This window comes from Streptomyces curacoi, assembly GCF_001513975.1.
Lineage (GTDB): Bacteria > Actinomycetota > Actinomycetes > Streptomycetales > Streptomycetaceae > Streptomyces > Streptomyces curacoi.
On record NZ_KQ947991.1, the window covers coordinates 358477 to 415032 of the forward strand.

Genomic DNA, 56556 nt, shown 5'->3' on the forward strand with positions numbered 1-56556 from the left:
GCACCCGGGGCGCGGTGCTGTCCCTGGTGGACACGCTCGTCGAGCTGCACGCGGTGGATCCCGCCGAGGTGGGGCTCGCCGACTTCGGCCGGCCCGAGGGCTTCCTGGACCGGCAGCTGCGCCGCTGGGGCAAGCAGCTGGACGCCTCCCGCAACCGCGAGCTGGCCGGCATCGACGAGCTGCACGCGACGCTCGGGCGCAGACTGCCCGCCTCCCCCGCCCCGGCCGTGGTGCACGGCGACTACCGGCTCGACAACGTCCTGATCGGCGAGGACGACACGATCAAGGCGATCCTCGACTGGGAGATGTCGACTCTCGGCGACCCGCTGACCGACCTGGGCCTGCTGGTGATGTACAGCATGCCGCTCGGGATGCCGAACTCCCCGGTCTCCACGACGGCCGAGGCTCCGGGGCACCCGGACCCGGCCGAACTGATCGAGCGGTACGCCGCGCGTTCGGGGCGCGACGTCTCCGCGGTCTCCTGGTACACGGCGTTCGCCTGGTTCAAGCTCGCCGTGATCCTGGAGGGCATCCACTATCGCTACACCCTGGGCCAGACGGTCGGCCGCGGCTTCGACCGCATCGGCGACCTGGTCCCGGTCTTCATCGAGCACGGCCTGACCACTCTTCAAGAAGGCACCCAGGAAGGCTGACGGGACATGGACTTCGCGTTCGACGCACACACCGAGGAGCTGCGCGCCAAGCTGCTGGCCTTCATGGACGAGTACGTCTATCCGGCCGAGGCCGTGGCGGAGGAGCAGCGCGCACAGCTGGCCTCGCCGTGGGACACGCCGGCGGTGGTCGAGGAGCTCAAGGCCGAGGCCCGCAGGCAGGGCCTGTGGAATCTCTTCCTGCCCGACGCCGAGCACGGCGCCGGCCTCACCAACCTCCAGTACGCCCCGCTCGCCGAGATCACCGGCCGCTCCCCGCAGCTCGCGCCCACCGCGACCAACTGCGCGGCGCCCGACACCGGGAACATGGAGGTGCTGGCGCAGTTCGCCGACGAGCAGCAGAAGAAGCAGTGGCTGGAGCCGCTGCTGGCGGGTGAGATCCGGTCGGCGTTCGCGATGACCGAGCCGGACGTGGCCTCCTCGGACGCCACGAACATCACCACGCTGATCGAGCGGGACGGCGACGAGTACGTCATCACCGGCCGCAAGTGGTACATCTCCGGGGCGATGAACCCGGACTGCAAGATCTTCATCGTGATGGGCAAGACGGACCCGGACGGCGAGGACATCCGACGCCAGCAGTCCATGGTCCTCGTCCCCCGCGACACCCCGGGCGTCACGGTCAGGCGCGCGATGCGGGTCTTCGGCTACGAGGACCACTACCACGGCGGCCACGCCGAGGTGATCTTCGACCACGCGCGCGTGCCGGTGTCCAACCTGATCGGCGAGGAGGGCGGCGGCTTCGCCATCGCCCAGGCCCGGCTCGGTCCCGGGCGGATCCACCACTGCATGCGGCTGATCGGCATGGCCGAGCGGGCGATCGAGCTGATGTGCCGCCGGGCGGTGTCCCGCACGGCCTTCGGCAAGGCGCTGGCCCAGCAGGGCGTGGTCCACAACTGGATCGCCGACGCGCGTGTCACCGTCGAGCAGCTGCGGCTGCTGGTGCTGAAGACGGCCTGGCTGATGGACACCGTCGGCAACAAGGGTGCCCACACCGAGATCCAGGCCATCAAGATCGCCACGCCTCGCGCGGTCGTCGACATCATCGACCGGGCGATCCAGTTGCACGGTGCGGGCGGCGTCAGTCAGGACTTCCCGCTGGCCGAGCTGTACGCCGGGGCGCGGACGCTGATGATCGCCGACGGTCCGGACGAGGTGCATCAGCGGTCGCTGGCGCGGCGGGAGCTGAAGAAGTACCTGTGAGGCGGGGGGGGGGAGGGTTTCTCGCCCCCGCCGCCCCTACCCATTCCCGTCCCCTGGGGGCCTGCGGCCCCCAGACCCCCGCTTCGGCCCTGAACGGGCCTCGTCCTCAAACGCCGGACGGGCTGAAAACCAGCCCCTCCGGCGTTTGAGGAGCAGGGGTCCAGGGGGCGGAGCCCCCTGGCGGGGTCGAAGGGGCGGAGCCCCTTCAGGATGGGAAGGGTAGGGGCGGCGGGGGCGAGAACCACCCCGCGCCCTCACGGTCGCAACGCCCGCAGCAGCAGGTCCGCCAGGTGGTCGGCGACCTCCTGGGGGCCCATCGGGCCGTCCGGGCGGTACCAGGTCGACAAGTGGTGGACCGACCCGAAGTGGTAGTCGACCACCAGGTCGGCCGGGGTCGCCCTGGAGAAGACGCCCGCCTCCTGGCCCTCCTCGATGAGCGCACGGAAGCGTTCGTGGTAGCGGCGCCGCTCGGCGCGCACCTGCTTGTTCTTCTCCGGGCTGAGGTGGTGCATGGACCGCCAGAAGATCATCGCGTCGTCGAGGTTGTCGATGGTCGTCACCACGACGTCCGCCGCCGCGTCCCGGAGGCGCTTCTCGACCGGCTCGTCGGCCTGCGCGAAGGCGTCCAGGCGCTCCTGCTGGAGGCGCAGCACGCGGGCGTACACCTCGTGCAGGAGGTCGTCCTTGGAGCCGAAGTAGTGGTACAGCGCCCCCTTGGTGACGCCGGCCGCCTCGACGATCTCCTGCACCGAGGTGCGGTCGTAGCCCTGCTCGGCGAAGAGCCGGGTGGCGGCGGCGAGCAGCCGCTGCGGGACGGGCGTACCGTCTCCGTCCGTCGTCCTGGCCACTGTGCCGCCACCTGCCCTTCCGAGATGTCTGCTGGATGTCTAGCCGTCGTACCCACGGGAACGGAGTTCCCGACGGAGGATCTTCCCACTTGCCGTCTTGGGCAAGTCGGGCAGGATCTCCACCTGACGCGGATATTTGTAGGCGGCCAGTCTCTCCCTGCAGTACGCGGCGAGTGCGTCGGGGTCGGCTTCGGCACCCGGACGGAGGCTGATGTACGCCTTCACGGTCTCCCCGCGGTAGCCGTCGGGCACCCCGACGACGGCCGCCTCGCGCACCGCCGGGTGCGTGTAGAGCACGTCCTCGACCTCGCGCGGCCACACCTTGAAGCCGGACGCGTTGATCATGTCCTTCTTGCGGTCGACGACGTACAGCCAGCCCTGCTCGTCCATGAAGCCGATGTCGCCGGTGCGCAGCTCGCCGTCGGGGAAGGTCTCGGCGGTGGCGTCGGGCCGCCGCCAGTAGCCGGGGACGACCTGCGGGCCGCGTACGAGGATCTCGCCCTGTTCGCCGAAGGGGACCTCCCGGCCCTGGTCGTCGACGATCCGTACGACCGTCTCGGGACCCGGCAGGCCCACGGCGAGCGTCCCGGAGACCGGGTCGACCGGGGCCTCCAGGCCGGGCGGGACGGAGGCACAGGGGGCGGTGCACTCGGTGAGGCCGTAGCCGTTGCGGATGTACGGCCCGAAGCCGGCCCGGAACTTCTCCACCAGGGCGGGCGGCAGCGGGGCGCCGCCGGAGGAGATCATCCGGAAGGAGGCGAAGTGGTCGCGCGTGACGGCCGGGTGAGCGGCCAGCGCCATGAAGGCGGTCGAGGGGCCGACGGTGTAGTGCGGCCCGTGCTCGGCGAAGGCGTCCAGGACGACACCCGCCTCGAAGCGGTACGCCAGCACGAGCGTGCCCGCGCTGTCGAGGCAGGCGCCGAGCTGGCAGACCATGCCGGTGATGTGGAACAGGGGCGCCAGCGCGAAGTAGACGGGTGCCTCGGGCAGTTCCAGGCCGGTCCGCTGCCGTTCGGCGTTGTACATGATGTTGCCGTGCGTGTTGGTGGCGCCCTTCGGGGTGCCGCTCGTGCCCGACGTGTAGCTGATGAGCGCGATGTCGGACGGGCCGGGGTCGCGGTCCTGCGGTGCCTTGTGACCGGCGCGGGCCACGGCCGTCAGGTCGTCGGCGGCCTGCGGGAGTCGCTCGAAGGTCAGCACGCGCGCGTCGTTGCGTGTCTGGAAGTCCAGCTCGCAGCCGGTGAGCACGATCCGCACCGGCGACTCGGCCGCCGTCTCGCGCAGATACGACTCCCAGGCCCGGTCGGAGCAGATCAGCGCGGCCACGTCACCGTCACGGAGGACATGGCTCACCTCTCCCGACTTGTACATCGGGTTGACGGGCACGACGACCGCCCCCGCCTTCCAGGCACCCAGCAGGGCGAGCACGAAGTGCGGGGAGTTCTGCAGCAGGATCGCCACCCGGTCGCCGCGCTCCAGGCCACGGGCGGCGAGGTGCCCGGCGACGGAGTCGCTGAGCTCGTCGGCCTCGCGGTAGGTCAGGCGGCCGTCGAAGTAGGCGAGGAAGGCGCGCTCCGGGGTCTCGGCGGCGGCCCGGCGCAGGGCGTGCACGAGGGAGTCGGCGGGGGCGACGGGGGCACGCTGGGCATCGGAGAGCAGGGCCAGCCAGGGCTTGGCCGCGTACCGGGAGCCGGTCACCGGGCCTCCTCCCACTTCTGCTGGATGTGGTTCATACCGGCCAGCCAGCGGTCGGGCCGGGCAGCCCGCGCCTCGTAGTACCCGGCGACCTCGGGGTGCGGCAGGATCAGGAAGCGGTCTTCCGCCATGCCCTTGAACAGCGCCTCCGCCACGTCCTCCGGCGCGATGGCCGTGGGCTTCAGCACCAGGTCCCCGGCGCTGCCGGTGGCGTCCAGCATGTCGGTGCGCACGCCCTGCGGGCAGATGGCGTGGACCTTCAGACCGCGGTGACGGTACGTCAGCGACAGGTACTCGGCGAAGGCGTACGCGCCGTGCTTGGTGACGGCGTAGGGCGCGGCCCCGATCATGGTGAGCAGTCCGGCGGCGGAGACGGTGGAGACGAACCGCCCGCTGCCGCGCTCCAGCCAGTCCGGGAGCAGGGCGTGGGCCGCGCGGACATGGGCCATGACGTTGACGTCCCAGGACAGCGCCCAGGCCTTGTCGTCGGCGAGATCGGCGAGGCCCGCCCCGCCGAAGGCGACCCCGGCGTTGGCGCAGTAGACGTCGACGGTGCCGCCGAGGGCGTCCCGGGCGTCGGCAACGATGGCGGAGGCATCGCCCGGTACGGCAGTACCACCGATCTCGTCGGCGACGGCCTTCGCTTTGTCGGCATCCAGATCATTGACGACGACCCGGGCCCCCTCCGCGGCGAACCGACGGGCCAGGGCGGCCCCGATGCCGCCTCCCGCTCCGGTGACGACCACTCCGGCATCCTGCAGGGCTTCCACCATCGGTCTCCTTATGCGCGGCTCCACTGCTGCGCCAGACTAACCGGTCGGTATGTCCCAGGGAAGGGCCACTGCGACCAGCCGAGGGGCGCGGGGCTGTATCGATATGGGCTCCGCCGCGTGGGCGCGACCAGCCACACACGACCCGCACCCTCCCCACAACCTGCGGGAGCACTTAACGTGCAGACCATGCGCCTATCCAGACGAGCTCTCCTCGCAGCGACAACGGCGGCAGCAACCTTGCCTTCGGCACCCCTCGCCACCGCGGCCGAGCGCCACAGACAACTCCGTACCGGCTTCGAGAACCTCGCGGCAACGGGCTACGCGCGACTCAGCGGCCAGCGCGTCGGCATAGTCACCAACCCCACCGGCGTAACCCGGGACGTCCGCCACGTCGTGGACGTCATGCACGCCGACAAAAGGATGAACCTGGGGGCCGTCTTCGGCCCCGAACACGGCTTCCGCGGCACCGCCCAGGCAGGCGGCTCCGAAGGCCGCTACGACGACCCGGCGACCGGCCTGCCGGTCTACGACACCTACCTCAAGAGCGGCCGCCCCCTCGCCGACATCTTCACCGCGTCCGGCGTGGACACCGTCGTCTTCGACATCCAGGACGTGGGCGCACGCTTCTACACCTACATATGGACCCTGTACGACTGCATGGAGGCAGCGCAGCTGGCGGGCAAGCGCTTCGTCGTGCTCGACCGCCCGAACCCGGTGACCGGGCGGGCGGCCCAGGGGCCGGTGCTCCACAAGGAGTTCGCCACGTTCATCGGCAGGCAGCCGATCGCGCAGGCGCACGGGATGACGGTCGCGGAGCTGGCGCGGCTGTTCAACGGGGAGTTCCTGACCGCGCCGGTGCCGCTGACGACCGTACGGATGACGGGCTGGAAGCGGTCCGAGTTCTACGACGCCTGGGGCCTGCCCTGGGTGCCGCCGAGCCCGAACATGCCGACCCCGGACACCGCGCTGGTGTATGCGGGGACGTGTCTCTTCGAGGGCACGAACCTGTCGGAGGGGCGCGGGACGACACGGCCGTTCGAGCTGCTTGGCGCGGAGGGCATCGACGGACGCTGGGCCGCCGCGGCCAGTGAACTCGGCCTTCCCGGCGTCCACTTCAGGGAGGCGTACTTCGCGCCCACCTTCTCGAAATTCCAGGGCAAGACCATCGGCGGCGTACAGATCCATGTGCACGACCGGGCCGCGTACGACCCGGTCCGCACCGGGATCGCCCTGCTCGTGACGGCCAAGAAGGTCTGGAGCGGCTTCGGTTGGCGAGCGGACAACTGGATCGACAAGCTCACCGGTTCCACCCGGGTGCGCACGATGATCGACGCGGGCGCGAGCGCCGACGAGGTGGTGGCGGGCTGGCAGGAGGAGCTGGCGGCGTTCCGGCGGATGCGCAGGGAGTACCTGCTGTACAAATGAGCGCCCCGGATGTGCCCCCCGGATGAGTGACGACGTATGGCCAATCGCGCCCGGCAGCAGGACGATGCGCCCGTATCGCACCGCTACGGGGGACGAGGGGGCCTGGGATGGCGAATCCGGCAGTGAGCGTGACTCCCTACTGGGAGCTGACCTTCGACGCGGAGGGGGATCCGGACGCCGGGAAGCGCGACCGGCTGCTGGCCGGGGTGGCGCGGCACGGCGTCCGTGATCTGATCGTCTTCGCGCACGGCTGGAACAACGACCGCTCGGGGGCGACCCGGCTCTACGACCGCTTCTTCGCACCGGTCCCGGGGCTCGCTCCGGGCGCGAGGATCGGATACGTGGGCGTGGTCTGGCCGTCGATGCGGTTCTCGGACGAGCCGATCCCGGACTTTCCGCGGGCCGTGGCGGCCGAGCTGCCTCCTCGGCCGACGCTCGACAAGGACACACGGCACGCGCTGCTGGAGACGTTCCCCGGGCGGGCGACCGTCATCGACCAGCTCGCGCGGCTGCTGGACCAGCAGCCGCGCGAGGAAGCGGAGTTGGAGGAGTTCGGGCGCCTGGTGCGGATGCTGGTGGACGTCGTACCGCCGGGGCCACAGGCGCTGTTCGCCGCGGACACGCTGGCCGAGGGGGTGCCGCAGAACTCACCGGCCATGTTCTCGGGGTCGACCGCGGCCGTGTGCGAGGAGTTCGCGCAGGCGCTGACGCTTCTGGAGGCACCGGACGGCGCGGCCTCGTTCTCGTTGCCGAACCCGTGGGAGGGCGCGCACGAGCTGCTGCGGCAGGCGACGTACTACGCCATGAAGCGGCGCGCGGGGACGGTCGGTGAGCGTGGGCTCGGCCGGGTGGTCGGGCAGCTGGCCGCGCGGGCGTCCGAGGTGCGGGTGCATCTCGTCGGGCACAGCTTCGGTGCGCGGCTGGTGTCGTTCGCGTTGCGCGGGCTGCCGAAGGGCGTGCGCACGGTGAAGTCGGTGACCCTGCTTCAGGGCGCCTTCTCCCACTACGCGTTCGCGTCCCGGCTGCCGCACGACGCGCGGGCGGGCGGGGTGCTGGAGGGCCAGCACAACCGTATCGACGGACCGCTGGTGTGCTGCTACTCGCGGCACGACTCGGCCCTGTCGACCATGTATCCGCTGGCCTCCCGCATGGCGGGGGACGCGCGGGGGATCGCGGCCCTGGACATCGGCCGGATGCTGGGGGCGAAGTGGGGTGCGATGGGGCACGACGGGGTGCAGGCCGTGCCGGGGACGAAGTCGTACGAGCTGGCCGACGCGCTGCGGGCCACGCTGCCCGGGTCGGGGTGCGTGAACGTCGACGCGGCGGCGGTCGTCAGACGTGGCGGGCCGCCGGCGGGAGCGCACAGCGACATCGTGCACCGGGAGCTGGCGCAGCTGGTGCTGACGGCGGGCCGCATCCGCTGAACCCGCCGCCGGGGAGCGTTGACCGGCCGGCGTCAACAACCGGTCGGACGCCGCCGTTCACCGATGTGACGTGAACTCCACGACCTGCTGATACGTCGGCCGGTTCTGCCAACTGATCTTGCCGTGCTTGATGCCGCCCAGGGTGCGGTGGACGATCGAGTCGGCGCACCACTGGTCGCCCGCCGAGCACTGGTCGTCGCCGGGGTAGACCTGGGCCGCGGTCTTGCCGGCCGCCTCCTTCAGGGTGCTGATCAGGATGTTCCGGCAGGCGCTCAGGCTGCCCCCGCCGCAGTACTTCCGGTCGAGCGGGCCCTGCACCGACTCACCGAGCACCGCTCGGATGTCCTTGTCGACATAGCTCCACCAGCCGTACTGGAAGGAGCTTCCGGCGTGCGAGCCGGTCGGTCCGTGCCCGGCGGACGGGGACTCGTCGATGGGCAGGTTGTTCGTCATCGCGGCGTACAGCTCGCTGCCGAGGCCCGGTTCGAACTCGGCCTTCACCAGCAGCGGCCACCAGGCGTCCAGGATGCGGATCGCGTCGGCGTCGGCGTACGTCTTCGAACCCGCCGACGTCTCGGTGCGCCTGGCGCCCGCGGAGACCCACGCCTGGAGCTTGCTCACGGCCGCGGCGGCCGTGGAGTCGGTCACCGGGGAGCTGCCCACGACCTTGAGCAGATCCGGCAGGACGTCCTCCGCCCGCAGATCGGCAAGACCCGCGTCGGCCATCGCCTTCACCAGCGAGGCCCGGGTCACGCCGCCCGCGGCGACGAGCTTCTTCACCCGGTTCTCCAGGAGATTGCCGCGGTGGACCGAGCCGTCGCCCCAGGGTGCGGTCGTGTAGTCCTTGGCCTGCTTGTTGTTCCAGGAGATGTAGTAGTCCTGGTCGATGGAGTTGGGGTGGGCCGACGGCGGGGTGTAGTCGGCGGTGTTCGTCGCCGGGTCCCAGCCCCGCCACTCGTACGCCGGCCGCGCCCACACCGGGAACTCCGCGTCGACGCCGGCCGCCCGCACCGGGTTGTCACCGCTGTTGTAGTAGGCGGTGTGCTCGGAGTCGGCGTAGAACCAGTTGAAGGTGTAGTTGATGTGCTGCACCGCCTTCTGGAAGTCCTCCGGGCCCTTGACGTAGTCCGGGTCGTTCAGCATCTGGAAGCCGATGATCGAGTCGGCCTCGTGCATGAAGGACGAGCGCAGGGTGGTGTAGGCGACCTTCTTGCCGTCGACGGTCGCGCGGTGCGTCACGGGACCGTACTTCGTGCGCCAGACCCGCATCGTGTACGAGCCCTCGGGCGTGCTGTCGGCGGTCGTCGGCTTCCAGGCGTTCTTCTGCTCGACCTTCTCCATCGGCGTGCAGGTGCCTCGGTAGAGGTAGTGGTGGTCGTCCTGGCACAGCTCGACGGCGTAGGTGTCGATGATGTCCTGGCCGGAGGTGGTGGCGCTCCACGAGTAGTCCTGGCCGCGGCCCAGTTCGACGTACATGCTCAGGCCCGCGAAGGAGGCGCCGCGGGCGCTGATGCCCGGGCCCTGGATCTCCTGGAGCAGCAGGAGCTGGGGCGCGAAGTAGCCGGTCTGCGGGCCGAAGACGGCGACCGGGTGGCCGCTGGCGGTGTGCTCGCCGCTCACCACGAGGGCGTTGGACATGCCCCGCTTGGCCGAGCTCGTGGCCGCCGCGGCGGCCGTGGCCGAGGCGCCGGTCGCGGCGGAGCCGGCCGCGCTGCCCGTACGGTCGTACACGAGCTGTTCCTCGGTCACCGAGCCGGCGTCGGGCAGGGCCTCGCCCTGGGGGTCGGCGGGCTTGGTGGCGTACGGGAAGCTCTTGTCGTGGACGGTGACGACCGCCTCGGGGTCGTTGCGCATACGGAACGACTCCCAGAGCCTGGTCCCCTCGGCCACGCCGTGCTTCTCCTGGGCGGCCAGCAGGGAGATGGCGTTGTTGACCTCGCCGCCGCCTCCGGAGCCGAACAGGGCGCCGATGACGGAGCCGAGCGCGACCAGGTCGGTGATCTTGAAGCGCTCGATCTTCCCGGCGTTGGTCACCGAGTCCTTGTGGCCGGTCAGGACGTACTCGCCGGGGAAGTAGCGGCCGCTGTCGGAGGCGTCGATGTAGGCGTTGATGCCGTCGAGGTAGGCCTTGGCGTCGGCGAGGGCCAGCTTCCCGCGTTCGCCGTTCGAGGCGACGGCGTTGTCGATCTGGGCCTGGAGATCGGCCTCGGTGTAGGGGGCGTTGCGCCAGAACTGCTGCTCAAGGCCCTGGTTGGAGGGCGCGCCGCCGGCGAAGGAGGTCAGCTGTCCGCGTCCGACGTGGCGGAAGACGTCCATCAGCCACAGCCGGTCCTGGGCGGCCGCGTAGCCGGCGCCGAACTCCGTGCCGTATCTGGTGGTACCGGTGATGTGCGGCACACCCGTCTTCTTGTCGCGGACGATCGTCACATCGCTGCGGTCGGCGGGCTTCACGGTGGAGGCGACTTGGTCGGCCGGGACACCGAACGAGGCGTCGTTGAAGAAGTTGTTGATCGTCGCGTTGGTGAGTCCGGAGTAGCCCTTGGCCAGGTTCGCGTAGGGGCCCAGCTGGTCCGAGGCGTGTTCCGGCATGCTGCCGAAGGCCTGGTTGAGCAGGATCTGGGCGAGGGTGGCGTTGCCGTTCTGGCCCGGCGGCAGGATGTCGGAACACTGGTTCCCGCAGTGGTCGCCGACGGCCGCCGCCCCGGCCGCCGCGGCCTCGGGCGCGGTCGCCGCCTGGGAAAGAGGCGACAAAAGACCGGCAATCAGCGTGCATATGGATGCGGTCTTCAGGAACCCGGGGAATCTGCGGGGAGTTCTCAGTCTGGCTGGGGCGTTGCGTGGGATACGCCGCGGCATGGCAGCTCCTACCGACGTGGGGGTGAGCCGGGATGTTACCGGCGGTATCCCCGGGATTGAAGATGAACATGCGTCACTTTTTGGAGTCACCAGGACCCGCTGGGGCGGTCATCGGAAATCGGATGGAGCCGAATCGCATGTCGATACGTCTATTCGTCAACGTCGTACGAAGTCCGTGCGACGACCGCCGAAGTGACCGAAGTACAGGTGCAGGTGTGACGGAGGTGCAGGGCGATGGCCGGTTTCCGGAGTCTGGCGAGACAGGTGCGCGACCCGCGGTGCGATCTCGCGCTGCGGCGCTACTCGCTGCGTAAGTGCCTTGAGCGGTTCGCTCCGTACGGGCACAGGGCGACCTGGGACCACTTGTGCTCCCGGGCGGGATTCGGTCCGGAGGACCGGTCCCCCGATCCGGCGCGGCTCGTGGCCGCGTTGGACGAACTGGAGGAGGCGCGTTCGGTCTGGCTGGCCTATGAGGTCGAGTTCGCCGAGCGGCGCAAGAGGGAGAAGCACGACGGACTGCGCAGGCCGGGCAGTGTGGACGACTGGCACCGGCTGACCTGGGGCGGCTTCGGCGTCGCCTGGTGCGACGACCCCCGGGTCCACCCGCATGAACCGCTGGCCGAGGTGCTGCGCCGGCTGATCTCCGCGCTGGAGCGCGAACCGGGTGCGGAGTGCCCGGTGTGCGGCGGGGAGCGGCTGACCTGGAAGTACGACCTGGCCCATGAACCGTCGTCGGGCCCGGTCTGCACGGACTGCGGAATCGTGGTGCCGCGTCCGGTTCTCACGCCCGAAGCGCTGGCGGCATCGCGGCGCGAACGGCGACTGCTCGTGTCCGCCTAGTACGACGGGGGTGCGCCGGGGATGCCGCACCCCCTCCTGCCGATGGTCCGATGTCCTCGCAGCAGGTCTCTCAGCATGCCCTCTCAGCATGTTCCTCCCAGCCGCCGTTGTCAGTGGCGTCCGGCACCATCGAGACATGATCCAGGTCTGTCTGAACGGGCCCCGAGGGGGCGCCGACGGGGCGATGGTGCCCCTCACACCGGAGGCCATGGCCGAGTCCGCCGCCGCGGCCGTCGGAGCCGGGGCCACGGACGTGCATGTCCACCCCAAGACGCCCTGCGGGCAGGACAGCCTGTCGCCGCGTGTACTCGCGCCGGTCCTGGATGCGATACGGGCCCGGGTGCCGGTGCCGGTCGGGGTGACCACGGGCGCGTGGGCGGAACCGGATGCGGCGGCGCGAGTGGAGCGCATCCGGAGCTGGACGCTGCTGCCGGACCACGCCTCGGTCAACTGGCATGAAGACGGCGCCGAAGACGTGGCCGCGGCTCTGATCGAGCGAGGCGTGGGCGTCGAGGCCGGCATCTGGTCCGGGACGGACGGGGCGGCGCGGTTCGCCGCCTCGCCGCTGGGGCCGAAGGTGCTGCGGGTGCTGGCGGAGGTGACGGACACCTCGGCGGAGACGGCCGAGGAGACCGCGCGTGCGCTGCTGGCCGACCTCGGGCCGGCGTTCGGCCGCCCGGTGCTGCTGCACGGGCAGGACGGGGGTGCCTGGCCGGTGCTGCGGCTGGCGGGGCGGCTGGGGCTGGCGACCCGCATCGGCCTGGAGGACACGCTGGTCCTGCCGGACGGTCGACGGGCCGCGTCGAACGCTCAGTTGGTGGGCCAGGCGTTGAACCAGTACGGGTGGGCCCAGCGTTCGTCGTAGGGCAGGGCGAGGAGTTCCGCCTCCGTCGCGAGGTCGGGCTCGCCCAGGGCACGGAGGCGAGCGGAAGCACTGCGAGCGAACCAGGACTGAAGCTCCGTGACGGCCGCCTCCTGGCCCTCGTCGGACCAGCACATGAGCGGCAGGTCATCGGCGAGGAGGTCGGTGCGCCACCGGCGTGCGCAGGTCACGAGATGAGCGTCGGCGACGGGATGCCGGATCCACTCGGCCAGGAAAGGGGTCACGGTCCCGGCGATCGCGGAACAGCAGTCGAACACATCCGTGATCGGGTGCGGCGGCTCGGGGGTCGCGAGGGCGTCCTGCCACCAGGCCGTCAGGAAGGCCTGGATGGCATCGGACTGGTCCGTCGGCCAGGAGCGCCAGTTCACGCGGGTCAGCCCGTGCCCCCACCACGCCACGTCCATGCTGCCGTCCGCCATCGCCCGAGCCGCCTGCGGCAGCAGGCGCCGCATCACGGCGGCGTGGTCCTCGAAGTGACCGGGGACCTTGTAGACGAACCTGCGGACCAGGTCGGCCGGCACGCGCGTGTACGGCGTGCGCAGATAGGCCGTCTCCTCCGGGTCGAAGCAGCGCTCGCAGCCGGTCTCCGTAGGGCTGGCGAACCCGTTGAAGACCGTGTCGATGTCCGCGAGGGCGGCGGCAAGGGCGGGTGAGGGCATGGGGGGCGGTCCCGTCAGGACTCCGTGCGTGGCGGAGTCCCGCAGCCGCCGGCCGAAGATCGCGACGATAGCAGCCGCTAATCCGTTCGCTCCAGCCCTTTCTCGTCCGGACAGTTGGGGGCGATGAAACACACCTGAGGAAGACCGAGGAGTCCCCGATGTCGACGCTGCGCGTCACCGCCGAAGTGCTGACCGTCCACGAGCATCCGAACGCCGACGCACTGGAGCTGGCCCAGGTGGGTCTGTACCGGGCCGTCGTCGCCAAGGGCGCGTACCGCACCGGTGAGGCCGCCGTGTACATCCCCGAGCAGTCCGTGCTGCCGGCCGAGCTGATCGAGGAACTGGGGCTGACCGGGCGGCTTTCGGGGAGCAGGGCCGACCGGGTCAAGGCGGTCCGGCTGCGCGGAGAGCTGTCGCAGGGGATCGTGTGCCGGCCGAAGGCGCTGGCCGACGTCGATCTGGCGCGGGCGGCGGCGGAGGGCACCGACTTCGCCGGGGTGCTCGGCATCACCAAGTGGGTGCCGCCGATCCCGCCCACGATGTCCGGCGAGGTGGAGTCGGCGCCGGATCTGCTGCCGTGGGTCGACATCGAGAACATCCAGCGCTACCCGGACGTCTTCGCGCCGGGTGAGCCGGTCGTGCTGACCGAGAAGCTGCACGGGTCGGCGTGCCTGCTGACCTATGTCGCCGACGAGGAGCGGGTGTACGTGTCCTCCAAGGGGTTCGGGGCGAAGTCGCTGGCGCTGAAGGAGGACCCGCGCAATCTGTACTGGCGGGCGGTGCGGGGGCACGGTGTCGCCGAGGCCGCGGCTCGGCTCGCCGAGCGGTTGGGGGCGCGGCGGGTCGGGATCTTCGGGGAGGTGTTCGGGGCGGGCGTGCAGGACCTGACGTACGGGGCCGATGGGCGCCGGGAGACGTTGGGGTACGCCGTGTTCGACGTCTCCGTGGAGATCGACGGGCAGGTGCGGTGGCTGGACGCGGCGGAGGTGCTGGACGGGGAACTGCCTTTGGTGCCGCGGCTGTTCGAGGGGCCGTTCGACATCGAGCGGGTGCTGGAGGTCGCCACGGGGCGGGAGACGGTCTCGGGGCGGGAGCTGCATCTGCGGGAGGGCGTGGTGATACGGCCGGTTGTCGAGCGGTACAGCGCGGTGACGGGCGGGAGGGCGATCGCCAAGGCTGTCAGTCCGGCGTATCTGACCCGGAAGGGTGGGACGGAGTACGAGTGAGTCGGGGCGGCCGGTTGGCAGGGGCCCGGCGCGGGGGCCGGCGCACGGGTCGGATCGCTTGCCCGCGCCGGCGGGCTGCCGCTGCTACAGCGCCCTTAGGGGCGCGGGGAACTGCGCGACCAGCCACCCACGACCCACAGCCGCCGGCGATTCCGCGGCCCCGAGCTCATAGGCGACCAACGGCCAAGCGAGCGCAGCGTGTCAGCAGCGGTCCCCGGCCTCCTGCCCCCGCCGCCCGGCCCTGCCCGGTCCCCCCTTCTGCCGGCCCCCCGGCTCCGCCATCAGCCGCGACCCCGTGAGCCGCTCGCCGAAGGCGTCGTCCGGGTTGGACAGGACGCAGCTGTCCAGGGAGAGGCAGCCGCAGCCGATGCAGTCGGTCAAGTGGTCCCGCAGACGGTTCAGTTGCTTGATGCGTTCGTCCAGTTCCGAGCGCCAGGCCTCCGAAAGGCGGGCCCAGTCCTCGTGGGTGGGGGTGCGCTCCTCGGGGAGTTCGGCGAGGGCCTCGCGGATCGTGGCCAGGGGGATGCCGACGCGCTGCGCCGCCCGGACGAAGGCGACCCGGCGGAGGGTGTCACGGGTGTAGCGGCGTTGGTTGCCGGAGGTGCGGCGGCTGCTGATCAGGCCCTTGGACTCGTAGAAGTGCAGGGCGGAGACGGCGGCACCGCTGCGGGCGGCGAGCTGGCCGACCGTGAGCTCGTGAATCTTCTCGGGGATCTGGGGCACGCCCCAAACTTACCTACCGTGTCACGGCCCGGGTCCGTTGACAGGGGCTCCGCCCGCTACCATGCTAAGCAGTTGCTTAGGCATTCACTCCCTGAGGTACGCGACGCGAGAGGCCAGGACATGGCAGAGCCGAGGATCTTCACGTCCGCCGACGATCTGAAGGCGGCGGTGGGCGAGCAGCTGGGATACACCGACTGGCTGGAGGTCGACCAGAAGCGGATCGATCTGTTCGCGGAGGCCACCGGTGATCACCAGTGGATCCATGTCGACCCCGAGAAGGCCGCCGCGGGGCCCTTCGGGACCACCATCGCGCACGGGTACCTCACGCTGTCGCTGCTCCCGCTCTTCGGGCCCCAGCTCATCAAGGTCGAGGGCGTGAAGATGGGCGTCAACTACGGGACGAACAAGGTACGTTTCCCCGCACCGGTGCCGGTCGGCTCGCGGCTGCGCGCCACCGCCACCCTCACCGGCGTGGAGGACGTGACGGGCGGCGTCCAGGTCACCGTCGCGTTCAGCGTGGAGCGCGAGGGCGGGGACAAGCCCGTGTGCGTCGCCGAGTCCGTCTCGCGGTACTACCTGTAACCCGCGAGCCGGCAGGCCCTACTTCGCTCCCACCATCCGCAGCACGAGGTCGGCGTAGAGCGAGCCGACCTCGTCGGGAGTCCAGGGGCCGTCGACGTTGAACCAGCGGGCCACGTCGATGCAGAGCGAGAGGACGGCGAGGGTGGTGCCCTTCACGTCCAGCACGTCGAAGTCGCCGGCCGCCACGCCGTCCTCGATGATCCCGCGCACCTCGGCGTCGCACTGCCGGCGCAGGGCGAGGATCTCGGCGCGGGCGTCCGGGCCGAGCGAGTCCAGCTCGTACTGCACGACCCGCGCGGTGGTGCGTCCCCCGGCGTGCCAGCGGACGAAGGAGCTCACCGCGTCGGCGAGCCGCTCGGCCGGGCCGCCCTCGCGCCGGGCCGCCGTCTGCAGGATCTCCAGGGCCTTCTCGTGGCCGATCCTGCTGATGCGGTGGAGCAGCTCTTCCTTGGTCTTGTAGTGGATGTAGAGCGCGGCCGGGCTCATGCCGGCGCGGCCCGCGATGTCGCGGGTCGTCGTGGCGTGGTAGCCGCGCTCGGCGAAGGCCTCCACGGCGGCGATCAGCAGCCGCCGGGCCGCGTCGGGCGTGACCTCACCCCACGCCGACGTCTCGCCGCCGGCCGTCTCCTCCGCCGTACTCATCGCTCACTCGCCCCTCTCGCTGACAGAGCCACCACCATACCGCCGATACTGAGCGAGCGCTTAGCGGGACGGTCGGAGGCGTCCGTACGGGCGCGCCGTGAGCCTCTCGGGGCTCAGAGCTTCTCGGGGCTCAGAGCTTCTCGAACGGGTCGTGCTCGGCGAGCAGCTTCTCCAGCCTCGCCTGGTCGACCCGGCTGACGATCTGCCCGGCCTCCTGACGGTCCCGGATGACCTTGGCGAGGGTGAACGCCGACGTGACCAGGTAGAGGACCGCGATCGCGAGGAAGCCGCGCACCCAGGCGTCCGCGTTCAGCTGGAAGATGCCGATGGCGGTGGCGGCCATGGCGACCGCGAAGGACGCGACCGCCTGGCCGTAGAAGGCGGCCGTACTCTGCTGCTTGACCGGTGTGTCACTCATGGGGAACAGGGTCGGCGGTTGTGGCGGCGGCCACATCCGCTGAAGTACTCAGCCGGTACTCAGAACTCAGAACGCCGAAACCCCCGTCAACGCCCGCCCGATGACCAGCTTCTGGATCTGGCTGGTGCCCTCGTAGAGGGTCATCACGCGGGCGTCGCGCAGCAGTTTGCCCGCCGGGTACTCGTCGATGTAGCCGTAGCCGCCGAAGACCTGGAGGGCGTTGTTGGCGGCGCGGACGGCGGCCTCCGAGGCGAACAGCTTGGCCTTGGAGGACTCCACGGCGAAGGGCAGCCCGCGGTCGATCAGGTCGGCGACCCGCCAGGTCAGCAGCCGGGCCGCGTCCACGTCGACGGCGATGTCGCTGATCAGCTCCTGCACCAGCTGGTGGTGGGCGATGGGCTTGCCGAACTGCTCGCGCTCACCGGCGTACCGGACAGCCGCGTCCAGCGCCGCCTGAGCTATGCCCACGCACCCGGCCGCGACCGACATCCGCCCCTTCGCCAGGGCCGACATCGCGACCGAGAAGCCCTTGCCCTCCTCCCCCACCATGGCCGCGGCGGGCACGCGTACGTCCTGAAGCACCAGCTCGGCGGTGGCCTGGCCGCGTAGGCCGAGCTTGCCGTGGATGGTGCGGCGGGTCAGGCCCGGGGCGTCGGTGGGGACCAGGAAGGCGGAGACGCCCTTGTGGCCGGGCGCGTCGGTGGAGCGGGCGAAGAGCAGGACGACGTCGGCCCAGGTGCCGTTGGTGATGAACATCTTGGTGCCGTTGATGACGTAGTCGTCGCCGTCGCGCACCGCCCGCGTGGCGAGGTTGCCCGCGTCGGAGCCGGTGCCCGGCTCGGTGAGGCCGAAGCAGCCGACGTACTCGCCGGAGGTGAGCCCCGGCAGCCAGCGGCGCCTGTGCTCCTCGCTCCCCCAGGCGGCGACGGTCTTGGCGACCAGGCCGAGCGAGACGGAGACAATGCCGCGCACGGACGAGTCCCCGCGCCCCAGCTCCTCCGTGACCAGGCAGTACGCGAGGTGGTCGCCGCCCGAGCCGCCGTACTCCTCGTCGATGGTCAGCCCCAGGAAGCCGACCTCGCCGAGCTTCTTGACGATGGCGCGGTCCACTTCCTCAGCACGGTCCCACGCGACGGCGTTGGGGGCGATCTCGCGGTCCACGAAGTCCCGGGCGAGCCGCCGGACGGCGCTCTGCTCCTCGCTGAGCTCCAGATTCATGCCGAGTCACCCCACAGACGGTGGACGCCGAAAGCCGTCGATTGAAAGCCGTACCTTTAAATTAGCACTGCTAGTTTCCGTTGGGCAGCCCTACTATGTGCGCCATGGCCCGACCGCGCAAGCCCCTCCTCAGCTACGACCGGATCGTCGAGACGGCGCGCGAACTCGTCGACGCGGAGGGCCTCGCGGCCGTCTCCACGCGCCGGCTCGCCGCCGAACTGGGCGTGAGCGGGCCGTCCCTCTACAACCACTTCCGCACCAAGGACGAGATCCTGGAGGCGGTCGCCGACTCGGTGAGCGCCCAGGTCGATCTGTCGATGTTCGAGGACGGCCGGGACTGGCGGACCGCGCTGCACGACTGGGCCGTCTCCTACCGGGCGGCTCTGCGCGACCACCCGAACATCGTCCCGGTGCTGGCCCGCGGCCCCGGCCGCCGCCCGGCCGCGCTGCGGCTCGCCGACGCCGTCTACGGCGCGATGGTGGCGGCGGGCTGGCCGCCGGCGCAGGCCACGTCCATCGGCGCGCTGATGCGGTACTTCATCATGGGCTCGGCGCTCGGGTCGTTCGCCGGGGGCTTCGTGGACGACGCGAGCGCGTACGACCCCGCCGACTACCCCCACCTCGGGCAGGCCCATCTCCTGGCCGAGCAGCAGGAGAAGATCGACGAACGGGCCTTCGAGACGGGCCTGACCGCGCTGCTGGACGGCTTGGCGCGGCAGTACGAGCAGGTCGCGCGAGCCACCTAGCCATATTTCGGCGGGCGCCGAAGTGTCCGTGCCGCATGCTGGGGTCCATGACCACCAGGCATCCCCAGGCGTCCCGGCTGGCCCGGCTCGCCGGACTCATCGCCGACGAGACCCGGGCCGCCTGTCTGCTGGCGCTGCTCGACGGACGGGCCTGGACCGCCGGTGAGCTGGCACGGCACGCCGGGGTGGCCGCGTCGACGCTCAGCGAGCACCTGGGCAAGCTCGTCTCGGGCGGGCTGCTGGCCGAGGAGCGGCAGGGCCGGCATCGGTATGTACGGCTGGCCGACGCGCGAGTCGCCCAGCTCGTGGAGGACCTGGCCGCGCAGGTGGCGCCGAGTGCCGTCGTACGGCCCCGGAACCTGCGGGAGTCCAGCGCGGGGTCCGCCATGACACGGGGCCGCACCTGCTACGACCATCTGGCCGGGCGGCTCGGCATCGCGGTCACCGACGCGTTGACCGTGCGCGGGCTGCTCGTCCAGGACACGGGGTTCGCGCTCACGGACGCGGGACTGCGGTGGTTCGACGCGGCCGGTATCCACCTCGACCGCGGGGGCCGACGTCCACTGGCCCGCGCCTGCCTCGACTGGACCGAGCGCCGCCCGCACCTGGCAGGCGTCGCCGGCGCGGCCCTGTGCCGTCACGCCCTGGACGCGGGGTGGTGCGTACGCATCGGCTCCGAACGGGCGGTGAAGGTGACGGCGGCCGGAGAGCGGGCGCTGTCCGAGCTGTTGGGCATCGATGAGGCGACGCTGCGCTGAGCGCCCCTTACGCCCCGTCCGAAATCCGCGAGCTTCCGAAGCCCTGGTTTCCTAGCCTCAGGAGCATGATGAACCCCCGCCGTACCGAACTCCTGGCCGCCGGCGCAGCCACCGTCACCGTCGTCCTCTGGGCCTCCGCCTTCGTCTCCATCCGCAGCGCGGGCTCCGAGTACTCGCCGGGGGCGCTCGCGCTGGGGCGGCTGCTCGTCGGCGCCCTGGTGCTGGGGGTCATCTGCCTCGTCCGTCGGGAGGGGCTGCCTCCCAGGGCGGCCTGGCCCGGGATCGCGATATCGGGCCTGCTGTGGTTCGGCTTCTACAGCGTCGTGCTGAACTGGGGCGAGCAGCAGGTGGACGCCGGTACGGCGGCTCTCGTCGTGAACATCGGGCCCATCCTCATCGCGCTGCTGGGCGCCCGGCTGCTCGGTGACCCGATGCCGCCGCGGCTGCTGGCCGGGATGGCGGTGTCGTTCGCCGGTGCGGTGACCGTGGGTCTGTCGATGTCGGGCGGGGGCGGTTCCTCGGTGCTCGGGGTGGTGCTGTGCCTGCTGGCCGCGGTCGGGTACGCGGGCGGTGTCGTGGCGCAGAAGCCGGCACTCGCCCATGCGAGCGCCCTGCAGGTGACGACGTACGGGTGTCTGGTCGGCGCGGCCTTGTGCCTGCCGTTCACCGGGCAGCTGATCAGCGAGGCGGCCCACGCCCCCGTCTCCGCGACGCTCAACATGGTCTACCTGGGCGTCTTCTCGCTGGCGCTCGCCTTCACCACATGGGCGTACGCCCTGGCCCGTACGACCGCCAGCAGCATGGGCGCGACCACGTACGCGGTGCCCGCGCTGGTGGTGCTGATGTCCTGGCTGGCGCTGGGCGAGGTGCCGGGGCCGCTCACGCTGGTGGGCGGGGCGCTGTGTCTGGCGGGGGTCGCCGTGTCGCGGTCCCGGCGGCGAGCGGCTCGGGTCGTGGCGGCCGCGCCACGACCCGAGCAGGCCCGGGAATCAGCGTGAACGCGCCCTGTCCGCAAGGACCTTGATGGACAGCAGGGCGATCACCGCCAGACCGATGATGTAGCCGGAGACCGCCATCGAGGTGCCCGTTGCCTCCAGCAGCAGCACCATGACGAACGGGGCGAGTCCGCCGCCGAGCACGGCCGCGATCTGGTAGCCGAGGGAGGCGCCGGTGTAGCGCATCTCGGGCGTGAACAGCTCGGCGAACAGGGCGGCCTGGGGGCCGTACATGATGCTGAGGAAGCAGCTGGTGACGAAGGTGCCGACCGCGAGCCACAGCAGCGAGCCGGTGTCGATCAGCAGGAACATCGGTACGGCCCACAGGGCGATGCCGGCCGCGCCGAGCGCGTAGATCCGGATGCGGCCGATCCTGTCGGAGAGGGCGGCTGCGGCCGGGATCAGCACGAGCTGGGTGAGGCTGATGCAGAGCGAGACGGTGAGGACGGCGCTGCGCTTCATGCCGAGTTCGCGGGTCGTGTAGTCGAGCACGCCGGTGATGATGATGTAGAAGGTGGCGGTGTTCACGGCGAAGGAGCCGCCGGCGAGGAGCACCGTGCCGAGGTGGTCCTTCAGGATCGTGCGCAGCGGGGAGGACTGCTCGGCCTTCTCCTGCTCGGCCAGCTTCTTCTCCGCCTCGCGGAATTCGGGGGTCTCCTCGACGCGCGTGTGGATGTACCAGGCGAGCACGAGGACGAACAGGCCGACGAGGAACGGTACCCGCCAGCCCCAGGCCGCGAACGCGGCGTCGGTCGTGAACGCTCCGGCCAGCAGGAACACCGTGTTGGCGGTCACCACGCCGATGGGGACGCCGAGTTGGACGAAGCTGCCGTAGATGCCGCGTTTGCCCTCGGGGGCGTACTCGGTGGCCATCAGCATCGCGCCGCCCCACTGGGCACCGACGGCGATGCCCTGCAGCACGCGGAAGAGGACCAGCAGGATCGGGGCGGCGACGCCGATGGTCTCGTACGTCGGGAGCAGGCCGATGCCGGTGGTGGCGAGGCCCATGAGGGTCAGCGCGAGGACCAGCATCGGCTTGCGGCCGCGCTTGTCACCGAGTTGTCCGGCGACGATGCCGCCGAGGGGGCGGGCCAGGAAGCCGACGGCGAAGGTGGCGAAGGAGGCGAGGACGCCGGCGGTGGGGCTGCCGGCCGGGAAGTACAGGTCACCGAGGACCAGGGCGGCGGCGATGCCGAAGACGAAGTAGTCGTACCACTCGACCGCCGAGGCGAGCGCCGCGGCGGTGGCGACGCGGCGGCGGTTGCCGACGGTGGGAGCGGTAGGGGTGAGCGGCTGGGCGGAAGGTGCCGTGTCCATGCGTGCACACTCCGGTGGGTGCGGGGACGGAACGGGGGGTGGCTCGGGTTCCGGGGAACGTACTGACCGGACGGTATGGACGTCAACGGGTCGGACAGCAGGACTTTTGCCTGTACACGGCATCGAGAGCGGGATCCGGGCATGCCTGAGGCCCCGGCCTCGCACGGAGACCGGGGCGCACGCAGGGAGGGCGGGAGCGGCGCTAGAAGACCACCAGCGTTCTGCCGCCCTTGCCCGCCAGCATGTTCTCGAACGCCGCCGGGATACCCTCCAGGCCGATCCGTTCCGTCACCAGGGCACCCAGGTCCAGGCGGCCCGCCCGTACGTGCTCGGCCAGCACGGGCAGGTCGCGCGCCGGGTCGGAGTTGCCGTAGACGCAGCCGGAGAGGGTCCGGCCCCAGTGGAAGATCTCCAGGGCGTTGAAGGTGACCTGCTGGTCCTTGCCGCCGATGCCGACGACCGTGGTGCGGCCGCCGCGCCGGGTGGAGTCCCAGGCCGTACGGATCGTGCTCGCGCGGCCCACGCACTCGACGGCCACGTCCACGCCCTGCCTGTCCGTCAGGCCCCGGATCTCGCGGGCGGTGTTCTCGGCGGCGACCACGTAGTCGGTGGCTCCCGCCGCGCGGGCCAGCTCCTCCTTCTCCGGGGAGACATCGACCGCCACGATCTTCGCGGCGCCCGCGATCCGGGCCGACTGGAGGGCGGCCAGCCCCACACCGCCGACGCCGAACACCGCGACCGACTCCCCCGCGCGGACCCGCGCCGAGTGGTGCACGGCGCCGTAGCCGGTGAGGACGGCGCAGCCCAGCAGGGCGGCGTCGGTGAGCGGGATGCCGTCCGGGAGCGGCAGGAGGCAGGACGCCGGGACGACCGTCTCCTCGGCGAACGCGGCGACGTTCAGGCCGGGGTGGAGGTCCGTGCCCGCGGCGGTACGGGCGTACACGTCGGCGGCGCCGTTCAGCGCGTTGGCGCACAGCCAGACCTCGCCGAGGCGGCAGGCGTGGCAACCGCCGCAGGACGGCGCCCAGTTGAGGACGACGCCGTCGCCGGGCGCGACACGGGTGACGCCCTCGCCGACGGCGACGACCGTGCCCGCGCCCTCATGGCCTAGGACCGCGGGGACCGGGACCCGCATGGTGCCGTTGGACAGGGACAGGTCGGAGTGGCACACGCCGGCGGCGGCGAGCCGGACGCGGACCTGGCCGGGGCCGGGGTCGGGCAGGTCGATCTCGGTGACCTCCAGCGGGGCACCGATGGCGGGCAGGACGGCGGCGCGGACGGCCATGACGGGCGACTCCCTTGAACCGTGGAAACCTTGGAACTGGCGTCAGAACTGCAGGGACTTGGTCTGGAGGTACTCGGCCAGGCCGTGCGCGCCGAGCTCCCGGCCGACACCCGACTGCTTGTAGCCGCCGAAGGGGGCGAGGGGGTTGAAGCGGCCGCCGTTGATGTCGACCTGCCCGGTGTCCATACGGCGCGCGAAGGCCACCGCCTCCGCCTCGTCCCCCGCCCAGACGGCGCCCGCGAGGCCGTACACCGTGCCGTTGGCGATCCGCAGCGCGTCCGCCTCGTCCTCGTACCTCAGGACCGTCAGGACCGGGCCGAAGATCTCCTCCTGCGCGATGGTCATCTCGGGTGTGACGTCGGCGAACACGGTCGGGCTGACGAAGTGGCCCCGCTCGCGCGGCGCTTCGGGGCCGCCCGCGACGAGTCGCGCCCCCTCGGCCACGCCCTTCTCGATGTAGCCGCGCACCCGTGCCTGCTGCTTGGCGCTCACCACCGGGCCGATGCGCTCGCCGTACTTCGCGGCGGCGGCAGCGGCCAGCTCCACGGCCTCGTCGTACTGGTCCCGGTGCACCAGCATGCGCGTCCAGGCGCTGCACGTCTGCCCGGAGTTGGACATGACGTTGGCGACGCCGACGTTGACCGCCTTGGCCAGGTCGGCGCTCGGCAGGATGACGTTGGCGGACTTGCCGCCCAGCTCCAGGGCGACCTTCTTGACGGCCGCGCCCGCCACCGCGCCGATCTGCCGGCCGACGGCGGTGGAGCCGGTGAAGGAGACCAGGTCGACGTGCGGGTGCTCGGCGAGCGCCTGGCCCGCGACCGGGCCGAGCCCGGTGACCAGGTTGAAGACGCCCGCGGGGACGCCGGCCTCGTGGACCGCCTCGGCGAAGAGCTGGGCGACCAGCGGGGTGTCCTCGGCGGGCTTCAGTACGACGGTGCAGCCCGCCGCCAGTGCGGGGGCGACCTTGGCGACGACCTGGTGGAGCGGGTAGTTCCAGGGCGTGATGGCGCCGACCACGCCGATGGGCTCGTGGTACACGGTCGAGTTGCCGACCTTCTCCTCGAAGGCGTACGTCGCCGCCAGTTCGGCGTACGAGCCCGCGACGGCGATCGGCACGGCCGCGTGGACCGCCTGGGAGAACTTCAGGGGCGAGCCGAGTTCGGCGGTGACCGTCTCGGCGATCTCGTCCCTGCGGGCGTCGAGGATGTCCCGCAGGGCGGTGAGCCGCGCGGCCCGCTCGGCGGGCGGGGTCGCGGCCCAGGCCGGCAGGGCAGCGCGGGCGGCCCGTACGGCGGTGTCGACGTCCAGGGCGGTACCGGCCGGGACCCGGCCGATGACCTGCTCGTCGGCCGGGTTCACCACCTCGATCACATCCGGGCCCGAGGCGGGGCGCCAGGCGCCGTCGATGTACATGCCGTCGTGTGCCTTCATCACGCTTCCTCCTGGGCAAGCCGCCTCGTAGTCCGGCTCATAAACTAGCGGCGATAGTTTTTGGGCGCCAGACACCCCATGAGATCAGAACGACGTCAGAAGTCCACCTCCACCCTGTCGTCCACCCTCCCCACCGCCTCCTGCCCGAAGGCCTTCTCATAGGCCCGGCGGATCTCCTCGACCTTCCGGTCGCTCGTCCCGGCCTCCCCCACCGGATAGAGCAGGACCAGCTCGTACGACCTCTCCTTCTCGATCGTCCCGCTCGCGTCCCGCCACTGCCCGCGCCCGCTCTGCACGGTCAGCCCGTCCGGGAAGTCCGGCGTGACCTCCTTGTCGACGAACGCCATGAACTGCCGGTCGGTGACCGCGGGGCCGCCGTCGGGGCGCGCGGTACCGAAGAAGAGCCGCGTCTCGACGTACGGCTTCCCCCGGGACGGCACGGAGGACGCGGCCGGCGTCGACGCGGGGGCGCCGTCGAGGGTGGCGTACGCGGTCGGCGCGGTGGCGGCCAGCAGGAGGCCGACCGTGGTGAACACTGCCCGATTTCGGGTGAAGTGGAGGTTCATGGGCCCTACCTAGCCAAACCGGGCGCGATTCATTCCTCCAGGTCGGGGAGGCGCGCCGGGGCCGGGCAGATGCGTTCGCCGTACTGGTCGAAGACGAACAGGTGGGCGGAGTCGACGAGGAGGGGGACGTGCATGCCGTGCCGGAGTTCGATGTCGGGGGTGGTGCGGACGATGAGGTCGCCGGGCAGGCGGCCCTCGGGCGGCGCGGCGGGATCGGGACCGGCGTCGGCCTGGTGGTCGAGGACCACGACGGGGCCGGCGCGCAGGGCCCCCGCGCGTTCCCTGAGGTGGCCCAGGACGGTGCCGCCCGCACGGCGGCGGCGCCTCGCGGGACGGGCCACTGGCCGCGGCGCCTCCAGGTCGGGTACGACGGCGGGACTGGAGCCGGTGTTGAAGTGGGCCAGGATCTCGTGGCCCTGGAACTCCACGTGCTCGACCAGGCCGTTGATCGGGACCTCGCCGAGGCGGGCGGCGGCGGGCGACGGACGTCCCCCCTGTTCGAGCGAAGCCGAGAACTCGGGGGATATGCGCACCGCCTCCGAGCGCAGGCCCACGATCACCTCGCGGCCCTGCTGGACGCGGAGCAACTGGTGGTCCAGCGACAGTGGTTCGGGCAGGCGGAGGTACTGCTTGCCGAGGCTGATGGTCATCGCGCCGTCCAGCGGGGCGCGCACGACGCCGCGCAGGAGGTTGATGCGCGGGGTGCCGATGAAGGCGGCGACGAAGACGTTGCGGGGCAGCGCGTACACCGAGCGCGGGGTGCCGACCTGCTGGAGGACTCCGCCGCGCAGGACGGCTACCCGGTCGCCGAGCGACATCGCCTCGGCCTGGTCATGGGTGACGTAGACCGTGGTGACGCCCAGCTTCCGGGTGAGGCCGGAGATCTCGGCGCGCAGGCGGTTGCGGAGCTTGGCGTCCAGGTTGGACAGCGGCTCGTCCATCAGGAACGCGGCGGGGTGGCGGGCGATGGCCCGGCCCATGGCGACGCGCTGGCGTTCGCCGCCGGACAGCTGGGCGGGGAAGCGGTCGAGGAGGTCCTCGATGCCCAGCATGCGGGCGGTGGCGTCCACCCGCGGGCGCGGGTCCGCGGCGGGCGACTCGATGCGCAGTGGGAAGCCGATGTTGTCGCGGCCGGTCATGTTCGGGTAGAGGGCGAAGTTCTGGAAGACCATCGCCATCTGCCGCGCGGCCGGCAGCAGGTCGTTGGCGTACTCGCCGTCCAGCAGCAGCTCGCCCTCGTCGATCTCCTCCAGACCGGCGATCATCCTGAGCACGGTGGACTTGCCGCAGCCGGAGGGGCCGAGGAGGACGAGGAACTCGCCGGGCTCGATGTCCAGCGTGAGCCGGTCCACCACGCGGACACCCTTGGTGTAGCTCTTGCTCACGTCGTGCAGAGAGATGGCGCGTGTCATGGCTGCCGCCCCCGGGGGCTGTCCGGAGCGCCGCTGCTCCGTGTGTCCGAAGGCCTCGTGCGGGTCGTACGAGGCCTGTGAGTCACGGAAGTTAACGGAATGTGCGCGGCCGGGGGAAGACACGGGACGGGACCGGACGCCGCAGTCCAGGGTGTGAGAAAGCGGACCCCCGCATTCAGCGCCGAGCGAGCGGCGCGGACGGCTCGCGGACCGCGGTCAGGTGGGCGAAGACCACCACGTTGCTGGTGTAGCCGGTGCGGTGGCTGAAGAGGCCGCCACAGGTGAGCACGCGGAGCTCCGGGCGCCGGACCGGGCCGTAGACCTCCTTGTCGGGGAAGCCCGCCTTGTCGAAGACCTTCACGCGGTCCACGGTGTAGACGGCGGTACGGCCGTCCTCGCGAGCCGCCTCGATCTTCTTGCCGGGCTTCACCTGGGCCAGCCCGGCGAAGACGGCGGGCCCGGTCCTGGTGTCGCGGTGGCCGACGGCGATCGCGATGCCCGCCTCACCGGGCGTGGCGCCGCCCCGGTACCAGCCGACCAGCTTCGGATCGTCGATCGGAGGTGTCTCCAGCTCCTGGTCCTTGGTGAGCCCGAGCCCCATGATCGGGGCGTCGATGCCCAGGGACGGGATGCGCACGGATGTCGGCCGGGAGCGGGGCAGGGGGCGGGGCGGGGGCGTGGGCTTGGCCGTGGGGCGGGTGGAGGGGGCGGGGCGGTCCGGACCGGCGGCGGTCAGGGTGTCCGGGCCGTCGGCTCGCTCCGGTGCGGTCGGCTCGGTGTCTCCCCCGCACCGGACCACCGTCACCAGGACGACCGTGAGCAGGGCCGTCCTGGTGAGGCGGTAGGCGCGGGTGCGGTACCAGGGCCTGCGTCTGCGCCTAGGCGGCACCATGGGGCCGCCGGCGCTTCTGCCGGAAGTACACGGTGCCGCCGACGGCACCGATGCCCACGGCCGCCGCGGCGGTCACCGGTGCGTACGCGGCCGCGGTGTCGACGAGACCGCCGCCGCCCGCGTGCACTCCGCCCTTGGGGCCGTGGTCGCCCCGCCCCCAGCCCTCGCCGTCGTGCCGGTGGTCCTCGATGCGCCCCTCCGGACCGTGCCTTCCCTCCCGCTTGTCGCCGCACCTGACACGGAAGAGCTTTCTCCTGGTGTCGGTGACGTCCACGGTCCAGGTGAGCATGTACTGCCCGTCCGCCAGCCCCAGCGTGGTGGTGTGACCTGCGCCCGCCGCGAGCTGGATGGTGCCGCTGACGGTGGCGGCGCTGGGCAGCGGAGGCTGCGGCGTGATCGTGTAGTCGATCGAGGTGAGTTCACCGAAGTTGACGGCGTCGAGGTAGAACCTGCAGACCACCGCCTCGTCGTCCGGGGTCCCGATGGGCATGCCCACGCTGTGGATCCTGATGTCGCCGTTCGCTTGGGCCGACGCGGTCGGCGCCGCCACCCACGACGCGCCCGCCGCGGCGAGGGCGGCAAGGACGACTGTGGCGCCCGCGCGGGCGCGGAAGGTACGTGAGGGTGTCAGTGTCGGCATGCACGCTCCTCAGATCAGACGATTTTCATACAAATCGCTCTTTCGCCTGACTCTCCTTTACGCGCACTGCGACGCGCCGCACCGACCCCGGCGCGCCGTCAAATATCGCTCGTACGGCGGAACCGCGAGCGCCTGGGCCGCTCCCGCGCGCCACCTGCGGACCCGTCCGGCCGCACCGGCGCCCGCAGCGCGATCCCCGCCGACAGCAGCAGCAACGCCCCCAGCATCACGAACGGCGCCGCCACCCCCGCGAGGCCCGCGACCAGTCCCGCCGACGCCGGCGCCGCCACCTGGCCGAGGCGGTTGCCGGTCAGCCGCAGGGCGAGGGCGGTGGAGCGGGCGCCGTCGGGGGCCGCCTGGACGACCGTCGTCATGGACAGCGGCTGGCCGACGCCCAGGCAGAACCCGAGCACCGCCAGCATCAGGGCCAGCGCCCACACCGGCACCGGCAGCGCGATCCCGGCGCACAGCAGCGCCGCCAGCAGACATGTCACGGTCAGCAGCAGGGTGCGGCCCAGCAGCCGCAGCAGGGGCGTGAGGACCAGGCGGCACGCGATGGTGGCCGCCGCGCGCAGACTGAGCAGGAGGCCGATCACGGAGGGCGCGATGCCGCGGTGTTCGCCGACCACCGGGAGGTAGGCGGTGAGGATGTCGGTCGCGGACAGCACGGCGAGGCTGATGAAGATGCCGGCGGGCACGCCCCGGGTCCGCAGGATGCGTCCGACGGAGACGCGATCGCCTTGTTCCGCACGGGACTTGGCCGTCGTACGGCTCTCTGTGCGCCACAGTGAGGTGAGCGCGACCGCGCTGCCCGCGCCCGCCACCAGCAGGGCGAGTGCGCTGGTGCCCGCCATGTCCCGGCCGCCGATCAGCGCACCCGCGGCGATCGGGCCGACCAGCTGGCCGAGTGAGGCGCCGATGGTGAAGTGGCCGAAGTTGCGGTCCTGTTCGTGCGGGGCGGACTGGCGGGCGACGAGCGACTGGGCACCGATGACGAAGCAGAGGTGGCCGAGGCCCATCACCCCGGACCAGATCGCCATCGCCCACAGGGAGTTCGCGATGCCGCTCATCGCGCAGCCGCCGGAGATCAGGACGACTCCGACGGGCAGGAGCGGAGCGCACCGGCCCCGGTCGGTGAGGCGCCCCAGCGGGACGGCGACGAAGAGCGGGAGCAGGGCGTACACACCCGCGATCACGCCGACCGCCCGCTCGTCCGCACCCAGCGCGAGGGCCCGGTAGGACACGGCGGGCCGGGCCATCGACACCGCCCCCTGCGCGAAGCTGAAGGCGATGACGAGGCGGAGCAGCCAGCCGCGGTTCCCACCGGGCGCCATGAACGTGTCCTCCGGGAAAGGTGGTTGCGGATCGGCGGGTTCAGATGATGCCGAAGAGCATTCCCGCCGCGAGGATGATGAGGCAGGTGAGCGCCGCCCACTTCACCACGAACTTGGTGTGGTCGCCGAACTCCACCTTGGCCATGCCGACCAGGACGTACACGGCCGGGACGAGCGGACTCGACATGTGCAGCGGCTGCCCGACCAGGGAGGCGCGGGCCATCTCCAGCGGGGAGACGCCGTGCGCCGCGCCGGCCTCGGCGAGGACCGGCAGGACGCCGAAGTAGAAGCCGTCGTTCGACATGAAGTAGGTGAGCGGAAGGCTCAGCAGACCGGTGACCAGGGCCATGTGCGGGCCCATGCCCTCGGGGATGACGTCCACCATCCACCGGGCCATGTGGTCGACCATGCCGGTGCCCTGCAGGACGCCGGTGAACACGGCGGCGGCGAAGACCATGCCGGAGACGTTCAGGACGTTGTCGGCGTGGGCGGCCAGGCGGGCCTTCTGGTCGGGGATGTGCGGGAAGTTCACGGTGAGCGCGAGCGCGGCGCCGAGCAGGAACAGCACCGGGATCGGCAGCCACTCCATGATCATGGCGGTGAGCAGGGCGACCGTGAGCAGCGCGTTGAACCAGTACAGCTTGGGACGCAGGGTGGGGCGGTTCGGGTCGAGGACCTGGAAGCGCTCCGCGTCGCCGTCCTCGTCGTCCTCGGCGTCGGTGCCGGAACCGGAGCCACCGGTGGCCCTGCCCGCGCCCGAGGCACCGGAACCCGGACCGGCGCCGGCGCCGGCGCCGGCCAGGACCGTCTCGGTCTCCTTCTCCTCGATCTTCTCCTCCACCAGGACCTCGTCCAGCGTCAGCATGCCCAGGCGCTTGCGCTCGCGCAGGCCGAGGAAGTACGAGAGGACGAAGACGCCCAGCAGACCGACGGCGAGCGCCGGGATCATCGGGACGAAGATGTCGCTGGCGTCGAGCTTGAGCGCGGTGGCGGCTCGGGCGGTCGGGCCGCCCCACGGCAGGGTGTTCATCACGCCGTTGGCCATCGCGGCGACACCGGTCATCACGACCAGGCTCATCTTCAGGCGCTTGTACAGCGGGTACATCGCCGAGACGGTGATCATGAAGGTGGTCGAGCCGTCGCCGTCGAGCGAGACGATCGCGGCGAGGATCGCCGTGCCGACGACGATCCGCATCGGGTCGGCCTTGCAGAACTTCAGGATGCCCCGGACGATCGGGTCGAAGAGGCCGACGTCGATCATCACACCGAAGTAGACGATCGCGAACATGAGCATCGCCGCGGTGGGGGCGAGGCTGGTGACGCCTTCGATGACGTAGTCACCGAGCTTGGCGCCCTTCCCGACGAAGACGCAGAACAGTGCCGGAATCAGCACCAGCGCCGCGATCGGTGACATCTTCTTCATCATGATCAGGACCAGGAAGGTCGCGATCATGGCGAAGCCAAGAATGGTCAGCATGAGTGGATACCTAACGTTCGCCCTTGAACGACCCCACCAGGGCCGGCGGTGCGTTGACGTTAGGACCCGTCAAGCAGCGTTAACAAGACGTTGACGTGCGAGCAATAAGCGCAAAACTCCAGGTCAGAGCTTTGCTCAGGTCAGCTGCTGATCATTTTCGGTCGCCGGGGGAGCTTTTCGGCTCATGGGCGCGACCTCGACGGGCACCCCGTTGAGCACCGCGTTGCCCGACAGCGGGTCGAGCAGACTGCCGTCGAGGAGCTGGTTGACGTTGACGCCGGGGTCGGCGGCGGCGTGGCTGAGGCGGGTGCCGGGGCGGTCGTGACCCCAGCCGTGCGGCAGGCTCACCACACCGGGGCGCACGCCGTCGGTGACCTCGGCGGGCGCGGTCACCTCTCCCCCGGCGCCCTTGAGGCGTACGGCCGCCCCGTCCCGTACACCGAGCCGCTTCGCGTCCTCGGGGTGGATGTGCAGGGTGCAGCGGTTGGAGCCGCCGGTGAGGGCGGGCACGTTGTGCATCCAGCTGTTGTTGGAGCGCAGATGGCGGCGGCCGACGAGGACGAGGCCCTCGGGACGCTCGCGCAGGGCCTGCCGGAGGCGGGGCAGGTCGTCGGCGATCGGCTGCGGCAGCAGTTCGACCTTGCCGCTGGCGGTCTTCAGGGGCTGCGGCAGCCGGGACTTGAGCGGCCCGAGGTCGATGCCGTGCGGATGCGCGAGCAGCTTCTCCAGGGTCAGCCCGTCGGGCCGTACGCCGAAGCCGTCGCCGTAGGGGCCGAGGCGCAGCATCATGTCGAGCCGTCGCTCGGGGCCGTTGTCGCCGGTGAGCAGGCCGGCCAGTTCGCGCGGATCGCGGCCGTGCACGGGTGAGTGCGGTTCCTTGACCGCCTTGCCGAGGGTCTGGTCGATGACCATCGCGTCCACGGCGGCCGGATCGGCCCCGTGCATGCCCGTGGCGGCCAGGATCAGCCGGGCGAGGATCTCCGTCTCGGCCATCCTGCCCGGCTCCAGGGGGACCGCGGGGCGGGTGTAGCGGACCTGGTTGCGCACGGCGAGGGTGTTGAAGGCGAAGTCGTGGTGCGGGCTCTGCGCGGGCGGGGGCGGCGGCAGTACGACGTGGGCGTGGCGCGAGGTCTCGTTGAGGTACGGGTCGACGCTGACCATGAAGTCGAGCGAGTCGAGGGCCTTGTCGAGCCGGTCGCCGTCGGGGACCGACAGGACGGGGTTGGCGGCGACCACGACGAGGGCGCGGATCGGCTCGCCCTCGTCGGTGGCGGTGTCGATCTCCTCGGCGAGCGCGGAGATCGGCAGCTCGCCTTTCGCCTCGGGGTGTTTGCTCACCCGGGAGTGCCAGCGCCCGAGCGAGAAGCCATGGCCGGGTCCGGCGGGGCGGGGCATCCGGTCGGTGGCCGCCTGCGGGAAGAGGGCGCCGCCGGGGCGGTCGAGGTTGCCGGTGAGGATGTTGAGGACGTCGACGAGCCAGCTGGCCAGGGTGCCGTGCGGGACGGTGCAGCTTCCGATGCGGCCGTAGACGGCGGCGGTGGGGGCGGCGGCGAGTTCGCGGGCGAGGGCGCGGATGACGTCGGGCTCGACGTCACAGGCTTCGGCGACGGAATCAGGGGTGAAGTCGCCGACGGCCGCGCGGAGTTCATCGACGCCGTCCACCACAGGGGCGAGGCCCTTGAGGTCGACGAGGCCTTCCTCGAACAGCACATACGCCATCGCCGCGAGGAGCAGGGCATCCGTCCCGGGCCGGACGGCGATGTGCCGGTCGGCGAGTGCGGCGGTGCGGGTGCGGCGCGGGTCGATGACGGTGAGGGTGCCGCCACGGGCCTTCAGCGCCTTCAGCCGGCCGGGGAAGTCGGGCGCCGTGCACAGACTCCCGTTGGACTCCAGCGGGTTGGCGCCGATGAGGAGCAGGTGGTCGGTGTGGTCGAGGTCCGGTACGGGGATCGCGCCCGCGTCGCCGTAGAGCAGTCCGCTGGAGACGTGCTTGGGCATCTGGTCGACCGTGGACGCGGTGAAGAGGCTGCGGGTGCGCAGGCCGGCGATCAGGACCGGCGGGTACAGCGCGCCGGCCATGGTGTGCACGTTGGGGTTGCCGAGGACGATGCCCACGGAGTTCGGCCCGTACCGCTCGACGACCGGGCGGAGACCGGCGGCGACCGCGTCGAAGGCCTCCTCCCAGGTTGCCTCGCGCAGCTCACCGTCCTTGCGCACGAGCGGGGTGCGCAGGCGGTCGGGGTCGCCGTCCACGGCACCGAAGGAGGCGCCCTTCGGGCAGATGAACCCCTGGCTGAACACGTCGTCGCGGTCCCCTCGGGCGCCGGTGACCCTGGTCCCCTCGATGGTGAGGGTCAGGCCGCAGGTGGCCTCGCACAGGGGGCAGATGCGCAGTGCGGTGCGGGACACGGGTCCTCCCGGGGTGGCGGCAGCGGTGACGCGCGGACGTGAGGCCGAGCATACCGACCGGTATGCACGGAGGGGAGACCTTTTCCGGGGTGAGGTCGGACATGCGCGAACCGTCAGTCGAGGACCCGCGCCAGGTACGCCCGCAGCATCTCCCGCATCTCCTCGATGATCCGGTCGTCGCCCTGCGGATCCACCCGGAAGGCGAGATGGACCAGGGTGTCGGCGGTTTCGACGGCGATCAGGAAGGTGCGGCGCAGATCGTCGTCCGGCTCGTGGCCGAGATAGCCGGAGAGCAGGTCGCTGAGGCGGTCGGCGACGCGGTGGTTGGGTTCGCTGCGGGTGCCCACGGGGATCTGGTTGCCGAAGTCGACGAGGGAGAAGCCGGGCGCGGTGCGCTTCATGGCGAGGTACTCGTCGAGCACGGCGTCCAAGGCCGCGCGCCAGCCCCCGTCACCGGCCTCCTTCAGGCGCTCGGCGACCTGTGCGGTGAAGCGTTCGAGGTTGCGCTGGGCGAGGGCGTCGGCCATCTGGCGCTTGTTGCCGAAGAAGCGGTAGACGGAGCCGATGGGGACGCCGGCACGCTGGGCGACGGCCCGGGTGCTCAGGTCGTCGTAGCCGACCTCGTCGAGGAGGTCGGCGCACGCGTCGAGGATCCTGGTGAGCCGTTCGGCGCTGCGCCGCTGCACGGGCGCCCGGCGTAGCGATGCTGGATGGGGCACGGTCTTCATGATGCCTTTCCGGCTCGGTCCGGTGAAGCTCGACCCCCTGTACGGAGCCGGACCCCCGGCGCGCTCAGTGCCGCGGCGGACGGCGTCGCCTTCGGCGCCGCGGTCGCCTCCGCCCCCGATGCCGTGATGTCGGCCATGCTCTCCACGGGCTCGCCGTCCACCGCCCACACGGTTCCGTCGTCGGCGTGGAGACGGACGGTGACCTGGTGGGTACCGCGCGGGACGAGCGCGGCCGGGAGGCGGTGGGCGGGGGTGCGGAGGCGGGTGACGAGACGGCCGTCCACGAAGAGGTACGCGAGCCCGCGGCCGGCCACCGCCTGCGCCCGCACGCCGGCGGGCGAGAAGCGGAAGTCGCGCACCGTCAGCCGTACGTCCCAGCTGCCGTCGCCGTCGGGGTCCGGCTGCACCTCGATGCCGACGCCGGGCGCGTCGCCCTCGTCCACCTCGCGGTAGTGCCGCCCGTCGGCGTCGGTGTCGCCCAGGACCTCGCCCGCCGGGGCGGGCGACGCCGCGTCCTCCTCCTGACCCCGCGCACCACGGGAACCGCAGCCCACGGATCCGGTCAGCAGCAGGACACAGACCGCGAGCGCGGTGAGCAGGCTCCGCGTCCACGACATGCCGGGAGACTAGAACACCGGTCCGGCAACCGGATCCCCCTGAAGTCTGGTCGGCGTCCGGTTCTCGTCGTCCCCGCAGAGGAGCTCCGGCCGATCTCTTGCGCCCGGGCAACCGCAATCCTACGGTGAAGCATAGGAATCAGATCTCAAGGGAGCGATCATGAGCGATGGGGGTACCTCCCGCGCGGGCGTGTTCGAGCGTGAGGGAGCGCGGAAGACCGCGGAAGGGCTGACCTACCTCTCCGGTTTCGGCAACGAGCACAGCTCGGAGGCGGTACCCGGGGCCCTCCCGGAGGGCCGCAACTCACCCCAGCGCGCCCCGCTGGGTCTGTACGCGGAGCAGCTGAGCGGTACGGCGTTCACCGAGCCGAGGGCCCACAACCGCCGCTCATGGCTCTACCGCATCCGCCCGTCGGCCGCCCATCCGGCGTTCACCCGCACCGACAACGGCGCGATCCGTACGGCCCCCTTCACGGAGTCGGTGCCGGACCCGAACCGGCTGCGCTGGAACCCCCTGCCCGAGCCCGTGCCGGGGACCGACTTCCTCGCCGGCCTGTGGACCCTGGGCGGCAACGGCGACGCGACCCAGCGCAGCGGCATGGCCGTGCACCTGTATCACGCCAACTCCTCGATGGACCGCGTCTTCAGCGACGCCGACGGCGAGCTGCTGATCGTGCCGGAGCGCGGCGGTCTGCTGCTGCGCACGGAGTTCGGGCTGCTGCATGTGGAGCCGTCACAGGTGGCGCTGATTCCTCGTGGGGTGCGCTTCCGTGTGGAGTTGCTGGACACCGCATCCGACGGCGGGCCGAGCCCGACCGCCCGGGGTTATGTGTGCGAGAACTACGGGGCGCCCTTCCACCTCCCCGACCTCGGCCCCATCGGCGCCAACGGCCTGGCGAACGCCCGCGACTTCCAGGCGCCGGTCGCCGCCTACGAGGACGTCGAGGGCCCGGTGGAGGTGGTCAACAAGTTCTGCGGCAACCTCTGGACGGCGACGTACGACCACTCACCGCTCGACGTGGTCGCCTGGCACGGCAACCATGTGCCGTACATCTACGATCTGCGCCGTTTCAATGTGCTCGGCACCATCTCCTACGACCACCCCGACCCGTCGATCTTCACGGTGCTGACGTCCCCGTCGGACACCCCCGGCCTGGCGGGCGTCGACTTCGTGGTCTTCGCGCCGCGCTGGCTGGTGGGCGAGGACACCTTCCGGCCGCCGTACTTCCACCGGAACGTGATGAGCGAGTACATGGGCCTCATCCAGGGCGCCTACGACGCGAAGGCGGAGGGGTTCGTCCCCGGTGGCGGTTCGCTGCACAACATGATGTCGGCGCATGGTCCGGACCGCGAGACGTTCGATCGCGCGAGCGCCGCCGAGCTGAAGCCGCAGAAGGTCGACGACGGTCTGGCGTTCATGTTCGAGACCCGCTGGCCGGTGACGCTCACGCCCCAGGCGGCCCGGGCGGAGCACCTGCAACAGCGCTACGACGACGTCTGGCAGGGGCTCGAACGTCACTTCCGCCCGTTGCACTGAACGATCAGGACAGGTACGGATAGCCCGTGACCTCCTTCGCCCCGGACTCGATCGTCCTGAACCGCAAGCTGCCGCTCTGGTACCAGGTGTCGCAGTCGCTGCGCGCCTCGATACTGGGCCGCCGGCCGCAGGACCCGCTGCGGCTGCCCACCGAGGAGCAGTTGGCCGGGCACTACGGCGTGAGCGTGCTGACCATGCGGCAGGCGCTGAAGGAGCTGGAGGACGAGGGCCTGATCACGCGCCACCGCAGACGCGGCACGTTCATCGAGCCGGACGCCCTGCGGGGCGCACCCGTGCGGCTGCTCGGCTCGGTGGACGCGATCGTGGCCCAGCAGTCCGGCATGGCGACCGAGCTGCTGGACCACGGCAGGGCACCGGTGCCGCCCGAACTCGCCGAGTACTTCCCGGACGTCGACGAGGTGGCGACGTACCACCGCCTGCGCAGCGACGAGAAGACGGGCGAGCCGACCAACCACGCCCGCAACTACCTCCGCCCCGAACTGGCCACGCGCATCGACCTGGACGATCTGGTCCGCTGGCCGATGACCAAGGTGCTGCGGGACGTCGTCGGGGCGGACATCAGCCGCATCACCGACACGGTCGAGGCCCGCCTGGCCGACCCGGAGACGGCGAAGCTGCTCGAAGTCCCCTTGCTGAGCCCGATCCTGCACTACACGGGCGTGACCTACGACACCGAGGGGCGGGTGCTGGACGCGGCGGTCATCCACTACCGGGGCGACCGCTTCTCCTTCACGGTGACCCTGGAAGCCACGTGAGCGCCCCGCCGGAAGCGCGGTGACGAACCTCGGTCCGGGGGGCTCGTCACGCGGTTCCCCGCGCCCCTCGGGCCGCTCGACACGTCGTACGATGCCGAGCGTGACGCACGACGACGCTCCGCTGCTGGCGGACCTCATGCCGTGGTCCGTCGCACCGCCGCGGCTCGGCCGGGGGTGGCCGACGGGCCCCGACGCCGCGTCCCTGAAGGCCCGCTGGGACGCCTTCGTGAAGGCCGAGGGCCCGGCCCGGGAGGCGCTGCTGGAGCCGACGCGCTCCCGCACGCTGCACTCGGCGGTCGGCCAGCTGCCCGGCCAGTCCACCGGCACGGAGAAACTGGTCCGCGCCTCGGGCCCCTGCCCCGAGCCGGTACGCGTCCTGCGCGCCCCCTTCGACGAACAGTGGCTGATCCCCGACCACCGCCTGATCGACGCCGCCCGCCCGGAGTTGTGGCGGGTGGCGGACGAGCACCAGGTCTTCGTCCTGGAGTCGCCCGAGTCCCCCCTGCTGGCGACCTCCCTGCTCCCGCTGGTCCGCCCGGGCCGTGTCCGCCCGCTGTACCGCCGCCCGGGAGGCACGGAACCCAACCTGGCGCCGGGCCTCCTGGAGCACCTCCGGGACCGGCTCGGCGGACCGGTCGAGCCGCTGGACGTCCTCGCCTGGACGCTGGCGGCCGTACGCCCGGACCTCACCGTCCCGCTCACCGGCGACCCCGGACTCTGGTCCCGTGGCGTGGAGTCGGGCCACCGCGCCCTGTGGCTGATGCGCCGCAACGGCGACCGTCCGAAGCTGCCCGGTGGCCGCCGCCCATATGTCCGCGCGCCGCTCCCCTCCCGTCCGCTCACCCTGGACTACGACCGTGACGAGGAGGCCCTGCTGCTGGACGAGGGCCGCATCTCCCCGGTCCCGCCTCAGGCCTGGGACTTCGAGGTGGCCGGCGTGCGGGTCCTGGAACAGTGGTTCACCGCCCGCGTCACGGAGCCGGAGCCGGGCACCCTCGCGGCGATCCGCCCGGCGACCTGGCCGCAGGCGTGGACGTCCGAGCTGCTGGAACTGATCACCGTCCTGGCCCTGCTGGCGGAACTGCCGCCTCTGCACGACGAGTTGACTTCCACGATCACGGCAACCGACCTCCGCACGGCCGAAGTCCTGCCGGTGCCGGAGTCGGCCCGCCGGCCGGCGTCGGTGCTGGACGGGCAGGAGGAAGGGCCGGAGGGGCAGCTCGCGCTGATCTAACCCCGGTCGGGGTCGAAGGCGTCCAGCACCCGTTCGAGCGCCCGCCGGAACACCGCCTCCAGATCGATCGGCCCGCTGTCCTCCATGAAGGCCGCGGCCAGGCGCGGATACGCACCGGTGGCGACCTGGCTGCCGAGGTAGGCGATGCGGACCGCGTTCTCCTCCTCCTCGGACCAGGGCATGGAACGGGTGCGCTCGGCGGTGGCGATCTCGTTCGCGGTGTACGTCGTCACGACGCCGTTGAGCAGCGCGACCAGCTCCGTCTTCACGCCGTACGGGACGTCGAGCGGATCGAGACAGGCCAGGCAGTGCTCCAGATAGCGCAGGGTGTTGGGGCTGAAGCCGTACACCCCTGACATCAGACGCGGCACCCAGGTGTGCCGGTGCATGATCGCGCGGGTCTCCTCCGCGTTGCGGATCATGTCGGCGCGCCAGTCGCCCGAGGGCTCCCGGATCTCGTGCTCGGCGCCCACCGCGTCGATCATCAGCTCGTACAGGTCCTCCTTGCGGGGGACGTAGTTGTACAGCGACATCGTCCCGCAGCCCAGCTCGGCCGCGACATGCCGCATGGACACGGCCTCCAGCCCGCCGGCGTCGGCGATCCGCACCGCCGCCGCCGCGATGTCCGCACGCGTGAACGCGGGCCGGGGACCACGCCCGGTCCGCTCGGGACGCGCCCAGATCACTTGGGGTTCGGCCGCCTTGCCCGCCATCGATCATCACCTCGGCCACCATCCTAGTTACGTACAGCGTACGTAGTGCGCTATGGTCGAACCATGACTACTACGTACGCTGTACTTAGTGAGGGTCTGGAGAAGCGGTTCGGCGAGGTCCATGCCCTGCGCGGGCTGGATCTGGCCGTCACGCAGGGCACCGTCTGCGGGATCCTCGGGCCCAACGGCGCGGGCAAGACCACCGCCGTGCGCCTGCTGACCACACTGCTGCGGCCGGACGCCGGCTCGGCCCGTGTCGCGGGGCACGACCTGCTCCGCGAGGCGGCGGCCGTCCGGCGCCGGATCGGCGTCACCGGTCAGTACGCCTCGGTCGACGGCGACCTGACCGGCCGCGAGAACCTTCGGCTGTTCGCCCGGCTGCACCGGGTGCGCGGGTGGGCCGAGCGGGCCGACGAGCTCCTGGACCGCTTCGGCCTCGCGGAGGCGGCCGACCGGCCCGCGGCCACGTACTCGGGCGGGATGCGGCGCCGCCTCGACCTGGCGGCGAGCCTGGTCCGCCGCCCCGAGGTGCTGTTCCTGGACGAGCCGACCACCGGCCTCGACCCGGCCAGCCGCAACCGCATCTGGGACGCCGTACGGGAGCTGACCGCCGACGGCACGACGGTGCTGCTGACCACGCAGTACCTGGAGGAGGCCGACCGACTCGCCGACGACATCGCCCTGGTGGACCGGGGGCGGGTCGCGCACACGGGCTCGCCGGCCCGGTTCAAGGCGCTCATCGGCGCGCATGTCGAGGTCGTCGTCACCGACGCCGACGTCATGGTGAAGGCGGCGGCCGTGCTGGATCAGCTCACGGGCACCGAGCCGTCGTTCGACCACGAGCGCCGTGCCGTCGGCGCGGTCACCCGGGACGCCACGCTCACCCTCCCCCGCCTGGTGCGCGAACTCGACGCGGCGGGCGTGTCCCTGCTCGACGCGAGTCTCAGACCGCCGACCCTCGACGATGTCTTCCTGCGGCTCACCGAGGAGCGTGCGGCATGAGTGCGTTGGCGTACGACGGCGGCGCGATGCTGGGCCGGCAGCTGCGGCGGATCCGGAACAACCCCGGGCTGCTGATCCTGACCCAGACCATGCCGATCACCATGCTGCTGTTCTTCGGCTACGTCTTCGGCAGCGCGCTGGCGATGCCCGGCGGACAGTACCGGTCCTTCCTGGTGCCCGGTCTGCTGGTGGCGACGGCCGCCAACGGGATCATGACCGGCATGTTCCAGGCGGCCCAGGACACGCACCGGGGTGTGATGGACCGCTTCCGGACGCTGCCGATGAGCCGGGCCGCGGTGCCGCTGGGGCAGGCGTCCGCGGATCTGGTCGTGACGGCCGCCGGGACGGTGCCGTTCCTGCTGGTCGGGCTCGCGGTGGGCTGGCGGATCGAGGGGTCCGCACTCGAAGCGGCGGGCGCCTTGGGCCTGTTGCTGCTGTTCCGGTTCGCGACGACCTGGGTCGGCATCTTCCTCGGCCTGCTCACCCGCAACGAGGAGGCCGCCGGTCAGCTGGGCGGGGCCACCTTCCTCCTGCCGCTGCTGTCCAACGCGTACATTCCGACGGACGGCCTGCCGGGCTGGCTGCGGACCCTGGCCGAGTGGAATCCGATCAGCGCGGTCACCACGGCCCTGCGGGACCTCTTCGGCAACGCGCCGGTGCCGGAGGGTGCCGCCTGGCCGGTCGCGCATCCGGTCGCCGGGTCGCTGGTGTGGTGCGCGGTACTGCTCGCGCTGTTCGCACCGCTCGCCGTACGCCGGTATGCGCGCGGCGAGAGGTGAACCATCCGTCGATGCCCGCGCCTGGCCAGGGTGTCGGCGCGGGACATGACTACTGAGCGGGAGGGGGTGGGGTCGGGGGGACGTGCCCGCACCCGGGTGGCGCTCCCGGGCGCCGCTGCGTGCCGTGGGGATGACGGCGGCGACAGCGCGGTACGGCGCCGGGACGGAGTGGCCTGCCGGGCGCGGGCTCGAAAGTCGGTCGAGGAACGCCGGTGCGGCTCAGCGCCCGCCGAACAGCGAGCGGCGGAGCCGACGCAGCGGGGCGAAGAGCGAGACACGGCGAACCCGCGCACCCCGGTCGCTGCGCTCGTGCGCGGTGTCACGAGTGGTCAGTTCACGCATCAACGAGGTCGCCTCGGCCGTCTCCCGCTGCGGCACGGCGGGACCCGCCAGCACCGAGAGATGGCGGTCAAGGCGCGAACTGGTCGCGCTGCTCCCGCAGGTGATCGCAGGGACCCTCGCCCTGCTGCGCACTGTTATCTGTTCCATGTCACTCCCCACCCGTACGAGTCCACCCGGCCCGGGCAGGTTAACCCTATCGCCCCGACGCGGCACTCGTGTATCGCGGTCACAGGATTCACCTTCCCCGTAAGGGTGTTGACAACCCGTCTCCGATTACTCTCCGAATCCAACTGATTTCAGGGCGAGTTGGACAATCGGCTGGCTGGTGGGTTGCGGTGATCCTCCGTCAGGCTCGACGGTAACAGCCAGTGACGTCGCTGACTTGTCGAGACCGGACGTGGCCAAGGGCGTGTCGCCGTCGAAAAGCCCGAGGGAGCGCGGTTGCGCATCAGGGCGCATCAGCCAGAGCTGGTGCACCCGGCCGCTCGGCAGGTCGCCGTATCCGCTCAGAGTGACGATCGCACGCCCCTGGGATGCGGAAGCCACCACTCCGATCGTCCGGCCCTGCGCGTCCTCGCCGGCGGTCGCCCGGGCGTCCGGGGCCGCCAGAACGTTAGCGATCTCACTCGCCCGGGCCCGCTGGGCGTCCAGCTGATCCTGCGTCCGGTCGGCCTGGACGGCGAAGAGGGAGGCGACGACCAGGGCCGCGGCGGCCGTGGCCGTGGCGAACGGCACGAGCAAGGGCCGCGGTCCGGCCGCACGGGTGCGGGCCGGCGGCGGCTGGGTGCCCCACACGTGCGGCGGCAGTTGCGTCGCACGCGCGCGTGCGGGCTCCCGCCCGGGCTCCTGCGGCATCGTGCGTACGGCGGCCAGCACCCGGTCGCGCAGCGCGGCCGGCGGCGGGGCGGCCGTCGACCAGGCGAGCCGTACGGCGTCCTCGGACAGGGTCCGCACCTCGGCGGCACAGCCGGCGCAGGTCTTCAGGTGCTTCTCGAAGCGGAGCCGCTCGGCGGGCTCCAGGGCGTCGAGGGCGTAGGGGGCGGCGAGGGAGTGCAGGTCCTCGCGTCGCAGCAGACGGGCGACGAAGCTCACGCGGCACCTCCCAGGCACTTGCGCAGCTGGGTGAGTCCGTCGCGCATCCGGGTCTTGACCGTGCCCAGCGGCAGGGAGAGCCGCTCGGCCACTTCACGGTACGTGTAGCCGTCGTAGTAGGCGAGGGTGACGGACTGCCGCTGTAAGGCGGTGAGTCGGTCCAGGCAGCGGCGCACCCACTCGCGTTCGAGGCCGGCCTCGACCTCCTCGGCGACATGGTCGAAGGCCGGGTGGTTCGCGCGGAGCGCCTCGCGCTGTTCGCGCTCGCCGGCCGCGCGGGCGCTGCGCACCCGGTCGACGGCACGGCGGTGGGCGAGGGTGAGGACCCACGACAGGGCGCTGCCCCGGCGGGGGTCGAACTTCGCGGCCGAACGCCAGAGTTCGAGCAGCACTTCCTGGGCCACCTCCTCGGACTGGGCGGCGTCGCGCACCACGCGCCGCACGAGCCCGTACACCGGCCCGGAGACCAGCCCGTACAGCTCCTCGAACGCCTTCTGGTCACCGCCCGCCACGAGCACCAGCAGCTCGTCCGCCTCCAACTCGTCTCCCCCTCCCGCCAGACCGCAGCGCGGCCGTCTCGTCCCACGAGGCATTCGCAACGAACCCACCTCCGGATGGGGTTACGGATCAGCGGGGCGAAAACGCGGGCCGCCGGACGATGAAACAAGTTTTCAGTTCCTCCGTAAGAACGCTTGGGATTCGACCAATCCACCCTGGCGACGGCTCCGAATCGAGTTCGTCAGGCAAGTTGGCACTGAGGACGGACGGCATGACACCTAATTCCAGGAGCGGTGCGGGACGCAGGGGTCTCGCGACCCTCGTATGTGGTGCGCTGGCCGCCGGAGGGCTCGCAGCCGCCGGCGTGACCGCGCTGGAACCGGGGGCGGCCTCCGCCTCCAGCCACCGGGAGGCCCCGCTGATCTCGGGGACGCCGCAGTACGACAACACGGATGTGTACGCGTTCGTCAGCCCGGACAAGCCGGACACGACGACGATCATCGCGAACTGGATCCCGTTCGAGGAGCCGGCCGGCGGACCGAACTTCTACACGTTCGCCGAGGACGCCCAGTACGACCTCCACATCGACAACAACAGTGACGCGCAGGGCGATCTGCTGTACCGCTTCACCTTCGACACGCACGTCAAGAACGAGAAGACGTTCCTGTACAACACCGGTCCGGTCGAGAGCCTCGACGACGCCGACCTCAACATCACGCAGACGTACGACATCGAGCTGATCAAGCTGAAGGACCAGCATCCGGTGTCGAAGACGAAGATCGCCAACGACGTCCCGGTGGCGCCGTCGAACGTCGGCAAGGCCTCGATGCCGGACTACGCCAAGCTGCGCGCCCAGGCCGTCCACGAGCTCCACGGTGGCACCACGTCGTTCGCCGGGCAGGCCGACGACCCGTTCTTCCTCGACCTGCGGGTCTTCGACCTCCTCTACGGCGGGAACCTCTCCGAGGTCGGCAACGACACGCTCAAGGGCTACAACGTCAACTCCATCGCCCTGCAGGTCCCGACCCACATGATCGCCGAGTCGGCGGACCAGCCGGTCGTCGGCATCTGGTCGACGACCCAGCGCAAGAACGCCAAGGGCTACTTCGAGCAGGTCTCGCGCCTGGGCAGCCCGCTGGTCAACGAGGTCGTCAACCCGCTGAAGGACAAGGACACGTTCAACGCGTCCGTGCCCGCGGACGACGCCCAGTTCCTGAAGAACGTCACCCACCCCGAGCTGCCGAAGCTCATCGAGGCGATCTACAAGATCCCGGCGCCCGACGAGCCGCGCAACGACCTGGTCGACGTCTTCCTCAAGGGCGTGAAGGACCTCAACCAGCCGCCGCACGTCACGCCGTCCGAAATGCTCCGCCTGAACACCTCGATCAAGCCGGCCGCCGAACCCAAGCGGCTCGGCGTCCTCGACGGCGACACCGCGGGCTTCCCCAACGGCCGTCGCCTCACCGACGACGTGATCGACGCCTCGCTCCAGGTCGTCGAGGGCGAACTGCTCGGCGCCAAGAACGACTTGGGCGACGCGGTCGACAAGAACGACAAGGAGTTCGAGAAGGCCTTCCCGTACGTCGCCCTGCCGACGGAGGGTTCCCGCGGCCCGCTCGCCAAGGGCACGGACGGCGAGACCGACGTCCGCAGCCAGCTCGGCGACGCCCTGCAGCCGGCCGGTGCCTCCGGCGGCACCGACGACATGACCCTGATCGCCGGATCGGCGGGCGCCGGCGCGCTGGGCATCCTGCTGATCGGCGGCGCCCTGATGTGGTGGCGCCGGATGCGGGACCGGGCGTACTAGGGCCGTCGGCCCCACAGAGCTGGCGCGGCCCGCGTAGAACTCATCCCCCACGGCGCGGGCCGCGCCGTCCGACGCGACAACTTCCGTCAGCAGCAAGGCGAGCGAGGAGAGGGAATGGCCCCGCGCACGAACGACAGCGAGCCGGAGAAAGGGGAGCCCTCCGCCGATGAGCGCATCGCCGCTGTGCGGCGGGTGAGTGCCGCGAGGGGGCAGGAACGGCGGGGCGAGCTCTCGACGCCGGGCGGCCTCCTTCAGCCCGTCCGGCGTTCGAGGACGAGGCCCGTTCAGGGCCGAAGCGGGGGGCTGCGGGCCACGGGCCCCCAGGACGGCGGGGTCGAACGGGCGCAGCTGCTGGAGGACGGGACGGGTAGGGGCGGCGGGGGCGAGAAACCCTCTGACCAGCGCATCGCCGCCGTACGGCGGGTCGCCGCGGCCGGACGCCGCCGACGCGCACTCCACCTCGCCGGGTGCGCCGCCCTGTTGGCCGTCGCGCTCACCGCCGGATCCATCGCCCTCGGCGCCGTCCGCGACACCGGCCCCCAGCACCTCACCCCCGCATCGGCCGCCGTATCCCCGGGGCTGCTCGCAAGCGGCGACCTCGACGCGGGCATCACCTCCCTCCAGGCCCATCTCCGCGCCCAGCCAAAGGACTTCAGCAGCTGGTCCGCCCTCGGCCTCGCCTACGTCGAACAGGCCCGCACCAAGGGCGACCCCTCCCGCTACCCCCAAGCTGAGCAGGCCTTCGAGCGCTCGCTGGAGCTGGCAGGCGACAACGACCAGGCCCTGGCCGGCCACGCCGCCCTCGCCGCCGCCCGGCACGACTTCGAGGACGCCCTGCGGTACGCCGACCAGGCCCTGAAGGTGAACCCCTACAGCGAACGCGCCCTGTGCACCCGGATCGACGCCCTCGTCGAGCTCGGCCGCTACGCCGACGCCGCCAAGGCCGCCGACACCGCGGACGACCGCCGCCCGGGCATCCCGGTCTTCACCCGGTACGCCTACGTACGCGAGCTGCGCGGCGACGTGCCCACGGCCCGGCGGGTCCTGGAGCAGGCGCTCTCCTCCGCCGTCACCCCCGGCGACATCGCGTACGTCGCCACCCAGCTCGGTCAACTCGCCTGGAACCAGGGCGACCACGAGAGGGCCCTCACCCACTACGCCCGCGCGCTCGCCGCCGACGAGAACTACGTCCCCGCCCTCGAAGGCCGCGCCCGAGCACAGGCGGCGAGCGGCGACAGGGCGGGCGCGGTCAAGGGCCTGGAGGACGTCGTCTCCCGCTACCCCCTGCCCGGCCCGCTCGTCGCACTCGGCGAGCTGTACGAGGCGGTCGGCGACCGGGCCGAGGCCGCCGACCAGTACGCCCTCGTCGACGCCTGGACGGCCCTCGCCCGCGCGGGCGGCGTCAACGCCGACCTCGACACCGCCCTCGCCGCCGCCGACCACGGCGACAAGGCGTCCGCCCTGCGCGCCGCCCGCGCCGAGTGGGACCGCCGCCACACCGTGCACACCGCGGACGCCCTCGCCTGGGCGCTGCACGTCAACGGCAAGGACGAGGAAGCCCTGCCCTACGCCCGCAGGGCCACGGCCACCGGCTACCGCAACGCCGCGTTCCTCTACCACCGCGGGATCATCGAGCGCGCCACGGGCCACGCCGAGGACGCCCGCGAGCACCTCGAAGCCGCGCTGAAGCTCAACCCCGGCTTCTCACCGCTGGGCGCCCGAGAAGCCCGTACGGCACTCAAGGACCTGGAGGCGGCCAAGTGACCCCCCGTCGTCTGCTCGCCTCCTGCGCCGCCGTCCTCACGGCGGCCTGCGCGCTCGCGCTGTTCCCCGCCCCTCCCGCGAGCGCGCACCCCCTCGGCAACTTCACCGTCAACCGCTACGACGGCCTGGTCGCCGCCCCGGGCGAACTGCGCGTCCACCATGTCGAGGACCTCGCCGAGATCCCGGCGACCCAGGCCGGGCCCGCCATCGAGAAGGCCGGCATGACGGCGTGGGCCCGGCAGCGCTGCGCGAACGCCGCGCGGGGCAGCGAGGTCACCGTGGACGGCCGTACGGTCGAGCTGACGCTGCACAGCAGCCACGCGCGCGTGCGGCCCGGCCAGGCGGGGCTCGACACGCTCCGCGTGGAGTGCCGACTGACGGCGCCGCTCCCCGAGGACGCCACGGTCGCCCTCGGCTTCCGCGCTGCGGGCGCGGAAGCCGGCCCCGGTTGGCGGGAGGTCACGGCGCGCGGCGACCGGATGACGCTCACCGCCTCGGACGTACCGACGGAGTCGGTCTCCCGGGAACTCACCGAGTACCCCGAGGAGTTGCTCTCCTCCCCTGCCGACACCAGCACCGCGTCCCTGCGCGTGCGCCCCGGCGGCCCGGCCCTGGCCGAGCCGGAGCAGGACGCCCCCGCCTCCTCGGTCCTGCCCCGCGGCGCCGACCGCTGGACGCGCGCCCTGGACGGCCTGGTCTCCCGCCAGGACCTCACCGTCGGCTTCGCTGCCCTCGCCCTGATCGTCGCGGTCCTCCTCGGCGCGATGCACGCGCTCGCCCCCGGCCACGGCAAGACCATCATGGCCGCGGTCGCGACGGCACGCGGCGGCCGGGCGCGCCTCAGGGACGTCATGCCGCTGGCCGCCTCGGTGACGGTCACCCACACCCTGGGCGTGGTCGCCCTCGGCCTCCTGATCTCGGCCGGGTCGGCGGCGGCACCGTCGGTCATCACCTGGCTGGGCATCGCGAGCGGCGTCCTGGTGACACTGGCGGGGGTGACGCTCGTACGGCGGGCCTGGCACATCCGCGGGCATGCACACCCGCACCCGCACGACCACGCCGACGCCCACGCCCACGCCCACGCCCACGCCCACGAGCCCCAACGGGTCCTGGTCGCCGCGCACACCCACACCACGACGGAAGCCCACTCCCCCGCACCCGGCCACCCCCACCCCCACCCCCACACGCACGACCACAGCCACGAGCACGATCACCGCCACGGCCACACCCACTGCCTCCTCACCCACACCCACGGCGGCTTCACCCACACCCACCCCACCGCCCCCACCCTCCGCGGCACGATCCTGCTCGGTTTCGCCGGCGGGCTCGTGCCCAGCCCCTCCGCGGTCGTCGTGCTCGTCGGCGCGGCGGCGCTCGGCAAGGCGTGGTTCGGGCTGCTGCTCGTCGTCGCGTACGGCGTCGGGCTGGCCCTCACCCTGACCGCGGCCGGGTTCGCCGTCGTGAAGCTGGGTACCGGTGTGAACCGGCTGCTGGACCGGCGCCCGCGCTGGACCGCACACCCGACGACGATCCTGCTGCGGGGGGCCGCGCCGTTGGTGTCGGCGCTCCTCGTCGTGGCTCTCGGGGCCGGATTGGTGTTCCAGGGGGCGGCATCCGCATTCGGCTGAGCTACTTTTGGGGAGAAATCACGCGAAGAGTTCGGAGTGGAGATTTCGCGCGGCTGCGAATGGGGGACCCCCGTGTCCGAAGAACCGGGCAGTGAACGTCTGATCGCGGGCCGCTACCGCCTCCTGTCCCCGCTCGGCGAGGGCGGGATGGGCACCGTGTGGCGGGCCCGTGACGAGCTGCTGCACCGCGAGGTCGCCGTCAAGGAGGTACGGGCCCCGCACGGGCTGCCGGCCTCGGAGGTCGAGCGTATGTACGCCCGGCTGGAGCGCGAGGCGTGGGCGGCCGCGCGGGTGGCCAACCGCAATGTCGTCACGGTGTACGACGTGGCCATGCAGGACGGCCGGCCCTGGATCGTCATGGAGCTGGTCCGCGGCATCTCGCTGGCCGAGCTGCTGGACGCCGAGGGCCCGCTGACACCGCAGCGTGCCGCGCACATCGGCGCCGAGGTGCTGGCCGCGTTGCGGGCCGCGCACGCGGCGGGGGTGCTGCACCGGGACGTGAAACCGGCGAACGTGCTGATGTCGAACGACGGCCGGGTCGTGCTGACCGACTTCGGTATCGCCATGGTCGAGGGCAGCTCCGCGCTGACGATGACCGGCGAGGTCATCGGCTCCCCCGAGTTCCTCGCCCCGGAGCGGGCGCTGGGCCGCACCCCCGGTCCGGCGTCCGACCTGTGGTCCCTCGGCGTGCTCCTGTACGCGGCCGTCGAGGGCAACTCCCCGTTCCGCCAGGACACCCCGCTCAGCACCCTGCGCGCGATCGTCGACGAGGAGCTGCCGCCGCCTCGGCGGGCCGGTCCGCTCGCCCCCGTCATCGAGGGGCTGCTGCGCAAGGACCCGGCCGAGCGGCTGCCGGCCGAGCGGGCCGAGGAGGACCTGCGGATCATCGGTGCGGGTGGGACGCCGCGCGCGGACACCGTACGGGCGGGCCCGTACACCCCGACCGTCGCCGCCTATCCGACGCCGGGCCGGACCGCCCCGACGACCCCCGTCCCGCCGCCCGGACCGACCAGGCCCGCACCGTTCGCCGCTCCCGCGCACGACACCGCCCCCGACCGCCCGGACCGCAACCGCCGCGCCGCCCTCGCCCTGATCGCGGGCCTCACCGCCCTCGCCCTGGCCCTGGCAGGACTGACGTACGCCCTCCTCGACCGCGGGGGCGACGGGGAGCAGGCGGGCGGGGAGAGCACCACCAGCCAGGTGGGCGGCGGGACCTCACCGACCGGGCCCGAGGACGAGAACACCGCCGACGAGGCCGAGAGCCCGACGCCGAGCCCGAGCCGGAGCGCTACGACCGCTCCGGCGCCGCAGTCCGTGCGGGTGACGCTGGCGGGCGCGAACACCGAGTACTCCGGCGCCTGTCCGCCGCCGAGCGGCGAGGCGCCCGCCTTCACGGCGACGTTCACGGTGGGGCGGCTGCCCGCGCAGGTCAGCTATCGCTGGGTGTCGGAGGACGGCGAGGTCATGGATCCGGGCTGGAAGACCCTGTCGTTCCCGGCGGGCGGGGAGCGGACCAGGCAGGACAGGGCGTTCGTGACGACGTACGACGAGAGCGGGACCTTCGAGAACGAGATCAGCGTCGAGGTCCGCGACCCGGTGGAGACGAAGTCCAACTCGGTGCCGTTCTCGGTGACCTGTGTGACGGAGACCCCGACGGGCGGGGTCTCGCCATCACCTACCGTGTCGCCGAGCTCGTAGGAAGGCCGGCCCGGCAGGAAAGCCGGACTCGTGGGGATCAGGCCGCGCTGTCCAGCACCGGCAGATAACCACCCGACTGGCCCCCGGCCGTCGGGTGGTAGGACTCCGGGATGTTGAGCCAGTTGACGGCGTGCATCCACGAGCTGCCGGAGCAGATCTCGTGTCCCGTGAAGGCGGGCCGCACGTCGCCGAAGGTGAACCCGTGGTCCACGGCGCGCTTCTCGGTCGCCGCGTCGATGTAGTCGGCGGCGTCGTTGAGCGCCCTGCGCTTGGTCTCGGACAGGCCGAGGCACGACGGCACGCCCAGCTTGTAGAAGCGGGGGTAGCCCAGTACGACCACATGGGCGGACGGGGCCTTGGCGCGGATGGCGGAGTAGACGCTGTCGAGCCTGCCGGGCAGCGTCGAGTCGACGTACGCCTTCGCGGTGTTGATCCGCGAGACGCAGGCGCTGTCGGACTGGAGCACACAGGTCGTCATGATGTCGGCGAATCCCGCGTCGTTGCCGCCGATCGTGATGGACACGAGTGCGGTCGTGGAGTTGAGCGGGCCGAGCTGACTCGCCGTGACATCACTCGTACGGGCGCCCGAGCAGGCGGTGAAGTCGAACGACGAGGGTGAGTTCGCCGCGGCCCACAGGTACGGGTACGCCCTCGTGCTGCGCTTGCAGTCGCCGCTGGCGCTGATGTAACTGCCCGCGCCGAGGCCGGAGGAGTAGGAGTCGCCGAGGGCCACATAGCCGCCGGTTGCGGCGGTGTCGGCGGCCTGCGCGGTGGCGGTCCCGGTGAGGGCGGCACTGACGGCGAGGAGGAGTGAGGCGACGTATGCGGTAAATCGGGAACGTCTCATGGAACCTCCCTATAGCAGGATCTCTGCCTTAACCGTCGTAGCAACTACGCGTGTTGACGGGAAGTGTCCATGCCAAGACTTTTCGGGCGATCACCGGCCATCCGCCGTCATCACGACTCCCATCCTGTCGGTTCGCTGTGGGTTCGATTGCGTGTCCATGACAGAATTGTTGACAGCATGTCAACTCCCTTGTCCTGCACGGCAGAAGCACAGATCCTTTACTTCGGCCTGAACGGGAACGCGCCGTTCCGGCCGTGCGCGCGAGCACGCGCGCACCCCCCACAGACGCGCGCCCCACCCAGGCGTGCGCCGCCTAGAGGAGGACTCCCTCGTATGGCACAACCGCGTAGCAAGAAGGTCCGGTTCGCCGCGATAACCGGCCTGGCGACCGCCGCCCTCGTGGGCGGGCTCACCGCCCTTCCCGCCCAGGCCGCCCCGGCCGAGGGCAAGGTCCTGGCCGCCGGCTCCCCCACGGCGATCAAGGACAGCTACATCGTCACGCTCAAGAAGAACGCGGGCCTCAAGGCCGCTTCGAGCGCGGGCAAGAACCTGATCAAGGAGTACGGCGGCGCGGTGAACAAGACGTTCAGCACCGCGCTGAACGGGTACGCCGCCACCCTCTCCGCGACCGAGGCCAAGAGACTCGCCGCCGACCCGGCGGTGGCGTCGGTCGAGCAGAACCAACGCGTCCGGATGGACGCCACCCAGTCCAGCGCCCCCTGGGGGCTGGACCGCATCGACCAGACCTCGCTTCCGCTTTCGGGCACCTACACCTACCCGGACAGCGCCGGCAGCGGGGTGACGGTGTACGTCATCGACACCGGCGTGCGCATCACACACCAGCAGATCAGCGGCCGCGCGTCCTACGGCTACGACGCCGTCGACGGCGACACCACCGCCTCCGACGGCAACGGCCACGGCACCCATGTGGCCACCACGATCGCGGGTTCCACGTACGGCGTCGCCAAGAAGGCGAAGATCGTCGGGGTCCGGGTGCTGAACAACAGCGGCTCCGGCACCACGGCGGGCGTGGTCGCGGGCATCGACTGGGTGACGGCGAACCACTCGGGTCCCTCGGTCGCCAACATGTCGCTCGGCGGCGGCGCCTCCACCGCGCTGGACACGGCCGTGCGCAACTCCATCGCCAGCGGCGTGACCTACGCCGTCGCGGCCGGCAACAGCAGCGCCAACGCCTCCTCCTACTCCCCGGCCCGGGTCGCCGAGGCCATCACCGTCGGCGCCACCACCAGCTCCGACGCCCGGGCGAGCTACTCCAACTACGGCTCCGCCCTGGACATCTTCGCCCCCGGCTCCTCGATCACGGCGGGCTGGTACACCAGCGACACCGCGACGAACACCATCTCCGGTACGTCGATGGCGACCCCGCACGTCGCGGGCGCGGCCGCCGTCTACCTGGCGGGCCACACCTCCTCCACCCCGGCCCAGGTCGCCTCGGCCCTCACCGCCGGCGCCACCACCAACGTGGTCACCAGCCCCGGCTCCGGTTCGCCCAACCGGCTGCTGAAGCTCGTGCCGTGACCCCCTCCCGCACCACCTGAACCACCGTTCCCCGGAGGCCCCGCCGCCTCCGGGGAACGCCCGTGCCCGGGCCGGACACGAACAGATGCCAAGAGGCCATGCGCATCTTGACGGCCGGCGCGGCGCTGAGCGACATTGAAGCCCGGCATCCGGCGCTTCGGGGGGCAAAGTCGCCAATGCAGACCTTACGTATCAAGACAGCTTCGTCCGAGGACACCGAGCGGCCGCGACCAGGACCGGGGAGGGATCTGACGCCGCTGCTCGCGGGCGCCGCGACGGCTGTGGGGGGACTGGGCGCGGTGCTCGCGCTCGTCGACTCCGCCTCGCCGCTGCGCGGCCCGTTCACCCTGTTCTTCCTGCTCGCGGCGCCGGCCGCGGCGATCGCCGCCGCGCTGCGCGGGCTGGAACCCTTCGGCCGCGGCGTCGCCGCGGTTGCGGGCGCGGTCGTCGTCAACATGCTGGTGGCCCAGGGCATGCTGGCCGTGCACCGGTGGTCGGGACGCGGCGGGATCGTGGCGGTGACCGCGATCAGCGCCCTCATTCTCCTGCTGGTCCTGGTACGGCGGCTGCGCGGCCGTACGACGCGAAGGCGGACTCCCTGACGTGGACATCAGCGTGTACCGCCCCGGCGAGCTCAGCTCCGCCGACCGGGCGGCGTGGACGGCGATGCAGTCCAAGGCCCATCTGCAGGGTTCGCCCGAGCTGGGCAACCCCTTCCTCTCCCCCGAGTTCGCGCTCGCGGTCGGCCGCTGCCGGCGCGGGGTGCGGATCGCGGTCGTACGGGAGGGCGGCGAGCCGGCCGCGTTCTTCCCGTTCCAGCGAACGGCGGCGGGCGTCGGCCGGGCCATCGGCCTCGGCGTCTCGGACGCCCAGGGGGTGGTGCACCGGCCCGGGTTCACCTGGGACGCCCGGGAGCTGCTGAAGGCGTGCGGGCTCGCCGTCTGGGAGTTCGACCACCTGGTGGAGGGCCAGGCGGCGTTCGAGGCGGCGGCGTCCGGCACGTTCCCGTCCCCGGTCATGGACGTCGACCAGGGGTACGAGGTGTATCTGGGTCACCTGCGCGAGCGGTCACCGAAGTTCACCAGGACGACGCTCGCCAAGGAGCGCAAGCTGGGCCGGGACCACGAGGGCGTGCGCTATGTGCACGACGAGCGCGATCCGGCCGCCCTGCGCACTCTGATGGCCTGGAAGTCCGCGCAGTACCGCCGGACCGGGCGCAGCGACCGCTTCGCCCACGAGTGGATCACCGAGCTCGTGCGGCAGCTGTTCCACTCCCGCTCCGAGTCGTTCGCGGGGGTCCTGTCGGTGCTGTACGCGGACGACAAGCCGATCGCCGCCCACTTCGGGCTGCGCAGCGAGCGGGTACTGGCGTGCTGGTTCCCGGCGTACGACCCGGCTTTCTCGAAGTACTCCCCAGGCCTGGTCCTGCATCTGCGCATGGCCGAGGCGGCCGCCGCCGACGGCATCGCCCATCTCGATCTCGGACGGGGCCAGAAGGAGTACAAGGACTCCCTGAAGACACGCGAGCTGACGGTGTCGGAGGGGTGGGTGACCCGGCGTCACCCGGTCGCGTTCGGACACCGGGCACGCCGTGCCCCGGTCCGGGCGCTGCGCAACACCGTGCAGGCACGGCCGGAGCTGTTCGAACCGGCGGACCGTCTCCTCAAACGCGTGGGGAAGATCCGTTCGGGACGTGGGTGACGACCGGGCCAACTCGACCGGTTACGGTCAAACCAACAAAAACGTGAGAGCTCGTTCCAGCTCTTGCCATACAGTCTCAATCATCAATACCGTCGTACATCTCACCCGCATCGGACTGTCTGCAAGCGGCTCCAGGGGAGGGCTCAGGGACCGCGGCAGTCCCGGCGCGGGGCGCGGTAGGGGGGTGCTCGGTGACGGTGTCCGCACATGTCTCCGAGTCGTGCCGCGCGACCGGCTGCCGCTTTTCCGGTGGTCGGCCAGACATGCCAGCTCACCGAGCGCGCACGGAGTTCCACTCATCCGTGCCGTGAGGTGAGGACCCCCCTTTCGAACCGGACACAAAACCGGGCCGCCCAGGGGCGGGCGGTCCACCGGACGAGAGGGACCAGACTCATGAGCTCTGTTCTGCGCCCGGCGGTCGCGGACCAAGGTCCGTCCACAGCCGGCAAGTACCGGCCCGTCTCCTCGCACCTGGCCATCGCGCCGCCGGTGAGCGTGGTGATCCCGGCCATGAACGAGGGGGAGAACCTTCCGTACGTCTTCAAGACCCTGCCGGACTGGATACACGAAGTGGTCCTGGTGGACGGCAACTCCACCGACAACACCGTCGAAGTGGCCCGTGAGCTGTGGCCGGACGTGAAGGTCGTGCGGCAGCACGGCAAGGGCAAGGGGGATGCCCTGATCACCGGGTTCGAGGCGGCCACCGGCGACATCATCGTGATGGTCGACGCGGACGGCTCGGCCGACGGCAACGAGATCCTGTCGTACGTCTCCGCCCTGGTCTCGGGCGCGGACTTCGCCAAGGGGTCCCGCTTCGCCAACGGCGGCGGCACCGACGACATGACGCCCATCCGCAAGCTCGGCAACTGGGCGCTGTGCACGGCCGTCAACCGCAAGTTCGGCGCCCGCTACACCGACCTCTGCTACGGATACAACGCGTTCTGGCGGCACTGCCTGGACAAGATCGACCTCGACTGCACCGGCTTCGAGGTGGAGACCCTGATGAACATCCGGGTCGTCAAGGCGGGGCTGAAGGTGCAGGAGATACCCAGCCACGAGTACCTCCGCATCCACGGCACCAGCAATCTGCGGGCCGTGCGGGACGGGCTGAGGGTGCTCAAGGTGATCCTGAAGGAGCGCTCCAACCGGCGCGCGCTGCGCCGCCGCACCGCCGCGGCGCACTCCCCGATGCTCGACTCGGTGCGCCCGGTGCGCTCGGGTCATTCGGTCCGGGGAGAGGCGTCTTGAGCGGTCCCGGCATCTCCGTCGTGATCTGCGTGTACACCGAGGACCGCTGGGAGGACATCCTCGCGGCGGTCTCCTCGGTGCGGGCGCAGTCGTATCCGGCCCTGGAGACGCTGCTGGTCGTCGACCACAACGACGCGCTCCTGGACCGGCTGGCCAAGGAGTACAAGGAGGCGGCCGATGTGCGGGTGCTCGCCAACGCGGGCCCCCGCGGCCTGTCCGCCGGGCGCAACACCGGTATCGCCGCCTCGTACGGCGAGGTGATCGCGTTCCTCGACGACGACGCCGTGGCCGAGCGCGGCTGGCTGAAGCACTTCGCGGCCGGGTACGCCGACCCGCGCGTCATGGCCGTCGGCGGGCGCACCGAGCCGGTCTGGGCGTCGGGCCGCCGGCCGGACTGGTTCCCGGAGGAGTTCGACTGGGTGGTCGGCTGCACCTACCGGGGCCTGCCGCGCGGCCGGGTGAAGGTGCGCAACGTCCTCGGCGGCAACGCCTCCTTCCGGCGTACGGCGTTCGACTTCGCGGGCGGCTTCGCGAGCGGCATCGGGCGGGACGGCGACCGGCTGCCGCTGGGCTGCGAGGAGACGGAACTGTGCATCCGGCTGACGCGGGCCAGGCCCGACGCGGTCCTGCTGATCGACGACCGCGCGGTGATCCACCACCGGGTGCCCGAGGCGCGTGAGCACTTCGGGTACTTCCGCACGCGCACCTACGCCGAGGGGCTGTCCAAGGCACTGGTGGCCCGAAGTGTGGGCGCCGACAAGGGACTTGAGTCGGAGCGCCGGTACGCCACCCGGGTCCTGCCGGCCGGAGTGGCACGCGGGCTGCGGGACGCGCTGCTGGCCCGGCCGGGCGGTGCCGGGCGGGCGGGCGCGATCGTCGCCGGGGTGCTCACGGCGGCCGGCGGGTACGTGGTGGGGAGTGTCCGGGCGCGCCGGGGCGGCGTTACGTACTCGGTGGCGGGGCGCGAAGGGGAAGCGGGCGCCGAGGGGGGAAGCAGATGACCGGCGGGCGCGTGCCCATTCTCATGTACCACGCCGTCTCCACCTCGCCGAACGACGCCACCCGGGCGCTGTCGGTGACGCCGGAGGCGTTCGCGGAGCAGATGGCGCTGATCGGCGATCTGGGCCTCACGCCCGTCAGGACCGCCGAGCTCGCGGCCCGCTGGCGCTCCGGCGAACCGCTGCCCGAGCGGCCGGTGCTGATCACCTTCGACGACGGCTACGAGGGCGTGCACCGGCACGCCCTGCCCGTGCTCGCCCAGCACGGCTTCCCGGCCACGGTGTTCGTCTCCACGGGCTGGCTGAGGGGCCCGCACGACACGGGCGGCGGCCTGGACACCATGCTCGACTGGGACCAGGTCCGCGAACTCGCCGAGGCGGACGTCGAGATCGGCGGCCACAGCCACACGCATCCGCAGCTGGACCAGCTTCCGGAGAGCAGGCTGCGCTCCGAGCTGATCCTGTGCAGGGAGATCATCAGCGACCAACTCGGCACCGTCCCGGCCTCGTTCGCCTACCCGTACGGCTACTCCAGCCGCCGGGTGCGCGAGGCGGTGCGCGAGACGGGGTACGCCCAGGCGCTCGCCGTCAACAACGGTCTCGCGCGGCGGCGGCAGGGGCCGTACGGCCTCACCCGGCTGACCGTGCGCCGCAGCACCG

The 56556-nt window shown here is 71.6% G+C and carries 52 protein-coding genes (2 of these 52 cut by a window edge); 26 read left to right on the forward strand and 26 right to left on the reverse strand.

Annotated elements, in window-relative coordinates; all coding sequences use genetic code 11:
- Positions 1-653, forward strand: the 3' portion of a protein-coding gene (locus AQI70_RS27530) for a phosphotransferase family protein (protein WP_062154701.1). 382 nt of this gene lie to the left of the window's left edge; 653 of the gene's 1035 nt are visible here — the last part of the coding sequence; its start codon lies off the left edge, out of view; its stop codon occupies positions 651-653.
- Positions 654-659: 6 nt separating this feature from the next.
- Positions 660-1874, forward strand: coding sequence for an acyl-CoA dehydrogenase (locus tag AQI70_RS27535; protein ID WP_062154703.1), 1215 nt, complete (start codon positions 660-662; stop codon positions 1872-1874).
- A gap of 254 nt (positions 1875-2128) precedes the next feature.
- On the opposite strand, the gene AQI70_RS27540 is transcribed toward AQI70_RS27535, so the two are convergent.
- From AQI70_RS27540 to AQI70_RS27550, 3 genes are read right to left on the reverse strand one after another with little or no spacing between them, the layout of a single operon-like run.
- Positions 2129-2722: a TetR/AcrR family transcriptional regulator gene (locus AQI70_RS27540; protein WP_004002469.1), complete on the reverse strand. Its 594-nt coding sequence runs from the start codon at positions 2720-2722 to the stop codon at positions 2129-2131.
- A gap of 39 nt (positions 2723-2761) precedes the next feature.
- Positions 2762-4420: a class I adenylate-forming enzyme family protein gene (locus tag AQI70_RS27545; protein ID WP_062154705.1), complete on the reverse strand. Its 1659-nt coding sequence runs from the start codon at positions 4418-4420 to the stop codon at positions 2762-2764.
- Positions 4417-5190, reverse strand: coding sequence for an SDR family oxidoreductase (locus tag AQI70_RS27550; RefSeq protein ID WP_062154707.1), 774 nt, complete (start codon positions 5188-5190; stop codon positions 4417-4419). The genes AQI70_RS27545 and AQI70_RS27550 overlap by 4 nt, the downstream gene beginning before the upstream one ends.
- A gap of 186 nt (positions 5191-5376) precedes the next feature.
- Between AQI70_RS27550 and AQI70_RS27555 the strand changes: the two genes are divergently transcribed.
- Both AQI70_RS27555 and AQI70_RS27560 read left to right on the forward strand, forming a co-directional pair.
- Positions 5377-6615 carry an exo-beta-N-acetylmuramidase NamZ family protein gene (locus tag AQI70_RS27555; protein ID WP_062154966.1) on the forward strand — a complete coding sequence of 413 codons (1239 nt, stop codon included), beginning with the start codon at positions 5377-5379 and terminating at the stop codon, positions 6613-6615.
- A 107-nt stretch (positions 6616-6722) separates the two neighbouring features.
- On the forward strand, positions 6723-8039 hold the full coding sequence (locus tag AQI70_RS27560) for a hypothetical protein (RefSeq protein WP_062154709.1): 1317 nt from the start codon (positions 6723-6725) through the stop codon (positions 8037-8039).
- Between the two features lie 57 nt (positions 8040-8096).
- Here AQI70_RS27560 and AQI70_RS27565 read toward each other — a convergent pair whose 3' ends face one another.
- Entirely contained in the window at positions 8097-10895 is a 2799-nt protein-coding gene (locus AQI70_RS27565) for a penicillin acylase family protein (protein ID WP_079051504.1), read from the reverse strand.
- A gap of 234 nt (positions 10896-11129) precedes the next feature.
- On the opposite strand from AQI70_RS27565, the gene AQI70_RS27570 reads away from it, so the two are divergent.
- A complete protein-coding gene (locus AQI70_RS27570) occupies positions 11130-11735 on the forward strand; it encodes a hypothetical protein (protein ID WP_004002462.1) in 606 nt (201 codons plus the stop codon).
- Positions 11736-11871: 136 nt separating this feature from the next.
- Positions 11872-12600, forward strand: a complete 729-nt coding sequence (locus AQI70_RS27575) for a 3-keto-5-aminohexanoate cleavage protein (protein WP_062154713.1) — start codon at positions 11872-11874, stop codon at positions 12598-12600.
- Here the strand turns inward: AQI70_RS27575 and AQI70_RS27580 are convergent.
- Entirely contained in the window at positions 12546-13277 is a 732-nt protein-coding gene (locus AQI70_RS27580) for a hypothetical protein (protein WP_062154715.1), read from the reverse strand. The two genes, AQI70_RS27575 and AQI70_RS27580, sit on opposite strands and share 55 nt — an antisense overlap.
- 158 nt (positions 13278-13435) lie before the next feature.
- Between AQI70_RS27580 and AQI70_RS27585 the strand changes: the two genes are divergently transcribed.
- Positions 13436-14503: an RNA ligase (ATP) gene (locus AQI70_RS27585; protein ID WP_062154717.1), complete on the forward strand. Its 1068-nt coding sequence runs from the start codon at positions 13436-13438 to the stop codon at positions 14501-14503.
- A 201-nt stretch (positions 14504-14704) separates the two neighbouring features.
- Here AQI70_RS27585 and soxR read toward each other — a convergent pair whose 3' ends face one another.
- Positions 14705-15226, reverse strand: a complete 522-nt coding sequence (soxR, locus tag AQI70_RS27590; protein ID WP_062154719.1) for a redox-sensitive transcriptional activator SoxR — start codon at positions 15224-15226, stop codon at positions 14705-14707.
- 120 nt (positions 15227-15346) lie between these two features.
- On the opposite strand from soxR, the gene AQI70_RS27595 reads away from it, so the two are divergent.
- Positions 15347-15808, forward strand: a complete 462-nt coding sequence (locus AQI70_RS27595; RefSeq protein WP_062154721.1) for a MaoC family dehydratase — start codon at positions 15347-15349, stop codon at positions 15806-15808.
- A gap of 18 nt (positions 15809-15826) precedes the next feature.
- Here the strand turns inward: AQI70_RS27595 and AQI70_RS27600 are convergent, their stop codons facing one another.
- From AQI70_RS27600 to AQI70_RS27610, 3 genes are all read right to left on the reverse strand, one after another.
- Positions 15827-16450: a TetR/AcrR family transcriptional regulator gene (locus AQI70_RS27600; protein ID WP_062154723.1), complete on the reverse strand. Its 624-nt coding sequence runs from the start codon at positions 16448-16450 to the stop codon at positions 15827-15829.
- 130 nt (positions 16451-16580) lie between these two features.
- Positions 16581-16868 (reverse strand): YiaA/YiaB family inner membrane protein, encoded by a 288-nt coding sequence (locus tag AQI70_RS27605; RefSeq protein WP_004002456.1) that lies wholly within the window; start codon positions 16866-16868, stop codon positions 16581-16583.
- A gap of 66 nt (positions 16869-16934) precedes the next feature.
- Entirely contained in the window at positions 16935-18086 is a 1152-nt protein-coding gene (locus tag AQI70_RS27610) for an acyl-CoA dehydrogenase family protein (protein WP_062154725.1), read from the reverse strand.
- 104 nt (positions 18087-18190) lie between these two features.
- Between AQI70_RS27610 and AQI70_RS27615 the strand changes: the two genes are divergently transcribed.
- The 3 genes from AQI70_RS27615 (at position 18191) to AQI70_RS27625 (ending at position 20588) form a co-directional block, all read left to right on the forward strand.
- Positions 18191-18832 carry a TetR/AcrR family transcriptional regulator gene (locus AQI70_RS27615; RefSeq protein ID WP_037890190.1) on the forward strand — a complete coding sequence of 214 codons (642 nt, stop codon included), beginning with the start codon at positions 18191-18193 and terminating at the stop codon, positions 18830-18832.
- Positions 18833-18867: 35 nt separating this feature from the next.
- Complete coding sequence (locus tag AQI70_RS27620; RefSeq protein WP_107117092.1) at positions 18868-19590, forward strand: ArsR/SmtB family transcription factor; 723 nt, start codon at positions 18868-18870, stop codon at positions 19588-19590.
- Positions 19591-19658: 68 nt separating this feature from the next.
- Positions 19659-20588: a DMT family transporter gene (locus AQI70_RS27625; RefSeq protein WP_167358922.1), complete on the forward strand. Its 930-nt coding sequence runs from the start codon at positions 19659-19661 to the stop codon at positions 20586-20588.
- Here the strand turns inward: AQI70_RS27625 and AQI70_RS27630 are convergent.
- The 12 genes from AQI70_RS27630 to AQI70_RS27685 all read right to left on the reverse strand — a co-directional run bounded on the left by AQI70_RS27630 (position 20580) and on the right by AQI70_RS27685 (position 34693).
- Positions 20580-21902 carry an MFS transporter gene (locus AQI70_RS27630; RefSeq protein WP_062154729.1) on the reverse strand — a complete coding sequence of 441 codons (1323 nt, stop codon included), beginning with the start codon at positions 21900-21902 and terminating at the stop codon, positions 20580-20582. The two genes, AQI70_RS27625 and AQI70_RS27630, sit on opposite strands and share 9 nt — an antisense overlap.
- Before the next feature lie 202 nt (positions 21903-22104).
- Positions 22105-23187: a Zn-dependent alcohol dehydrogenase gene (locus AQI70_RS27635; RefSeq protein WP_062154735.1), complete on the reverse strand. Its 1083-nt coding sequence runs from the start codon at positions 23185-23187 to the stop codon at positions 22105-22107.
- Between the two features lie 42 nt (positions 23188-23229).
- Entirely contained in the window at positions 23230-24618 is a 1389-nt protein-coding gene (locus AQI70_RS27640) for an aldehyde dehydrogenase family protein (protein ID WP_062154737.1), read from the reverse strand.
- A 95-nt stretch (positions 24619-24713) separates the two neighbouring features.
- Complete coding sequence (locus tag AQI70_RS27645; RefSeq protein WP_062154739.1) at positions 24714-25184, reverse strand: DUF3574 domain-containing protein; 471 nt, start codon at positions 25182-25184, stop codon at positions 24714-24716.
- Between the two features lie 29 nt (positions 25185-25213).
- Positions 25214-26596 (reverse strand): ABC transporter ATP-binding protein, encoded by a 1383-nt coding sequence (locus AQI70_RS27650; RefSeq protein WP_062154741.1) that lies wholly within the window; start codon positions 26594-26596, stop codon positions 25214-25216.
- A 175-nt stretch (positions 26597-26771) separates the two neighbouring features.
- Positions 26772-27488, reverse strand: coding sequence for a class F sortase (locus AQI70_RS27655; protein WP_062154743.1), 717 nt, complete (start codon positions 27486-27488; stop codon positions 26772-26774).
- A complete protein-coding gene (locus AQI70_RS27660; RefSeq protein WP_062154744.1) occupies positions 27475-28128 on the reverse strand; it encodes a hypothetical protein in 654 nt (217 codons plus the stop codon). The genes AQI70_RS27655 and AQI70_RS27660 overlap by 14 nt, the downstream gene beginning before the upstream one ends.
- Before the next feature lie 98 nt (positions 28129-28226).
- A complete protein-coding gene (locus AQI70_RS27665; RefSeq protein ID WP_062154746.1) occupies positions 28227-29462 on the reverse strand; it encodes an MFS transporter in 1236 nt (411 codons plus the stop codon).
- 40 nt (positions 29463-29502) lie between these two features.
- Complete coding sequence (locus AQI70_RS27670; RefSeq protein WP_062154748.1) at positions 29503-30939, reverse strand: CitMHS family transporter; 1437 nt, start codon at positions 30937-30939, stop codon at positions 29503-29505.
- 135 nt (positions 30940-31074) lie between these two features.
- Entirely contained in the window at positions 31075-33348 is a 2274-nt protein-coding gene (locus AQI70_RS27675; RefSeq protein WP_062154750.1) for a molybdopterin oxidoreductase family protein, read from the reverse strand.
- A gap of 113 nt (positions 33349-33461) precedes the next feature.
- Positions 33462-34076 (reverse strand): TetR/AcrR family transcriptional regulator, encoded by a 615-nt coding sequence (locus AQI70_RS27680; protein WP_062154752.1) that lies wholly within the window; start codon positions 34074-34076, stop codon positions 33462-33464.
- On the reverse strand, positions 34073-34693 hold the full coding sequence (locus tag AQI70_RS27685; RefSeq protein ID WP_062154754.1) for a hypothetical protein: 621 nt from the start codon (positions 34691-34693) through the stop codon (positions 34073-34075). The genes AQI70_RS27680 and AQI70_RS27685 overlap by 4 nt, the downstream gene beginning before the upstream one ends.
- 160 nt (positions 34694-34853) lie before the next feature.
- Between AQI70_RS27685 and hmgA the strand changes: the two genes are divergently transcribed.
- The 3 genes from hmgA (at position 34854) to AQI70_RS27700 (ending at position 38240) form a co-directional block, all read left to right on the forward strand.
- Positions 34854-36230 (forward strand): homogentisate 1,2-dioxygenase, encoded by a 1377-nt coding sequence (gene hmgA, locus AQI70_RS27690; protein ID WP_062154756.1) that lies wholly within the window; start codon positions 34854-34856, stop codon positions 36228-36230.
- A gap of 26 nt (positions 36231-36256) precedes the next feature.
- Positions 36257-37006, forward strand: coding sequence for a GntR family transcriptional regulator (locus AQI70_RS27695; protein ID WP_062154757.1), 750 nt, complete (start codon positions 36257-36259; stop codon positions 37004-37006).
- 91 nt (positions 37007-37097) lie between these two features.
- Positions 37098-38240 (forward strand): type ISP restriction/modification enzyme, encoded by a 1143-nt coding sequence (locus tag AQI70_RS27700; RefSeq protein WP_062154758.1) that lies wholly within the window; start codon positions 37098-37100, stop codon positions 38238-38240.
- On the opposite strand, the gene AQI70_RS27705 is transcribed toward AQI70_RS27700, so the two are convergent.
- The gene (locus AQI70_RS27705; protein ID WP_062154759.1) at positions 38237-38953 is read right to left on the reverse strand and encodes a TetR/AcrR family transcriptional regulator; all 717 of its coding nucleotides are present in this window, start codon (positions 38951-38953) and stop codon (positions 38237-38239) included. The genes AQI70_RS27700 and AQI70_RS27705 overlap by 4 nt on opposite strands.
- Positions 38954-39016: 63 nt before the next feature.
- Between AQI70_RS27705 and AQI70_RS27710 the strand changes: the two genes are divergently transcribed.
- On the forward strand, positions 39017-39955 hold the full coding sequence (locus AQI70_RS27710; protein ID WP_062154760.1) for an ATP-binding cassette domain-containing protein: 939 nt from the start codon (positions 39017-39019) through the stop codon (positions 39953-39955).
- Positions 39952-40734, forward strand: a complete 783-nt coding sequence (locus AQI70_RS27715) for an ABC transporter permease (RefSeq protein ID WP_062154762.1) — start codon at positions 39952-39954, stop codon at positions 40732-40734. Before AQI70_RS27710 ends, AQI70_RS27715 begins: the two co-directional genes overlap by 4 nt.
- A gap of 219 nt (positions 40735-40953) precedes the next feature.
- On the opposite strand, the gene AQI70_RS27720 is transcribed toward AQI70_RS27715, so the two are convergent.
- The 3 genes from AQI70_RS27720 to AQI70_RS27730 form a co-directional block, all read right to left on the reverse strand.
- Positions 40954-41223, reverse strand: a complete 270-nt coding sequence (locus tag AQI70_RS27720) for a hypothetical protein (RefSeq protein ID WP_062154764.1) — start codon at positions 41221-41223, stop codon at positions 40954-40956.
- A 126-nt stretch (positions 41224-41349) separates the two neighbouring features.
- Positions 41350-42168 (reverse strand): anti-sigma factor, encoded by an 819-nt coding sequence (locus tag AQI70_RS27725; protein WP_062154766.1) that lies wholly within the window; start codon positions 42166-42168, stop codon positions 41350-41352.
- Positions 42165-42707 (reverse strand): sigma-70 family RNA polymerase sigma factor, encoded by a 543-nt coding sequence (locus tag AQI70_RS27730; RefSeq protein WP_062154767.1) that lies wholly within the window; start codon positions 42705-42707, stop codon positions 42165-42167. The genes AQI70_RS27725 and AQI70_RS27730 overlap by 4 nt, the downstream gene beginning before the upstream one ends.
- A gap of 230 nt (positions 42708-42937) precedes the next feature.
- Here AQI70_RS27730 and AQI70_RS27735 point away from each other — a divergent pair, with 230 nt between their 5' ends.
- From AQI70_RS27735 to AQI70_RS27750, 4 genes are all read left to right on the forward strand, one after another.
- Complete coding sequence (locus AQI70_RS27735; RefSeq protein ID WP_062154769.1) at positions 42938-44473, forward strand: DUF4331 domain-containing protein; 1536 nt, start codon at positions 42938-42940, stop codon at positions 44471-44473.
- A 114-nt stretch (positions 44474-44587) separates the two neighbouring features.
- Positions 44588-46237 (forward strand): tetratricopeptide repeat protein, encoded by a 1650-nt coding sequence (locus AQI70_RS27740; protein ID WP_062154771.1) that lies wholly within the window; start codon positions 44588-44590, stop codon positions 46235-46237.
- Positions 46234-47865, forward strand: a complete 1632-nt coding sequence (locus AQI70_RS27745; protein ID WP_062154773.1) for an urease accessory protein UreH domain-containing protein — start codon at positions 46234-46236, stop codon at positions 47863-47865. The genes AQI70_RS27740 and AQI70_RS27745 overlap by 4 nt, the downstream gene beginning before the upstream one ends.
- A gap of 72 nt (positions 47866-47937) precedes the next feature.
- Positions 47938-49563, forward strand: a complete 1626-nt coding sequence (locus tag AQI70_RS27750; protein ID WP_062154775.1) for a serine/threonine-protein kinase — start codon at positions 47938-47940, stop codon at positions 49561-49563.
- A 37-nt stretch (positions 49564-49600) separates the two neighbouring features.
- On the opposite strand, the gene AQI70_RS27755 is transcribed toward AQI70_RS27750, so the two are convergent.
- The gene (locus AQI70_RS27755) at positions 49601-50410 is read right to left on the reverse strand and encodes an SGNH/GDSL hydrolase family protein (RefSeq protein ID WP_062154777.1); all 810 of its coding nucleotides are present in this window, start codon (positions 50408-50410) and stop codon (positions 49601-49603) included.
- A 333-nt stretch (positions 50411-50743) separates the two neighbouring features.
- On the opposite strand from AQI70_RS27755, the gene AQI70_RS27760 reads away from it, so the two are divergent.
- The 6 genes from AQI70_RS27760 to AQI70_RS27785 form a co-directional block, all read left to right on the forward strand.
- Entirely contained in the window at positions 50744-51949 is a 1206-nt protein-coding gene (locus AQI70_RS27760; protein WP_062154779.1) for a S8 family peptidase, read from the forward strand.
- Between the two features lie 176 nt (positions 51950-52125).
- Positions 52126-52551 carry a hypothetical protein gene (locus AQI70_RS27765; protein ID WP_244181863.1) on the forward strand — a complete coding sequence of 142 codons (426 nt, stop codon included), beginning with the start codon at positions 52126-52128 and terminating at the stop codon, positions 52549-52551.
- A gap of 1 nt (position 52552) precedes the next feature.
- Complete coding sequence (locus AQI70_RS27770) at positions 52553-53650, forward strand: GNAT family N-acetyltransferase (protein WP_062154783.1); 1098 nt, start codon at positions 52553-52555, stop codon at positions 53648-53650.
- Between the two features lie 393 nt (positions 53651-54043).
- Positions 54044-54898: a glycosyltransferase family 2 protein gene (locus AQI70_RS27775; RefSeq protein WP_062154785.1), complete on the forward strand. Its 855-nt coding sequence runs from the start codon at positions 54044-54046 to the stop codon at positions 54896-54898.
- Complete coding sequence (locus AQI70_RS27780) at positions 54895-55899, forward strand: glycosyltransferase family 2 protein (protein WP_062154787.1); 1005 nt, start codon at positions 54895-54897, stop codon at positions 55897-55899. The genes AQI70_RS27775 and AQI70_RS27780 overlap by 4 nt, the downstream gene beginning before the upstream one ends.
- On the forward strand, positions 55896-56556 hold the 5' portion of the coding sequence (locus AQI70_RS27785; RefSeq protein WP_062154789.1) for a polysaccharide deacetylase family protein. 140 nt of this gene lie beyond the right edge of the window; only the first 661 of its 801 coding nucleotides appear in the window; the start codon lies at positions 55896-55898; its stop codon lies beyond the right edge, outside the window. Before AQI70_RS27780 ends, AQI70_RS27785 begins: the two co-directional genes overlap by 4 nt.

Coding starts and splice junctions, on each gene's coding strand:
- AQI70_RS27735 (WP_062154769.1), top strand. CDS start 42,938: ATGACACCTAATTCCAGGAGCGGTGCGGGACGCAGGGGTCTCGCGACC.
- AQI70_RS27580 (WP_062154715.1), bottom strand. CDS start 13,277: ATGCCCTCACCCGCCCTTGCCGCCGCCCTCGCGGACATCGACACGGTC.
- AQI70_RS27560 (WP_062154709.1), top strand. CDS start 6,723: ATGGCGAATCCGGCAGTGAGCGTGACTCCCTACTGGGAGCTGACCTTC.
- AQI70_RS27615 (WP_037890190.1), top strand. CDS start 18,191: ATGGCCCGACCGCGCAAGCCCCTCCTCAGCTACGACCGGATCGTCGAG.
- AQI70_RS27740 (WP_062154771.1), top strand. CDS start 44,588: ATGGCCCCGCGCACGAACGACAGCGAGCCGGAGAAAGGGGAGCCCTCC.
- AQI70_RS27650 (WP_062154741.1), bottom strand. CDS start 26,596: ATGACACGCGCCATCTCTCTGCACGACGTGAGCAAGAGCTACACCAAG.
- AQI70_RS27720 (WP_062154764.1), bottom strand. CDS start 41,223: ATGGAACAGATAACAGTGCGCAGCAGGGCGAGGGTCCCTGCGATCACC.
- AQI70_RS27765 (WP_244181863.1), top strand. CDS start 52,126: ATGCAGACCTTACGTATCAAGACAGCTTCGTCCGAGGACACCGAGCGG.
- AQI70_RS27620 (WP_107117092.1), top strand. CDS start 18,868: ATGCTGGGGTCCATGACCACCAGGCATCCCCAGGCGTCCCGGCTGGCC.
- AQI70_RS27715 (WP_062154762.1), top strand. CDS start 39,952: ATGAGTGCGTTGGCGTACGACGGCGGCGCGATGCTGGGCCGGCAGCTG.
- AQI70_RS27555 (WP_062154966.1), top strand. CDS start 5,377: ATGCGCCTATCCAGACGAGCTCTCCTCGCAGCGACAACGGCGGCAGCA.
- AQI70_RS27550 (WP_062154707.1), bottom strand. CDS start 5,190: ATGGTGGAAGCCCTGCAGGATGCCGGAGTGGTCGTCACCGGAGCGGGA.
- AQI70_RS27575 (WP_062154713.1), top strand. CDS start 11,872: ATGATCCAGGTCTGTCTGAACGGGCCCCGAGGGGGCGCCGACGGGGCG.
- AQI70_RS27565 (WP_079051504.1), bottom strand. CDS start 10,895: ATGCCGCGGCGTATCCCACGCAACGCCCCAGCCAGACTGAGAACTCCC.
- AQI70_RS27535 (WP_062154703.1), top strand. CDS start 660: ATGGACTTCGCGTTCGACGCACACACCGAGGAGCTGCGCGCCAAGCTG.
- AQI70_RS27595 (WP_062154721.1), top strand. CDS start 15,347: ATGGCAGAGCCGAGGATCTTCACGTCCGCCGACGATCTGAAGGCGGCG.
- AQI70_RS27570 (WP_004002462.1), top strand. CDS start 11,130: ATGGCCGGTTTCCGGAGTCTGGCGAGACAGGTGCGCGACCCGCGGTGC.
- AQI70_RS27760 (WP_062154779.1), top strand. CDS start 50,744: ATGGCACAACCGCGTAGCAAGAAGGTCCGGTTCGCCGCGATAACCGGC.
- hmgA (WP_062154756.1), top strand. CDS start 34,854: ATGAGCGATGGGGGTACCTCCCGCGCGGGCGTGTTCGAGCGTGAGGGA.
- AQI70_RS27685 (WP_062154754.1), bottom strand. CDS start 34,693: ATGTCGTGGACGCGGAGCCTGCTCACCGCGCTCGCGGTCTGTGTCCTG.
- AQI70_RS27660 (WP_062154744.1), bottom strand. CDS start 28,128: ATGCCGACACTGACACCCTCACGTACCTTCCGCGCCCGCGCGGGCGCC.
- AQI70_RS27635 (WP_062154735.1), bottom strand. CDS start 23,187: ATGGCCGTCCGCGCCGCCGTCCTGCCCGCCATCGGTGCCCCGCTGGAG.
- AQI70_RS27610 (WP_062154725.1), bottom strand. CDS start 18,086: ATGAATCTGGAGCTCAGCGAGGAGCAGAGCGCCGTCCGGCGGCTCGCC.
- AQI70_RS27710 (WP_062154760.1), top strand. CDS start 39,017: ATGACTACTACGTACGCTGTACTTAGTGAGGGTCTGGAGAAGCGGTTC.
- AQI70_RS27625 (WP_167358922.1), top strand. CDS start 19,659: ATGAACCCCCGCCGTACCGAACTCCTGGCCGCCGGCGCAGCCACCGTC.
- AQI70_RS27680 (WP_062154752.1), bottom strand. CDS start 34,076: ATGAAGACCGTGCCCCATCCAGCATCGCTACGCCGGGCGCCCGTGCAG.
- AQI70_RS27585 (WP_062154717.1), top strand. CDS start 13,436: ATGTCGACGCTGCGCGTCACCGCCGAAGTGCTGACCGTCCACGAGCAT.
- AQI70_RS27670 (WP_062154748.1), bottom strand. CDS start 30,939: ATGCTGACCATTCTTGGCTTCGCCATGATCGCGACCTTCCTGGTCCTG.
- AQI70_RS27705 (WP_062154759.1), bottom strand. CDS start 38,953: ATGGCGGGCAAGGCGGCCGAACCCCAAGTGATCTGGGCGCGTCCCGAG.
- AQI70_RS27700 (WP_062154758.1), top strand. CDS start 37,098: ATGCCGAGCGTGACGCACGACGACGCTCCGCTGCTGGCGGACCTCATG.
- AQI70_RS27775 (WP_062154785.1), top strand. CDS start 54,044: ATGAGCTCTGTTCTGCGCCCGGCGGTCGCGGACCAAGGTCCGTCCACA.
- AQI70_RS27600 (WP_062154723.1), bottom strand. CDS start 16,450: ATGAGTACGGCGGAGGAGACGGCCGGCGGCGAGACGTCGGCGTGGGGT.
- AQI70_RS27645 (WP_062154739.1), bottom strand. CDS start 25,184: ATGAACCTCCACTTCACCCGAAATCGGGCAGTGTTCACCACGGTCGGC.
- AQI70_RS27630 (WP_062154729.1), bottom strand. CDS start 21,902: ATGGACACGGCACCTTCCGCCCAGCCGCTCACCCCTACCGCTCCCACC.
- AQI70_RS27605 (WP_004002456.1), bottom strand. CDS start 16,868: ATGAGTGACACACCGGTCAAGCAGCAGAGTACGGCCGCCTTCTACGGC.
- AQI70_RS27755 (WP_062154777.1), bottom strand. CDS start 50,410: ATGAGACGTTCCCGATTTACCGCATACGTCGCCTCACTCCTCCTCGCC.
- AQI70_RS27655 (WP_062154743.1), bottom strand. CDS start 27,488: ATGGTGCCGCCTAGGCGCAGACGCAGGCCCTGGTACCGCACCCGCGCC.
- AQI70_RS27665 (WP_062154746.1), bottom strand. CDS start 29,462: ATGGCGCCCGGTGGGAACCGCGGCTGGCTGCTCCGCCTCGTCATCGCC.
- AQI70_RS27640 (WP_062154737.1), bottom strand. CDS start 24,618: ATGAAGGCACACGACGGCATGTACATCGACGGCGCCTGGCGCCCCGCC.